At 68.7% G+C, this 55,563-nt stretch carries 58 protein-coding genes (2 of these 58 running past the window's edge); 37 read left to right on the top strand and 21 right to left on the bottom strand.

All coding sequences use genetic code 11. The features are described from left to right. A protein-coding gene (locus tag AC3EUV_RS01135; RefSeq protein WP_435601900.1) for an aminotransferase-like domain-containing protein crosses the window boundary here: on the bottom strand, nucleotides 1-1,159 show its 5' portion. The gene continues 170 nt to the left of window position 1, outside the view; the window shows 1,159 of its 1,329 coding nt (coding positions 1-1,159); the start codon lies at nucleotides 1,157-1,159; the stop codon falls past the left edge of the window. A gap of 119 nt (nucleotides 1,160-1,278) precedes the next feature. Between AC3EUV_RS01135 and AC3EUV_RS01130 the strand changes: the two genes are divergently transcribed. Both AC3EUV_RS01130 and AC3EUV_RS01125 read left to right on the top strand, forming a co-directional pair. Continuing rightward, a complete protein-coding gene (locus AC3EUV_RS01130) occupies nucleotides 1,279-2,091 on the top strand; it encodes an alpha/beta fold hydrolase (RefSeq protein ID WP_432141161.1) in 813 nt (270 codons plus the stop codon). 228 nt (nucleotides 2,092-2,319) lie between these two features. Next, a complete protein-coding gene (locus tag AC3EUV_RS01125; protein WP_435601899.1) occupies nucleotides 2,320-3,924 on the top strand; it encodes an alpha/beta fold hydrolase in 1,605 nt (534 codons plus the stop codon). 151 nt (nucleotides 3,925-4,075) lie between these two features. Here AC3EUV_RS01125 and AC3EUV_RS01120 read toward each other — a convergent pair whose 3' ends face one another. The 5 genes from AC3EUV_RS01120 to AC3EUV_RS01100 form a co-directional block, all read right to left on the bottom strand. Beyond that, a complete protein-coding gene (locus AC3EUV_RS01120) occupies nucleotides 4,076-4,939 on the bottom strand; it encodes an amino acid ABC transporter permease (RefSeq protein ID WP_432141159.1) in 864 nt (287 codons plus the stop codon). Continuing rightward, the gene (locus tag AC3EUV_RS01115) at nucleotides 4,936-5,580 is read right to left on the bottom strand and encodes an amino acid ABC transporter permease (protein WP_190145179.1); all 645 of its coding nucleotides are present in this window, start codon (nucleotides 5,578-5,580) and stop codon (nucleotides 4,936-4,938) included. Before AC3EUV_RS01115 ends, AC3EUV_RS01120 begins: the two co-directional genes overlap by 4 nt. 19 nt (nucleotides 5,581-5,599) lie before the next feature. Then, nucleotides 5,600-6,529, bottom strand: coding sequence for a glutamate ABC transporter substrate-binding protein (locus tag AC3EUV_RS01110; protein ID WP_432141158.1), 930 nt, complete (start codon nucleotides 6,527-6,529; stop codon nucleotides 5,600-5,602). A gap of 14 nt (nucleotides 6,530-6,543) precedes the next feature. Beyond that, complete coding sequence (locus tag AC3EUV_RS01105) at nucleotides 6,544-7,287, bottom strand: amino acid ABC transporter ATP-binding protein (RefSeq protein ID WP_432141157.1); 744 nt, start codon at nucleotides 7,285-7,287, stop codon at nucleotides 6,544-6,546. Between the two features lie 174 nt (nucleotides 7,288-7,461). Next, nucleotides 7,462-7,902: a DUF6278 family protein gene (locus tag AC3EUV_RS01100; RefSeq protein ID WP_432141156.1), complete on the bottom strand. Its 441-nt coding sequence runs from the start codon at nucleotides 7,900-7,902 to the stop codon at nucleotides 7,462-7,464. 218 nt (nucleotides 7,903-8,120) lie between these two features. Here AC3EUV_RS01100 and AC3EUV_RS01095 point away from each other — a divergent pair, with 218 nt between their 5' ends. Continuing rightward, nucleotides 8,121-9,938: an SGNH/GDSL hydrolase family protein gene (locus AC3EUV_RS01095; protein WP_435601898.1), complete on the top strand. Its 1,818-nt coding sequence runs from the start codon at nucleotides 8,121-8,123 to the stop codon at nucleotides 9,936-9,938. Between the two features lie 84 nt (nucleotides 9,939-10,022). Here AC3EUV_RS01095 and AC3EUV_RS01090 read toward each other — a convergent pair whose 3' ends face one another. The 8 genes from AC3EUV_RS01090 to AC3EUV_RS01055 all read right to left on the bottom strand — a co-directional run bounded on the left by AC3EUV_RS01090 (nucleotide 10,023) and on the right by AC3EUV_RS01055 (nucleotide 17,641). Next, nucleotides 10,023-10,808, bottom strand: a complete 786-nt coding sequence (locus tag AC3EUV_RS01090) for an exodeoxyribonuclease III (RefSeq protein WP_435601897.1) — start codon at nucleotides 10,806-10,808, stop codon at nucleotides 10,023-10,025. A gap of 39 nt (nucleotides 10,809-10,847) precedes the next feature. Next, nucleotides 10,848-11,489 carry an MBL fold metallo-hydrolase gene (locus AC3EUV_RS01085; RefSeq protein ID WP_432141153.1) on the bottom strand — a complete coding sequence of 214 codons (642 nt, stop codon included), beginning with the start codon at nucleotides 11,487-11,489 and terminating at the stop codon, nucleotides 10,848-10,850. 20 nt (nucleotides 11,490-11,509) lie between these two features. After that, complete coding sequence (gene pcaDC, locus AC3EUV_RS01080; RefSeq protein WP_432141152.1) at nucleotides 11,510-12,790, bottom strand: bifunctional 3-oxoadipate enol-lactonase/4-carboxymuconolactone decarboxylase PcaDC; 1,281 nt, start codon at nucleotides 12,788-12,790, stop codon at nucleotides 11,510-11,512. 101 nt (nucleotides 12,791-12,891) lie between these two features. Next, nucleotides 12,892-13,050 carry a hypothetical protein gene (locus tag AC3EUV_RS01075; RefSeq protein ID WP_432141151.1) on the bottom strand — a complete coding sequence of 53 codons (159 nt, stop codon included), beginning with the start codon at nucleotides 13,048-13,050 and terminating at the stop codon, nucleotides 12,892-12,894. A gap of 17 nt (nucleotides 13,051-13,067) precedes the next feature. Further along, a complete protein-coding gene (locus AC3EUV_RS01070) occupies nucleotides 13,068-14,264 on the bottom strand; it encodes a site-specific integrase (RefSeq protein WP_488187838.1) in 1,197 nt (398 codons plus the stop codon). A 987-nt stretch (nucleotides 14,265-15,251) separates the two neighbouring features. Next, complete coding sequence (locus AC3EUV_RS01065; RefSeq protein ID WP_435601895.1) at nucleotides 15,252-15,737, bottom strand: gamma-glutamylcyclotransferase family protein; 486 nt, start codon at nucleotides 15,735-15,737, stop codon at nucleotides 15,252-15,254. 14 nt (nucleotides 15,738-15,751) lie between these two features. Beyond that, nucleotides 15,752-16,297, bottom strand: a complete 546-nt coding sequence (locus AC3EUV_RS01060) for a GNAT family N-acetyltransferase (RefSeq protein ID WP_432141148.1) — start codon at nucleotides 16,295-16,297, stop codon at nucleotides 15,752-15,754. Nucleotides 16,298-16,321: 24 nt separating this feature from the next. Continuing rightward, nucleotides 16,322-17,641, bottom strand: a complete 1,320-nt coding sequence (locus AC3EUV_RS01055) for an NsdA family TPR-like regulatory protein (protein ID WP_432141147.1) — start codon at nucleotides 17,639-17,641, stop codon at nucleotides 16,322-16,324. Between the two features lie 257 nt (nucleotides 17,642-17,898). On the opposite strand from AC3EUV_RS01055, the gene AC3EUV_RS01050 reads away from it, so the two are divergent. From AC3EUV_RS01050 to AC3EUV_RS00900, 31 genes are all read left to right on the top strand, one after another. Further along, nucleotides 17,899-18,489, top strand: a complete 591-nt coding sequence (locus AC3EUV_RS01050) for a hypothetical protein (protein ID WP_432141146.1) — start codon at nucleotides 17,899-17,901, stop codon at nucleotides 18,487-18,489. Between the two features lie 214 nt (nucleotides 18,490-18,703). Further along, nucleotides 18,704-19,132 (top strand): ATP-binding protein, encoded by a 429-nt coding sequence (locus AC3EUV_RS01045; RefSeq protein ID WP_432141145.1) that lies wholly within the window; start codon nucleotides 18,704-18,706, stop codon nucleotides 19,130-19,132. Beyond that, nucleotides 19,068-19,685, top strand: a complete 618-nt coding sequence (locus AC3EUV_RS01040) for a DUF6415 family natural product biosynthesis protein (RefSeq protein ID WP_488187836.1) — start codon at nucleotides 19,068-19,070, stop codon at nucleotides 19,683-19,685. Before AC3EUV_RS01045 ends, AC3EUV_RS01040 begins: the two co-directional genes overlap by 65 nt. Then, nucleotides 19,682-20,137: a hypothetical protein gene (locus tag AC3EUV_RS01035; protein ID WP_432141144.1), complete on the top strand. Its 456-nt coding sequence runs from the start codon at nucleotides 19,682-19,684 to the stop codon at nucleotides 20,135-20,137. Before AC3EUV_RS01040 ends, AC3EUV_RS01035 begins: the two co-directional genes overlap by 4 nt. Then, the gene (locus AC3EUV_RS01030; protein WP_432141143.1) at nucleotides 20,128-20,322 is read left to right on the top strand and encodes a hypothetical protein; all 195 of its coding nucleotides are present in this window, start codon (nucleotides 20,128-20,130) and stop codon (nucleotides 20,320-20,322) included. The genes AC3EUV_RS01035 and AC3EUV_RS01030 overlap by 10 nt, the downstream gene beginning before the upstream one ends. 112 nt (nucleotides 20,323-20,434) lie before the next feature. Further along, nucleotides 20,435-21,847: an ATP-binding protein gene (locus AC3EUV_RS01025; protein ID WP_432141142.1), complete on the top strand. Its 1,413-nt coding sequence runs from the start codon at nucleotides 20,435-20,437 to the stop codon at nucleotides 21,845-21,847. Beyond that, nucleotides 21,837-22,235, top strand: a complete 399-nt coding sequence (locus tag AC3EUV_RS01020; protein ID WP_432141141.1) for a roadblock/LC7 domain-containing protein — start codon at nucleotides 21,837-21,839, stop codon at nucleotides 22,233-22,235. Before AC3EUV_RS01025 ends, AC3EUV_RS01020 begins: the two co-directional genes overlap by 11 nt. After that, nucleotides 22,232-22,576, top strand: a complete 345-nt coding sequence (locus tag AC3EUV_RS01015; protein ID WP_432141140.1) for a DUF742 domain-containing protein — start codon at nucleotides 22,232-22,234, stop codon at nucleotides 22,574-22,576. Before AC3EUV_RS01020 ends, AC3EUV_RS01015 begins: the two co-directional genes overlap by 4 nt. Further along, nucleotides 22,554-23,168 carry a GTP-binding protein gene (locus AC3EUV_RS01010; RefSeq protein WP_432141139.1) on the top strand — a complete coding sequence of 205 codons (615 nt, stop codon included), beginning with the start codon at nucleotides 22,554-22,556 and terminating at the stop codon, nucleotides 23,166-23,168. The genes AC3EUV_RS01015 and AC3EUV_RS01010 overlap by 23 nt, the downstream gene beginning before the upstream one ends. Further along, nucleotides 23,165-24,451: a cytochrome P450 family protein gene (locus AC3EUV_RS01005; RefSeq protein ID WP_432141138.1), complete on the top strand. Its 1,287-nt coding sequence runs from the start codon at nucleotides 23,165-23,167 to the stop codon at nucleotides 24,449-24,451. The genes AC3EUV_RS01010 and AC3EUV_RS01005 overlap by 4 nt, the downstream gene beginning before the upstream one ends. Further along, nucleotides 24,442-25,737 (top strand): cytochrome P450, encoded by a 1,296-nt coding sequence (locus AC3EUV_RS01000; RefSeq protein ID WP_432141137.1) that lies wholly within the window; start codon nucleotides 24,442-24,444, stop codon nucleotides 25,735-25,737. The genes AC3EUV_RS01005 and AC3EUV_RS01000 overlap by 10 nt, the downstream gene beginning before the upstream one ends. Beyond that, a complete protein-coding gene (locus AC3EUV_RS00995) occupies nucleotides 25,734-26,675 on the top strand; it encodes a hypothetical protein (RefSeq protein WP_432141136.1) in 942 nt (313 codons plus the stop codon). Before AC3EUV_RS01000 ends, AC3EUV_RS00995 begins: the two co-directional genes overlap by 4 nt. Before the next feature lie 120 nt (nucleotides 26,676-26,795). Next, nucleotides 26,796-27,725: an exonuclease/endonuclease/phosphatase family protein gene (locus AC3EUV_RS00990; protein WP_435601894.1), complete on the top strand. Its 930-nt coding sequence runs from the start codon at nucleotides 26,796-26,798 to the stop codon at nucleotides 27,723-27,725. Continuing rightward, the gene (locus tag AC3EUV_RS00985) at nucleotides 27,722-28,117 is read left to right on the top strand and encodes a DUF6415 family natural product biosynthesis protein (RefSeq protein WP_432141134.1); all 396 of its coding nucleotides are present in this window, start codon (nucleotides 27,722-27,724) and stop codon (nucleotides 28,115-28,117) included. The genes AC3EUV_RS00990 and AC3EUV_RS00985 overlap by 4 nt, the downstream gene beginning before the upstream one ends. Then, nucleotides 28,114-28,560 (top strand): DUF6082 family protein, encoded by a 447-nt coding sequence (locus AC3EUV_RS00980; protein WP_432141133.1) that lies wholly within the window; start codon nucleotides 28,114-28,116, stop codon nucleotides 28,558-28,560. The genes AC3EUV_RS00985 and AC3EUV_RS00980 overlap by 4 nt, the downstream gene beginning before the upstream one ends. 350 nt (nucleotides 28,561-28,910) lie before the next feature. Further along, nucleotides 28,911-29,942, top strand: coding sequence for a radical SAM protein (locus AC3EUV_RS00975; RefSeq protein WP_432141132.1), 1,032 nt, complete (start codon nucleotides 28,911-28,913; stop codon nucleotides 29,940-29,942). Next, complete coding sequence (locus AC3EUV_RS00970; RefSeq protein ID WP_432141131.1) at nucleotides 29,939-31,336, top strand: B12-binding domain-containing radical SAM protein; 1,398 nt, start codon at nucleotides 29,939-29,941, stop codon at nucleotides 31,334-31,336. The genes AC3EUV_RS00975 and AC3EUV_RS00970 overlap by 4 nt, the downstream gene beginning before the upstream one ends. Nucleotides 31,337-31,397: 61 nt before the next feature. Continuing rightward, nucleotides 31,398-32,354 (top strand): S66 peptidase family protein, encoded by a 957-nt coding sequence (locus AC3EUV_RS00965; protein WP_435601893.1) that lies wholly within the window; start codon nucleotides 31,398-31,400, stop codon nucleotides 32,352-32,354. After that, the gene (locus AC3EUV_RS00960) at nucleotides 32,351-33,361 is read left to right on the top strand and encodes an amino acid--tRNA ligase-related protein (RefSeq protein WP_432141129.1); all 1,011 of its coding nucleotides are present in this window, start codon (nucleotides 32,351-32,353) and stop codon (nucleotides 33,359-33,361) included. Before AC3EUV_RS00965 ends, AC3EUV_RS00960 begins: the two co-directional genes overlap by 4 nt. A gap of 27 nt (nucleotides 33,362-33,388) precedes the next feature. Continuing rightward, entirely contained in the window at nucleotides 33,389-33,802 is a 414-nt protein-coding gene (locus AC3EUV_RS00955; protein WP_432141128.1) for a hypothetical protein, read from the top strand. Next, entirely contained in the window at nucleotides 33,799-34,542 is a 744-nt protein-coding gene (locus AC3EUV_RS00950) for an SDR family NAD(P)-dependent oxidoreductase (protein WP_432141127.1), read from the top strand. The genes AC3EUV_RS00955 and AC3EUV_RS00950 overlap by 4 nt, the downstream gene beginning before the upstream one ends. Next, complete coding sequence (locus tag AC3EUV_RS00945) at nucleotides 34,542-35,573, top strand: helix-turn-helix transcriptional regulator (RefSeq protein ID WP_432141126.1); 1,032 nt, start codon at nucleotides 34,542-34,544, stop codon at nucleotides 35,571-35,573. The genes AC3EUV_RS00950 and AC3EUV_RS00945 overlap by 1 nt, the downstream gene beginning before the upstream one ends. Nucleotide 35,574: 1 nt before the next feature. Further along, nucleotides 35,575-36,561 (top strand): DNA-3-methyladenine glycosylase family protein, encoded by a 987-nt coding sequence (locus AC3EUV_RS00940; protein WP_432141125.1) that lies wholly within the window; start codon nucleotides 35,575-35,577, stop codon nucleotides 36,559-36,561. Nucleotides 36,562-36,989: 428 nt separating this feature from the next. Then, entirely contained in the window at nucleotides 36,990-39,020 is a 2,031-nt protein-coding gene (locus AC3EUV_RS00935; RefSeq protein WP_432141124.1) for an ABC transporter ATP-binding protein, read from the top strand. Further along, nucleotides 39,017-40,012 carry an NUDIX domain-containing protein gene (locus AC3EUV_RS00930; protein ID WP_432141123.1) on the top strand — a complete coding sequence of 332 codons (996 nt, stop codon included), beginning with the start codon at nucleotides 39,017-39,019 and terminating at the stop codon, nucleotides 40,010-40,012. Before AC3EUV_RS00935 ends, AC3EUV_RS00930 begins: the two co-directional genes overlap by 4 nt. 154 nt (nucleotides 40,013-40,166) lie before the next feature. Further along, a complete protein-coding gene (locus AC3EUV_RS00925) occupies nucleotides 40,167-41,315 on the top strand; it encodes a methyltransferase domain-containing protein (protein WP_432141122.1) in 1,149 nt (382 codons plus the stop codon). Further along, nucleotides 41,312-41,755 carry a GFA family protein gene (locus AC3EUV_RS00920; RefSeq protein WP_432141121.1) on the top strand — a complete coding sequence of 148 codons (444 nt, stop codon included), beginning with the start codon at nucleotides 41,312-41,314 and terminating at the stop codon, nucleotides 41,753-41,755. The genes AC3EUV_RS00925 and AC3EUV_RS00920 overlap by 4 nt, the downstream gene beginning before the upstream one ends. 219 nt (nucleotides 41,756-41,974) lie before the next feature. After that, nucleotides 41,975-44,311 carry a methyltransferase, FxLD system gene (gene fxlM, locus AC3EUV_RS00915; RefSeq protein WP_435601892.1) on the top strand — a complete coding sequence of 779 codons (2,337 nt, stop codon included), beginning with the start codon at nucleotides 41,975-41,977 and terminating at the stop codon, nucleotides 44,309-44,311. Then, nucleotides 44,308-44,724, top strand: coding sequence for a MazG-like family protein (locus AC3EUV_RS00910; RefSeq protein ID WP_432141119.1), 417 nt, complete (start codon nucleotides 44,308-44,310; stop codon nucleotides 44,722-44,724). Before fxlM ends, AC3EUV_RS00910 begins: the two co-directional genes overlap by 4 nt. Beyond that, on the top strand, nucleotides 44,721-45,218 hold the full coding sequence (locus tag AC3EUV_RS00905; RefSeq protein WP_432141118.1) for an NUDIX domain-containing protein: 498 nt from the start codon (nucleotides 44,721-44,723) through the stop codon (nucleotides 45,216-45,218). Before AC3EUV_RS00910 ends, AC3EUV_RS00905 begins: the two co-directional genes overlap by 4 nt. A gap of 66 nt (nucleotides 45,219-45,284) precedes the next feature. Further along, nucleotides 45,285-46,406, top strand: a complete 1,122-nt coding sequence (locus tag AC3EUV_RS00900) for an NUDIX hydrolase (protein WP_432141117.1) — start codon at nucleotides 45,285-45,287, stop codon at nucleotides 46,404-46,406. A gap of 221 nt (nucleotides 46,407-46,627) precedes the next feature. On the opposite strand, the gene AC3EUV_RS00895 is transcribed toward AC3EUV_RS00900, so the two are convergent. From AC3EUV_RS00895 to amcB, 4 genes are all read right to left on the bottom strand, one after another. After that, nucleotides 46,628-47,353, bottom strand: coding sequence for a hypothetical protein (locus AC3EUV_RS00895; protein ID WP_432141116.1), 726 nt, complete (start codon nucleotides 47,351-47,353; stop codon nucleotides 46,628-46,630). Between the two features lie 20 nt (nucleotides 47,354-47,373). Then, the gene (locus AC3EUV_RS00890; RefSeq protein ID WP_432141115.1) at nucleotides 47,374-48,057 is read right to left on the bottom strand and encodes a pentapeptide repeat-containing protein; all 684 of its coding nucleotides are present in this window, start codon (nucleotides 48,055-48,057) and stop codon (nucleotides 47,374-47,376) included. A gap of 77 nt (nucleotides 48,058-48,134) precedes the next feature. Continuing rightward, a complete protein-coding gene (gene amcA / locus AC3EUV_RS00885; protein WP_432141114.1) occupies nucleotides 48,135-48,323 on the bottom strand; it encodes a multiple cyclophane-containing RiPP AmcA in 189 nt (62 codons plus the stop codon). Beyond that, complete coding sequence (gene amcB / locus AC3EUV_RS00880; protein ID WP_432141113.1) at nucleotides 48,320-49,471, bottom strand: cyclophane-forming radical SAM peptide maturase AmcB; 1,152 nt, start codon at nucleotides 49,469-49,471, stop codon at nucleotides 48,320-48,322. The genes amcA and amcB overlap by 4 nt, the downstream gene beginning before the upstream one ends. A 213-nt stretch (nucleotides 49,472-49,684) precedes the next feature. Between amcB and AC3EUV_RS00875 the strand changes: the two genes are divergently transcribed. Further along, nucleotides 49,685-50,206 carry an NUDIX hydrolase gene (locus AC3EUV_RS00875; RefSeq protein WP_432141112.1) on the top strand — a complete coding sequence of 174 codons (522 nt, stop codon included), beginning with the start codon at nucleotides 49,685-49,687 and terminating at the stop codon, nucleotides 50,204-50,206. 9 nt (nucleotides 50,207-50,215) lie between these two features. Here the strand turns inward: AC3EUV_RS00875 and AC3EUV_RS00870 are convergent, their stop codons facing one another. Both AC3EUV_RS00870 and AC3EUV_RS00865 read right to left on the bottom strand, forming a co-directional pair. Continuing rightward, nucleotides 50,216-51,670: a prenyltransferase/squalene oxidase repeat-containing protein gene (locus tag AC3EUV_RS00870; protein ID WP_432141111.1), complete on the bottom strand. Its 1,455-nt coding sequence runs from the start codon at nucleotides 51,668-51,670 to the stop codon at nucleotides 50,216-50,218. A gap of 143 nt (nucleotides 51,671-51,813) precedes the next feature. After that, nucleotides 51,814-52,464 (bottom strand): HAD-IA family hydrolase, encoded by a 651-nt coding sequence (locus AC3EUV_RS00865; RefSeq protein ID WP_432141110.1) that lies wholly within the window; start codon nucleotides 52,462-52,464, stop codon nucleotides 51,814-51,816. Nucleotides 52,465-52,863: 399 nt separating this feature from the next. Here AC3EUV_RS00865 and AC3EUV_RS00860 point away from each other — a divergent pair, with 399 nt between their 5' ends. Both AC3EUV_RS00860 and AC3EUV_RS00855 read left to right on the top strand, forming a co-directional pair. Next, nucleotides 52,864-53,439 carry a hypothetical protein gene (locus AC3EUV_RS00860; protein WP_432141109.1) on the top strand — a complete coding sequence of 192 codons (576 nt, stop codon included), beginning with the start codon at nucleotides 52,864-52,866 and terminating at the stop codon, nucleotides 53,437-53,439. Nucleotide 53,440: 1 nt separating this feature from the next. Continuing rightward, nucleotides 53,441-54,691 (top strand): MAB_1171c family putative transporter, encoded by a 1,251-nt coding sequence (locus tag AC3EUV_RS00855; RefSeq protein ID WP_432141108.1) that lies wholly within the window; start codon nucleotides 53,441-53,443, stop codon nucleotides 54,689-54,691. A gap of 163 nt (nucleotides 54,692-54,854) precedes the next feature. Here the strand turns inward: AC3EUV_RS00855 and AC3EUV_RS00850 are convergent, their stop codons facing one another. Further along, on the bottom strand, nucleotides 54,855-55,563 hold the 3' portion of the coding sequence (locus AC3EUV_RS00850; RefSeq protein WP_432141107.1) for a helix-turn-helix domain-containing protein. It continues 149 nt past the right edge of the window; the window shows 709 of its 858 coding nt (coding positions 150-858); the start codon falls outside the window, past its right edge; it ends in the stop codon at nucleotides 54,855-54,857.

Raw genomic sequence — 55,563 nt, 5'->3', positions numbered from 1 at the left:
GCGCGGCGGCGGCGACGAAGGTGTCGGCCCGCCACGGGTCCGGCAGTTCCCACCAGCAGTGATACGCCTGCGGATCGGCCCGGACCCGGAAGCCGGCGAGCCGTTCGGCGGCGATCCGCTGACGGGCCGCGGCATCGCCGCGCTTCTCCTCCTCGGCGGCCGCCGCGGTGCCGTCGGCCATCCAGCGGGTGGCCGCGTCGAGCGCGAAGCGGGAGGCGGTCCAGGTCCCCGTTCGGAGGGCCGTCGCGAAGTCCTGTGCGGTGCCTTCGGGCACGGTCAGGAAGCCCAGCGAGAGTCCGGGCGCGAGGCGTTTGGACAGGCTGTCGATGACCACGGTGCGCTCCGGCGCGCGGGCGGCGAGCGGGGACAGGTCGTTGCGGAGGAATCCGTAGATCGCGTCCTCGATGGCGTGCAGGTCCAACTCCTGCAGGACCGCGGCGAGTTCCGCGCGCCGCTGGACGGGCATGGTGTGGCCCAGCGGGTTGTGGAGGGCGGGCTGGAGGTAGACGGCGCGCAGCGGAGGGGCGCCGCGCAGCGCCTCGGGGGTCAGGCCGTGCTCGTCCATGGCGAGGGGGACGAGGGTGACGCCGAGGCGGGCCGCAATGCCCTTCACCACGGGGTAGGTGAGCGATTCGACGCCGAGCCGCTCACCGGCCGGGACCAGCGCGGCGATCGCCGCGGCGAGCGCCTGCCGGCCGTTGCCCGCGAAGAGCAGCTGCCGGGGCTCGGGGGCCCAGTCACCACGGGCGAGGTGGGCGGCCGCGGCCTGCCGGGCGGCGGCCGTGCCGACGGCCCCCACCGGACGGAGCGCGGCGGCCATCGCCTCGGGACGCAGCAGCGGGCCCAGGCTCTTGGCGAGCAGCGCGGGATGGCCGGGCAGCACCGGAAAGTTCAGCTCCAGGTCGACCCGGGCCTCCCCCGGCTCGGCCAGTGCGGGCTCGGCCACGGGCGCGGCGCTGCGGACGAAGGTCCCGCGGCCGACCTCGCCGACGGTCAGCCCGCGTCGGCTCAATTCCCCGTAGACCCGGGCCGCGGTCGAGCTCGCGATCCGCCGGTCCCGGGCGAACCGGCGCAGCGGCGGCAGCCGGTCTCCCGGGCGGAGCCGGCCGGCGGCGATCTCGGCGGCGAGATCATCGGCGATCGCGCGATAGTCGTCCATCGGCCCCTCCCGCGAGGCACTCGAAAACATTGCACCGAGTACATTTTTTATATTGCACCGAGAGATTGCCCTCTCTAGCATCGAGGCGTCAAGCCGCAGCAGAGGGGATGGACGGTCCAATGGGTTCGGTCATGTGCGAAGAGATCACCGTGGGATACGAGGACGAGGGCAGCGGTGCACCGCTGGTGCTCGTGCACGGTCACCCCTTCGACCGTTCGATGTGGCGCCCACAGACCGAGCACTTCAGCCGGTCCGGATGGCGGGTGATCGCGCCGGATCTCCGCGGCTACGGGCAGAGCACGGTCGTCCCGGGCAAGACCCCGCTGGAGACCTTCGCCCGCGACCTCCTCGCCCTGCTCGACCGGCTCGGGATCGACCGCTTCGTTCTCGGCGGCCTGTCCATGGGCGGCCAGATCGTCATGGAGTGCTACCGGCTCTTCCCGGAGCGGATACGGGGCCTGGTGCTCGCCGACACCTTCGCCGCGGCGGAGACCGAGGAGGGCAGGGCCGCCCGCCAGGCCATGGCGGCACGGCTGCTCCGCGAGGGCATGACGGGCTACGCACACGAGGTACTGGCCAAGATGGTGTCCCCGCACACCCTCACCCACCGGCCGGACGCCGCCGCCCATGTCCTTTCGATGATGACGGCCACGGCACCGGAGGGCGCGGCCGCCGCCCTGCTCGGCCGCGCCGAACGCCCCGACTACCGGGAGCTCCTGACGCGGGTATCGGTGCCGGCCCTGGTGGTGGTCGGCACCGAGGACACCTATACGCCCGTGAGCGACGCCCGCGACCTCCACGCACGGATCCCGGACGCCACCCTGGCCGTCATCGAGCAGACGGCCCATCTGCCGAATCTGGAGCGGCCGGACGCGTTCAACGCCGTCCTGGCGGAATTCCTCGACTCCCTGCCGAAATCGGCTGCCGCGTAGCGAAGTTCTCACCACCGGGGCGGTGAGCCGCCCGGCTGCGACCCCGGCACCCCCCTACCGCGGACCCCGACTCCCCCTGCCCGCACGGGCGTTACTCAGCCGTAACCTACCGACGGGTTACCAGAGGTAAGGGGTGGACCTTACTCTCCAGTCACATTCGGGCGCGCCGTACGCCCCACCTGTCCCCGGACAGCGTGCGGCCGCCCGCATCGAGATCTGGAGCAGAAGATGACGCCCTCCCGTATGACGCCACGCGTCGCGATCGGCACCGTCTCCGCGGCCGTCCTCGCCGCCACGGTCCTCACCGGCGCACCGGCCACCGCCGCGCCGGCGACCCCGGAATCCGCCCCCACGACGGCGACTTCGGACGGCTCGGCCTCCCTCCGGTTCGTCGACATCGAGGGCGCCGGCGGTATCACCCTCAAGGCGAATGTCTTCACCCCGGCCGGCGCCGACGACACCCGGCGCCACCCCGTCATCGTGCTGCCGACGAGCTGGTCGATGCCGCAGATCGAGTATCTGGCGCAGGCCAGGAAGCTGGCCGAAGCGGGCTATGTGGTCGTCGGATACAACTCCCGGGGGTTCTGGCAGTCCGGCGGGGAGATCGAGACGGCCGGCCCGAAGGACATCGCGGATGCCTCGAAGGTCATCGACTGGGCGCTGGCCCACACCCCGGCCGATCCGCAGCGGGTCGGGATGGCCGGGGTCTCGTACGGCGCCGGGATCAGCCTGCTGGCGTCGGCGTCCGACAAGCGGATCAAGGCGGTTGCGGCGCTCAGCGGCTGGGGCGACCTCGTCGGTTCGATCTACAGCGGCCGCACCGAGCACCGGCAGGCCGCGGCGTTCCTGGGCGGCACGGGCGAGCTGACCGGACGCCCCAGCCCCGAAATGCGGACCATCATGAAGGACTTCCTGGCCTCGAACCTGGACAAGGAAGAGGATCTGATCGCGTGGGGGCGCAAGCGCTCCCCCGCCACCTATCTCGACCGGATCAATGCCAACGGCGCCGCCATCATGCTGGGCAACGCCTGGGGCGATTCCATCTTCCCGCCCAACCAGACCGCCGACTTCTACGAGAAGCTGACCGGCCCCAAGCGACTGGAATTCCGCCCCGGTGATCACGCCACGGCCGAAGGGCTCGGGCTGTTCGGGCTGCCCAACGACACCTGGACCAACACCAAGCGGTGGTTCGACCACTACCTCCAGGGCGCGGACAACGGCGTCGACCGGGAGTCGCCGGTGCAGCTCAAGTCCCGTTCCACCGGCGCGTACGAAGGCTACAAGAGCTGGAAGGACGTCCCGTCCGCGCAGCGTCGGATCGAGCTCGGCGACAGCAAGCAGATCAACACCAACTGGAACTCCGGCGCCGACGGCGGCCTGATCTTCCTCTCCAGCATGATGGACCAGTTCTTCCGGCTGCCGCCGATGGCCTCGATCCCGCTGCTGCCCCGCCCCCTCGCCGCCGTCTGGCAGTCCGAGCGCTACGACACCGGACAGCGGGTCCGGGGCACCACCCGGCTGCACACCACCCTGACCAGCACCGCCGAGAGCGGCACCGCGATCGCCTACCTCTACGACGTGGGCCCGCTCGGCCTCGGCAAGCTGGTCACCCACGCGCCGTACACCTTCCACGGCAAGACCCCCAACCAGCCCTTCGGCGTGGACCTGGAGCTGTTCTCGACGGCCTACGACGTACCGGCCGGCCACCGTCTCGCCGTGGTCGTCGACACCGTCGACCCGCTGTACAACGAGCACAACCCGTCCGGCGCCCACCTGACGTTCTCCTCCCCGGCGGACGACCCGTCCTATGTGTCGGTGCCGGTACGGGACTAGGAACCCGGCGACGGCGGGGGCGCCCATAGCGGCGCTTCCGCCCGGTCCGGTTGCCGGGAGGGCGGGCGGACCGGCGAACACGGGCAGCGGGGCCGGGTTCGTTCCGGACCGCCTGTTGTCCCCCGCCGCGGACCGCAGCCGCCCCCGCCCCTCAGGCCGGCGGCCGGTGGCCCCCCGGCAGCAAGGTGCCCGGCTCCGGTGGGGCCACCTCGGCCGCCTCGACCTTGGGGTTGCGCCGCTGGCGTTTGGAGACCCAGTTGGCCAGTCCGGAGAGCAGCATGCACATCCCGATGTAGATCGGCGAGATGATCATGACTACGGGGATGAACGGCAGGTCGTAGTCGAGGTTGGACGCGATGAGCTTGCCGGCGTGCAGGAACTCCTCGTAGGTGATGAGGAAGCCGAGGGAGGTGTCCTTCAGGGCGACCACCAGCTGGCTGATGATCGCCGGGAGCATCGCCCGGACCGCCTGCGGCACCAGGACATGCGTCATGACCTGGGTCTTGCGCATGCCCAGGGCGTAGGCGGCCTCCCGCTGGCCGCGGTCGACGGAGTTCACGCCGGTACGGAAGACCTCGGCGAGCACCGAGCCGTTGTAGAGGGTCAGCCCGGCGACCAGGGCGGGCAGCGGCTCCACCTTCAGGGCGACATAGATGAAGAAGATCATGACCAGCACGGGCATCGCCCGGAAGAACTCCACCAGCAGAGTGCACACCCAGCGGGCGATCCGGTGCTCGGAGAGCCGGCCGGTCGCGAGCACCGCGCCGAGCGCCAGCGACAGCACCGCCGCGAAACCGAAGGCCTTGAGGGTGTTGCCCAGGCCCCGGAGCAGCAGATCCTGAATTCCCGTGTAGGTGAAGGGAGTCCACTTCGCCGCGACGAACTGGCCGGTGGCGAAGAGGAGGTAGACGATCCAGGCGATCAGCGCGAGGATCACCAGCGTCCCGCCGAGGCCATAGAGCCGGTGCCGCTGCCGGGTCCGCGGGCCGGGGACGTCGTAGAGAGCGGTGGTCATCGGGCGACTCCGAAGCGCTTCTCCAGCACGTTGAAGATCGCGCTGATGGTCAGGGTCACGAGCAGATAGCCGACGGCGATCCAGACGAAGGTCCAGATGATGCTGTAGCCCATCTCGTTGAGCGGCTTGTAGACCCCGAGCAGTTCGACGACGCTGAAGGCGCCGGCGATCGCGGAGTTCTTGGCGAGCGCGATCAGCGTGGAGCCGATGGGCGGGATGACGGACCGGAACGCCTGCGGCAGGACGATGTCACCGAGGGTCTGCGGAAACGTCATCCCCAGGCTGCGGGCCGCCTCGCCCTGCCCGACCGGCACGGTGTTGATGCCGGAGCGCACCGCCTCGCAGATGAAGGCGGAGGTGTAGCAGCCCAGCGCGAGGATGGCGAACAGCTTGAAGGGCAGCACCAGGCCGAACCGCGGCAGCCCCAGCACCACGGCGAAGAACAGCAGCGTCAGCGGCGTATTGCGCAGCACCGTCACCCAAGCCGTGCCGAAGGCCCGCAGCGAACCGACCGGTGCGACCCGGAACGCGGCCATCAGGAAGCCGAGGACGAGGGCGAGCAGGGAGGCGTAGACGGTGAGTTCGACGGTGCCCAGCAGGCCCTCCCCGTAGAGGGAGAGGTTGTCCAGGAGAACGTTCATCGGTCGGTTCCTTGCCGGCTCAGGTCGCGGGGTAGCGGTCGATCGGGGGCGGCTTGGGCGCGGGCACTCCGGACAGGCCGAGGGTCGCGTCGTACGCCTTGCGCCAGAGGCCCTTCTTCTCGGCCGCGGCGAGGGCGTCGTCCAGCGCGAACCGCAGCGCGTTGTCGCCGCGCGGGACGCCGATGCCGTACGGCTCCTCGGAGAACGGCTTCCCGACCACCTTCAGCTCGTCGGGCACCTTGGCGGCGTAGCCCAGCAGGATCGCGTCGTCGGTGGTGACCGCGTCGACCTGGTAGGTGAGCAGGTTGTCGACACACACCGAGTAGGTGTCGTAGGCGACCAGGATCGCCTTGGGGTACTCGGCCTGGATGCGCTGGTACGGGGTCGAGCCGGCCGCCGAGCAGACCCGTTTGCCGGCCAGGTCCTGCGGCCCCCTGATGTCCTTCTCGTCGGCGCGGACCAGCAGCGACTGGCCGGCCATGTAGTAGGGGCCGGCGAAGCCCACCAGCTTCTTGCGCTTGTCGTTGATGGTGTACGTGCCGACGTAGAGGTCGATCTGGCCGTTCTGGAGGGCGGTCTCGCGGTTGGCGGAGGCGATCGTCTTGAACTCGATGGTGTGGGGCGGGAAGCCGAGGGCCGCGGACATCATTCTGGCGATCTCGATGTCGAAGCCGGCGTAGACACCGGAGGCCGGGTCCCGCTCGCCGAGGTAGGGCTGGTCCTCCTTGACGCCGATGACGAGATGGCCGCGGCGCTTGGCCTTCATCCAGGTCGGGGACTCGGGCAGGGAGAAGTTTTTGGCGACCGGGTACTGGGGCAGTTCGCTGCCCGTGGGGCCCTTGACCGGCGGGCTGCCGGCCCGGCCGCAGCCCGCGAGGGCCAGCGTGAGCACGGCGAGCGCGAGCGCCACGAGGGCGCGGCGCAGGGGCGAGAGGTGACTGTGCGGCATCGCGACGCCCCCGTTCAGTGCTTGAGGATCTTGGAGAGGAAGTCCTTCGCCCGTTCGCTGCGCGGCGCGGTGAAGAATTCCTCGGGGGTGCGGTCCTCGACGATGCGGCCGTCGTCCATGAACACCACACGGTTGGCGGCGGAGCGGGCGAAGCCCATCTCATGGGTGACCACGACCATCGTCATGCCGTCCCGGGCGAGCCGGCGCATGACTTCCAGCACCTCGTTGATCATCTCCGGGTCCAGGGCGGAGGTCGGCTCGTCGAAGAGCAGTGCCTTGGGGTCCATGGCGAGGGCGCGGGCGATGGCGACGCGCTGCTGCTGGCCGCCGGAGAGCTGAGCGGGATATTTGTCGGCCTGGGAGGCGAGCCCGACCCGGTCCAGGAGTTCTCGGGCGTGCCGGGCGGCCTCGTCCTTCTTTTTCTTCCGGACCTTGACCGGCGCCAGCATCACATTGGCCAGCACGGTCTTGTGGGCGAAGAGGTTGAAGGACTGGAAGACCATGCCGACTTCGGCCCGCAACTGGGCGAGCGCCCGGCCTTCTTCGGGCAGTGGTCTGCCGTCCAGCTTGATGCTGCCCGACTCGACGGTCTCCAGGCGGTTGATGGCCCGGCACAGGGTGGACTTCCCGGACCCGGAGGGCCCGATGACCACGACCACCTCCCCGCGGCCGACGGTGAGGTCGATGTCCCGCAGGACATGGAGTTCTCCGTAGTGCTTGTTGACCCCGCGCAGTTCAATCAGCGCCTCACCGGCCATATGCAGACCTGCCCACTCTCATCCGTACAGCGGAGAGCCCGCAACCTACCGGGGCCTATGGGGCACTTCTCCACTGACACGCACGCATGCGCGGAGATGGGCGGATAAATCAGGGTTACCGATGAACGTCCCGCGGACGCGGAACGGGCGCCCGCCGGCCTCCTGACACCGGCCTCAGCTCTCCGAGACCTCGGCGTAGACCTGGGACAGTTCGGGTGCGCCGGTGTCGGCCCATTCATGGCCCGCCGCCACCACGTCGATCTCCCGCCCGGACGCCAGCCGGACCACCGGCTGCCCGTCCGGCCAGACATGCCACACCGCGCCGCGCACCGTGCGGACCAGCACCGTGCCGAGGTAGAGACCGGCGTCGTTGCCGAGCCAGGGCAGCACCTCGGGATCGTCCCGCCATACGGGCTGGAGCTGGTCCAGCAGCTCCAACGAGCGTACGGAGTCGTCCAGTTCCACGCCCGCCGTGGCGGCCTGGGCCCGCAGCAGCTCGCACTCGGACAGCAGCTCGACGACGCTCTCGGGATCGGCCCGCACCGACTCGGCGAGCGGCACGGACCGGTGCGCCTGCTGACGCTTGCGCCACTTGTCCAGAAAAGACATGTTCATGGTGTGCAGGGTCCCACCCGACCCGCGGCCGGGGCCACAGGCGCGCGGCGCCATCGTGCCCCGTTCGTCACCTTGACGCTCCCCCTCCGTCTCCCTAACTTCATGGCGCTCGGATCGGATCTGCTGGATCCGCAGGAGCCCCTGCCCGTAGGGGGGCGACCGGCCTGGATCGCAGTGCACCACCCGCCCGTTGGCGCCACCCGGAGGGATACGGACCGATGCGTGTACGACGATGGGGCACCGCCCTGACACTGCTGCTCACCGCCACCGCACTCCCGGCCACCGGCCCCGGCACGGCCACCGCCGCACCGGCCGGCCCGGCCCGGCCCTCGCCCCGCCCGCTGCCCTTGGCCAGGCACTTCGACAACCGGGCGGTCAGTGACAACTCCGCGCCCGGCGCGGCCGACTTCGACGGTGCGGGCCGCTCCCTGTCCGCCCAGGACCTGGCGGCGGCCGGCTGGTCGCCGGGGAGCGCACTGACCCTCGACGGGACGCGGCTGCGCCTGCCGCGGACGGCGCCGGGCACCCGGGACAACGTGGTGGCCGACGGCCAGGCGGTGGCGGTCCGCGGCCGGGGCGAGGCGCTCACCTTCCTGGTCGCCGGGACGGGCGGCGCGGCCGCCGGCACCGGGACCGTGCACTACCGGGACGGCTCGCGCAGCGGCTATGAACTCACCGCGCCCGACTGGCGGTCGGGGCCGCTGAGCACCAAGGCCGTGGCGCTGCCGCACCTCAACGCTCCGGACGGGCAGTCGGCCGGACCGGCCCGGCTGTACGCGGTGACCGTACCGCTGCGAGCCGGGCGGGAGGTGGCCTCGGTGGTGCTGCCCACGGCGGACGCGTCGGCGGGCGCGCTCCATGTGTTCGCGCTGGCGGTCCGCGACACCGGCCGCAGAACCGGGAGTTGGGCGGCGAGCACCGCGGGCTACCGGGCGGTCGGGCCCTGGACGGACCGTACGCTGCGGCTGGTCGTGCACAGCGGCGCGGGCGGGCCACGGGCCCGCATACGACTCGCCAACACCTTCGCGGGCACCCCGGTGGACATCGGTGCGGCCAGCATCGCGGTGCGCGGCGCGGGGTCGGCGGCGGACCGCGGACCGACACCGCTGACCTTCGGGCGGGGACAGACCGGGACCCGGATCGCGGCCGGGGCCGAGGTGTTCAGCGATCCCGTGGACTTCACCGTGCCGGCCGGCGCCGATCTGCTGGTGAGCATCCATCTGCCGGGGACGGTGACCGCGGCGCCGGTGCACCAGGAAGCGGCCCAGTTGTCGTATCTGAGCGCGGCGGGCAGCGGGGACCGCACCGCGGACGCCGGGGGCACGGCCTTCCCGGAGACGATGACCGTCTGGCCGTTCCTGACGGGCGTCGACGTCGAGGGCGGCCCCGGCTCGATCGTGGCGCTGGGCGATTCGATCACCGACGGGGTGAAGTCGACGAGCGGCACCAACCGGCGCTGGCCCGACGTACTCGCCCACCGCTTCCAGACCCAGCACACGCTGCCCCGCTACGGCGTGCTCAACCACGGCATCTCGGCGAACCGCATCGTCACCGACCGCTATCCGGGCGACGGGGTCAGCACCGACACCGGCGGGGTCAGCGCCCAGCACCGGCTGGAGCGGGATGTGCTGGCGCAGCCCTCGGCGCGGACCGTGGTGGTCTTCGAGGGCATCAACGATGTGCGCTGGGGGACCTCGTCCGACGAGGTCATCGCCGGTCTGCGGGCCCTCGCGCGGCGGGCGCACGAGCGGGGACTGCGGGTCGTGGCGGCGACCATCGCGCCCTGTGAGGGCTACCCCGACTGCACCCCGGCCGTGGAGGCCCGCCGCCAGGCCGTCAACGCCTTCCTCCGCGCCGACGCCGGCACCGTCTTCGACGCGACCCTGGACTTCGACGCCGTGGTCCGCGATCCACAGCGGCCCCAGCGGATGCTGCCCGCCTACGACAGCGGCGACCATCTCCACCCCGGCGACGCGGGACTGAAGGCGCTGGGTGAGTCCGTGGACCTCCGGAAGCTGCTGCCGGGACGGCGCTGAGGCAGCGGTGCCCGTCGCACGGACGACGGGCGGCAGGCCCCGGGGGGCGTCCGCTGCGGACACGCCCTGGGGCCTGCCCTCCCCTCAGCCCTGGACGTCGAGATCCACCACGACCGGGGCATGGTCCGAGGCGCCCTTGCCCTTGCGCTCCTCGCGGTCCACATAGGCGTCCGAGACGGCCTTGGCGAACGGGGCGTTGCCGTAGACCAGGTCGATGCGCATCCCGCGGTTCTTGGGGAAGCAGAGCTGGCGGTAGTCCCAGTAGGTGTACGGACGGTCGTACTTGAGCGGCCGCGGGACGACGTCCGACAGGCCCGCCTCGCGCAGGGCCGACAGGGCGGCACGCTCGGCGGGCGTGACATGGGTGGAGTCCACGAACACCGCCGGGTCCCAGACGTCCTCATCTGTCGGGGCGACGTTGTAGTCGCCGAGGACGGCGAACGGGCGGGGGCCCGCCGCGTCCTCGGCGACCGCGGTCTTCAGCGCCTCGAACCAGCCGAGCTTGTAGGCGTAATGCGCATGGCCGACCTCGCGGCCATTGGGGACGTACACCGACCACACCCGGGCCGGGCCACAGGTCGCCGAGACGGCCCGCGGCTCCTGCACCCCTTCATAGTCCGGGCCGCCGGGCAGGCCCATGACGACGTCGTCGAGGCCCACCCTGGACACCACAGCGACACCGTTCCACCGGCCGTTGGCGTTGACCGCCGCCTCATAGCCGAGCTCGCGCAGCTCGTCGTGCGGGAACTGCTCGGCGGTGCACTTGGTCTCCTGGAGGCACAGCACGTCCGTGCCGGAGCTCTCCAGCCAGGCCAGCAGCCTCGGGAGGCGGGCGGTGATCGAATTGACGTTCCAGGTCGCGATGCGCATGTCTGTAAACCTACAGCGAGGGTCTGACAGTCCGGCGCGTCAGCCGAGTGCGGTGCCGCTGCCGGGCGCGAGCCGGCCGTGATCGGTGCCGCCCAGCTTGTCGATCATGGAGTCGTAGATCGGGCGGGCATGGTCCTGGAGCAGGCTGTCGTGAATGTCGATGGCCCGCCGGGGCGCGACCGCACGGACGTAATCGATGACCTCGGCGACCTTGTTCCAGGGGGCGTGGACGGGCAGCAGGAGGGTGTCGACCGTACGGCCCTCCGGGACGGTGAGGGCGTCGCCCGGGTGGAAGACCGCGCCGCCGTCGATGAGGTAGCCGACGTTGGTGACGCGCGGGATGTCGGGGTGGATGACGGCGTGCATCTGGCCGTGCACCTCTACCTCGAACCCGGCCGCGGTGAAGGTGTCCCCCTCGCCGACCGTGTGCACCCGGCCGGGGAACGCGGCCGACAGCTGCTCGGCGACGCTGGCCAGCGTCCAGATCTCGGCCGCCGGGTTGGCCTCCATGCCGGCCCGCAGCCGCTCCTCGTCGAAGTGGTCCATGTGCTCATGGGTGACGAGGATCGCGTCCGCACCGACGGCCGCGTCCGCCTCGCTGAAGACACCGGGGTCGATGACGAGGGCCCGCCCGTCCTTCTCCAGCCGGACACAGGCGTGCGTCTTCTTCGTGAGTTCCATGGGGCCATCTTGCCCCGCCCTCACGCCTCCGGCGTGGTCTCCTCGCGGATCACCCGCTGGGCGACGGCGAACGCCGAGTTGGCGGCCGGGACACCGCAGTAGATGGCGGTGTGCAGCAGCACTTCCTTGATCTCCGTGGGAGTGAGGCCGTTGCGCAGGGCCGCCCGGACGTGCAGGACCAGTTCGTCGTGGTGGCCACGGGCGACCAGCGCGGTGAGCGTGATGATGCTGCGGGTGCGGCGGTCCAGGCCCGGCCGGGTCCAGGTCTCGCCCCAGGCGTAACGGGTGATGAAGTCGTGGAAGTCACCAGTGAACTCGTCGGCGGCGGCCTCGACCCGGTCGACATGGGCGTCACCGAGCACCTCGCGGCGGACCTTGATGCCCGCCTCGTAGGTGGCCCCGCGGACCTGCTCCGGCTGTGCGAGGCCGGACTCTATGGCGGCGGGCGGCGCCTGCGGGGGCGGCGGGGGCGCGAGCTGCGGCTTGGGCGCGGCGGCACCGAGGGCGGCCTGGCCCGGGCCCGGCTTGTCGTGCCAGGCGGTGCTGAAGTGCCGGATGAGGAGCTCGGTGACGGCCGCCGGCTGCTCCACAGGCACCAGATGCGAGGTGCCGGGCACCAGCGCCAGGCTCGCGTCGGGAATCCCGGCGACCAGGCTGCGGGCGTCGGTGGTCGGCGTGACCTGGTCCTCGGAGCCGACGACGACGAGCGTGGGCACCCCGACCCGGCCGAGCGAGGTCCGTACGTCGTAGGAGGCCAGCGCCTCACAGGCGGCGATGTAGCAGCCGGGGTCGGTGGTCCGCACCATCTGGACGGCCCACTCGACGATCGCGGGCTGGGCACTCGCGAAGCCCTGGGTGAACCAGTGCTCGGGCGCGGTCCGGGCGATCGGGTCGAGCCCGTTCGTGCGGATGACCACCCCGCGCTGGCGCCAGGCATCGGCGGTGCCGTATCGCGGCGAGGTGGACACCAGCGCCAGTGAGGTGACCTGGTGCGGCCGGGTGAGCGCCAGCTGGGTGCCGATGGCTCCACCGATGTTGCAGCCGGCGTAACCGAAGCGGTCCACCCCCAGGGCATCAAGGGTGGCGATCAGCCGGTCGGCCAGCTCCGCGACGGAGGGCGCCGCATGCGCGGGCGAACCGCCATGTCCGGGCAGGTCGAAGCGGATGACCCGCCAGTGACGGGTCAGCTCGGGGATCTGCCGGTCCCACATGTGCCATGTGGTACCCAGAGCGGCGCCCAGTACGAGTACGGGGGCGTCGTCCGGGCCGTCGATCCGGTGCTGCAGGGTCTTCTCACTCACCCGGCCACGCTACCGACTCTTTGACGCGATCCTTACACCCGGGTCAGGAAGAGCCGTCGGATCGTGACCGCCGACCGTACCCGAAGCGGGGTTTGCGCAGGTCAGAGCCTCAGCGTGGAGACGACGCGGAAGATCGCGTGCCCCGACTTGCCGTAGCTCACCGTGATCTGCTGGTACGGATGCGGTGCCTTGCTCGTGATCAGGGCCGGGGTCTCTTGGCCCGGAGAAGCGGCGTTGCGGGGTGGGCGCGGACAGCTCACTCACGCCTTGCACGCTCTCAAATCTCACAATCTCTCACATGCTGGGTCGGAGCCCCGTGCAGGCCATCCCATGCTGTGGCAGCTTCGCGAAGATCTTCCACGTCCGGCTTGACGTACCACCGCTTGGTGGTCTTCACGTTCGTGTGTCCGGCCCACCGCGCAAGGATGTGGTCCGGCACGCCCTTGTTCGCCAGGAACGTGAAGCACGACGCACGAGCGTCGTATACCCGAACGCGACGGAGACCAAGGAGATCCATGAGCCGGTACGCGCGTCGACGGAGCTGCTTGATCGTGAACGCTACGCCGGTCTCGTGCACCAGGACGTAGCCGGAGGCTACGTAAGCCTCCCCCAGAGCCAGCTTCTCCTTGGCCTGGAGAGCCTTGAACGACGTGAGGGCAGCCAGCACCGGAGCGGGCAACGGGAGTGCCCGCTCGCCGGCCATCGACTTGGTGTCCTTCTCCACCACGTACCGGTTGCCCATCATCGTGCGCGTGTTGGCAATGGTGATACTGGCGGCCTCCAGGTCGACGTCTGTCCACCGAAGTCCGCAGACCTCAGCCGGGCGTAGGCCCATGAGAGACAGCAGGAGCGGAGCGTAGAGCCGCTCTTCCATGATCCCGTGAACAAACGTCTGCACCTCCTGAACGTTCCAGGGCATCACCTCCTGCTTGTTCTTCCGTTCTTCCTTGCGTGCCTTACGCGGAATGGTCACGTGCTCGGCCACGTTCACGTACACCAGCCGACGCGTCACGGCCCGACCAAGAGCCTCCTTCAGCCGGGCGAGGCTCATGTCCACGCTGGTCACGCCGAGCGGAGTATCAGCCCTATCGCCGCGTACGCGCCCGTGCTTCAGGGCCCAGTGCATCCACTCTTCCACGTCCTCTTCCCTGAGTTCCTGAAGGCGGATTTGGCCCAACTTCCCCCGTGTGCGGTCGAGGGTGATCCGGTAGTTGTAGATAGTGGTTTCTTCCAGGTCTTCAGCCTTCATGGCTAGCCACTGGTCAAGCCACTCATTCACGGTGATCTTATTAGGCGGTACGAACGTCCCTTCGTGGCGACGGCTAGTGATGCGTGCGTACTCGGCCCTCGCTTCCTTCAGCGTGTCGAACGTACGCGTTAGCTGCTTGCGCTTCCCGGTGACGGGATCGATCCCTACATCGACCACGAACCGGTACCGGACCTGCCCCTTGGCATTGGGCGGGAGCTTCTTTATCGGAACGGACAGGATTACTCACTCTCCTTCAGAGCGCGCAGACGCCACGTTGGCTAAGCTGAGTGGTTTTTGCGAAGTGCACCGCGGCCATCCGGGCGCCACCAGATGGTGCCGTTCTCTTCCTCCTCGGGGATTAGAGAGACGTCTATGGTGTCTGCTACGGCTCCACCGCCGCGCAGCCGGCGAACACCCTCAATGGTCGTCACGATCGCCGGATTGGCTAACCGGCGATCGTGGTCTATGTTGCGCTTCGCATCGGAGGAAGCCGACAGCTTCTCAGGCTAGCCAAAGTCAGGAAGCCAGCCGGTATGAGCGCAGGGCCGGGGCCGCGCCGTCCGTTACAAGCACCAGAAGACCGTCACCTATGAGGCGGTCAAGACTTCGCGCCGCAACGCACTCAGTGGCTTCGATAGCACGAGCGACGTACCGAGTGTCAGCTCCGGGGTGTGCCGCAACGTGTGCGAGGACTGCCCGGTCCCGGCGATAGCCGCGCTGCAGCAGATCCTCGCCGAACAGTCCGGCCGCGCAGACGCAGAGGCCGATGGAGACTGCTCCGTAGTCACCCGCCGCCTGACCGGGCCAGGCGTTCAGCGCACCGAGCGCAAAGAGGACGAGGGAAGTGAAGCGGGCGGATCGAATAGCGGAACCAGACAGACGAGCCTCCAAAGCTGGGACCACGCCAGCAAGACAGCCTGGGCGCGATGCAGGATTCCGAATTAATCGCCACCCTGGCCGCACCGGAACAACTGCACCTCTGACTTGGTGATATCCGGGACGTTGTACGTTGACATGGTCTCGGCGAAATTTTCCAGGCTTTTGGAGTTCGTTCTTTTCTGCCGTGAGCGAATACCCGCCGCCGACCCCTACGGAGCCCCCAAACCTAGGACCTTAGGATGATCCTGACTGGTTCTACGGGCGACAAGAGGCCGGCGCCGAGAGACCCGCACAGCGTTCGAGGAGCTGGCGGCCTCCCGAACGCCACGCGCTTTACTGGTCTGCTTGGGCGGCCAATGCCGGGGCGATCCGTGCGCACCGAGCGGCGTACTCCTGAAGGTGGAGGGCCTTGAACTGCTCGGCGTCCCAGTTCTCGCCGCGGACATCACCGTCCGGCCAGACATAAGCGAGGCCGCGCCCGCCAGAGGTCAGGTCGACCTCACGTAGGTCGTAGCGGTCATCCTCGAAGGCGTCGAGGATCCCCCACTCCCTTCGGCTGAGGTCGGTGAGCCGCAAGCCGGGAGCCGCATAGCCGGGAGATGCTACGAGCCCAGGGTAGACGCGGCCTTCCAATGCTGCTGCGCGCCAGCCCGGTGCGCTGGCCGTCGCGCGCTTCGGTATCCGACCGAGCAGCGCTTCGAGGACCGCATCGAACTGGAGCGTTCCGTACACAAAGAGGGCCGTGGCGTCCGACGAGAGTCGGTCCCGACGGCTTGTGGTCACCGGGATCGGGTCGGGTTGTGTGATCGCTTGATTCATAGTCGTTCCGGTCATCATGCGTTCGGCAGGTACATGGCGTTGTAGGTCGGCGATTCGGGGGCGTGCTTGATCTGCCCCATTACCGTGTACCCCCATCGCAGGTAGGCATCGTGCGCTGGCTGGTTGTCGATAATGCAGGTCAGGGCAGTGGTGCTCTCGGCGCGTCCCGCGATCACGGTGTCGTGGATCTTTCTCCCGAGGCCCTGGTTCTGGAACTCGGGGGAGACCATCAGCTCCCGAAGCCAGAAGACCTGACCCGCATCCGCGAGGCTCCGGAGCTGCGCCGGCCGTCGTTCACCGAGCGATGTCCACCAGAGCTTGTCGGCGGGCAGCGTAGCGCCGTGCACGTAGCCGACGATCTGTCCGCCCTGGCGTGCGGTCACTGTCTCGAAGCCTTCGCTACCAAAGGCAGCCTCCAGCCGCTCACAAAAGGTGGCAACGGAGAAGAAGGGATCGCCCCTGTACGGGGGGGCGTCGTATACCCGGGCGTACACCTCGATCAGCTCATCAGCGATGGCTTTGACCGAGGTCCCGTCGTACCGCTCGAACTCCGCATCCACTGGTTGCACCTCTCCTTTGCTCAATCACGCGACGACCGCGCGGATCTCTTCCAGCAGGTCCCCGACCCCGCGTGCGCGGTGATGAGGGGCCAGCCCGTCGTGGACGATCTTCAACTGCTCGACCGCCCGAGCGGAAGACATGCAGGACGTCCTGATCAGTTCGATGGCTTTCGTCGTGGCTTGCACGCTGTGTTCGACGTCCCCCGCCTCGATGGCCGCAACCGAGAGCCGGCCGAGGCACATGCCACGGTTCCGCGAATGCGCAACGACTTGGAGCTGCTCGGACTTCGCCAGGAGCCGCTGGGCCGGGACCGTCTGGCCCAGATCGAGACGGCACATCCCCTCCAAGCACGTCAGCTCGGCCAGGTTCAGGAACAACGTCCAATCCGGGTCGCGGTCGTCCTTGCCGCGCTCCCACTCCTTCCAGGCCCTCTTGATCGCGCCCTCACAGTTGACGGCGTCCCCGACTCGCGCATGCCCCTGAGCCTCCCGGATCGCCAGCAGGGCCGTCACTCGGGTTGGCGCGCTCCAGAGGTTCGCGTGAGTCTGCGCGAGCCGTGAGAAACGAACCGCTTCCCGCCCTTTGTTTAGATCCACCGCCTGCCTGGCCATATTGCTCAGGGTCCGACTGGCGAGCACATCATCGCCAGTCAGCATTGCGGCGTTCAGCGCCTCAGAGAAGTGCTGGCGAGCCTCTGTGTGGAGCCCTGCGTCGTAGCAGAACCAACCGAGACTAGTCGTGAACTTACCGGCCAACGCATGGAGTTGGCGTCCCAAGCGCTCGTCGTAAATGCCTCGGTCGATCATGTGGTGCACCCAGAGCAGGTGCGCGCGTGTCGGCCGCCAGAGCCTGTTTCCTCCGAACTGCTGGTCCTGGGCGTCCATGTCGTCTGCGGCTTCGTACAGAAGATCGACCTCGTCCTCGGCGATCTTCCAGTCTTCCGAGCTGGCCGCGCCCGTAGTGGTCTCGGCCAGCCACGGCGGTGGGTCCTGATCACCAGAGGTGATTGCGTGCCCGCCGACGAGGAAGGGAGCTGCAGATGCTGATTGTTCGAAGAGGGGCACCGGAGCCACCACAGGCACGGCGGACGTGTTCACACTGCTCCTCGGAAGGAGTCCCAGTTCCGCCACCGACCTCTGGTAGTACGCCTCCAGAACCAGCCGGGCGTCCGGGTGTGGATACGGCCGCTCCTGTGTCTCGCTCTCCCACTTCGACAGCTGACGGACGGTGAAGGTAGGCCGCTTCGAGACTCGTCCCTCGGCAGCGAGCTGTCCCGCCAAATCATTCAGTTCGTCGACAGCCTTCGCCTGAGTCCGGTTCCGGCCCCGGCGGATCTCTTTCATGGCGCTACGACTCACCGGATACCCCCTAGCCAAGTGGTGTCGGCTCACCGTAACTGCCGAGCAAAGGGGGATGTGAGGCGTCGTCAGCAAAAGGGCTGGTGAGAGCGAAAGGGCATCCGAAAGGGCGGATAAAGGGCTGGTAGGGGGCGCTGAAGGTTCGGGCGAAAGGACCTGGTCAGAGGGCTCCACCTCCGATGCACTAGGTGGCGAAGGACGCACTGTGCGTACTAGCCGCTTGGATTCAACTGGGAGGGCTCATGGAGACCTGCACCGCGACTGGCGAGCACGAACGCCTGTCCGCGTGGTTCGCCGCAGCTACCTCCTCACCGGCCGAATCCATTGCCGCCTGGCGACTCACTCCTCACAATCCGCGGCGGCTCTCAACCGGTATCACCTTCGACGTCGTTCTGGCCGAGCGGTCTCTGGTGGAGCTGACGTACGAGATCCTTCGCCGGTACGAACAGACCCTCGGGCCGGCCATCCGCTTCACGAACCTGACCACGGTGGCCGTCCTCGTTCCCCCCGGCACTGCGACCCGCTGGAGCGGGCTGGTCGCCAACTCGACGTGGTCCGATCACAAAGCGATTCCCGTCTGCATCGGCCGCGGCCACGCGATCCGCATCCCCGGGAGCTCGCCAGCGGCGTCAGGCGTGCCGGTGGAGTGGCTGCAGGCGCCCAGCACCGATTCCGCCATAGGCGGTGCGCCCCTGCTCACCAGCCCGGTGCCATTGGTCCGCTGCCTTGCCGAAGCACGTTCCCTCCTCGCCCCCGACGACGAGCGGAGCCCTCTCAGCAGGGCCGTCTCCGCGGTCCGGGCGGTCATCCGGAGCCCCCAGAGGATGCGATGACAATGACTGCCGTATGGCCGAGCCGCACGCCCCATCGAGACGTCGGTCTTCAGAGTTCCACCATTCAGATCCACCAGCGACCGCCGGACACGCCTCTCCGCAACTGCTTCCAGGGCATCGGTATGCACGACGGAGTCTTCATCCCCCAAGCTGCACAGCTGAATCCGCGAGCCGAAGACGAGCACGGCATCGGCCTGGCCCATTCGGAGGCGCCATGACCGTCATGGCAGGTACAGGCACGCAGCAGTACAGGGAAGAACTGACCATCGATCCGCAGAGCATCGGACACGTACGAGGCACCGTCCTTGCGTACGTGCGCGAGTGCGGGTGGGGCGAGTTGGATGACGCCGCCTCACTGTGCGTCACGGAGCTGCTCTCCAACGTTTGGAAGCATGCGGATTCCGATGAGTGCGTTCTTCTCATCCAGCCGTCCGTGTGTGCTCTGCGGATCGTCGTCAGCGACAACAGCCCGCGGTTTCCTGTTGTTCGGGCCGCGGATGCGTGCTCCGAGAGCGGCCGAGGGTTGTTCCTCGTCACCAACGCCGCCGATGCCTGGGGCGTGACCGTGAACAGCTCCGGTGGCGGCATCGGCAAAGACGTCTGGGTCGAATTCCGGCCGCAGTCCAAGCGAGCCGCAGCATGATCCCCGGCCCCATGACCTATGGCCTTCGCCACCAAACCAGGAGGGAAGTGCCGTGAAGCGCCTGATAGCGCCCCTCTTAGCGGTGCTGCGACGGCCCCTCAAGGTTCGTTGCACGTCTGTCCGATCGCCCGCCGCTAGTGCGGCAGAGACAGTTGCGCTCGTCCTCGACGTTTCGGTGCCGCTACCAGCATCCCAAACGGATGTCGCCGACCTTGTGGAACGGTTACAGACCCACATCGTTGCGCTTGCCGGTCTGCTGGTTCCTGAGGGGCTAGCCGGCGCACCCGAAAAGCTTCGCCGCTTGTTGGCCCAAGCCGACGACCTGCGTCGCCGAGAGATGCCGCCGGACTACGTCCGTTCACGCGTCCACCTCGTGCGCCTGGCTGAGATCGCCCAGTGCCTCCTGGTCTGGGCAGCAGCCGACGAGCGGGCCTTCGCCGGGCCGGCTATCGGCAGCCCCTCGCGCCTGGCCCGGTCCGGGGCGGCCAGCCGGTGGGCGAGCCTCCTCAGGGGAAGCACGTCGCGCGGTGTGAGGCGGGCATGTCACCGATGATCACTATCGCGGACGCCGCTCCCGCCGTACGCGACGTCACCCCTGCCACGACGTACGCCTGGTGGGTGCAGCTGGCCGAGAAGCCGTTCCCCGATCCGCTGGCGCAACTGGATTGGGCGATCTTGCCGCTTGGCTTGCAGCCAGGACTTCCAGCCCTGGAGGCCCTCCTTTACGACGGCGAGCCCGTGGGCCCGGTCCTGTGCTGCCCGCGGCACCGACGGCTCTACGTGGCGGTGGCCGCGGAGTGCCGACACAGCCTGGATGGCGAGCGGCTGGGGGTTCGGGGGCGGGACCTTTCCTGCCCCGTCGACGGTCGACACCGCGGTGGCTGCGATGGCCGACTGTGGCTGCTCCCGTCCGATCCGCGGCACCTCACCGACCTTGTTGCGGTGGCCGACCGGATGTTGCACGTCAGTTCTGCCCGTCGGCTGGCTGCGGCGTCATGCGCCTGACCGTACCCGCGGTCGTAGTGCTGGGCGTGCTGATGGTGGCGCTGATCCGCGGCCAGAAGCTGCGGGGCGGGCCGGCAACTGTAGCCGTGGTGTTCGGCTTCGAGCTGGCCCATGGCCAGGCCGCTCCGGCCATCACCGAGACGTGCCGCCTCGTCGCCCAGCTCATCGGCCGCCTTCACCTCTAGTCCCGGCACGACCGTGTCTTCCCGTCCCATCCCCCTTTCTCTTCGAGGACTTGTGACCCAGATACCTCCCCTGGATCAGGCCAGCCGGCCGCGCCACCGGCGGGCTCCACAGATGACGCTGGGGCGAAGCGTGCTGGTGGTCGCTCTGGTCGCTGCCGCGTCCGCTGCCGCCGTGATGCTGTCGTCGCCACCGGGCCGTGCGGCCGTTGCCTGGTGCACTGCCGCCTCCTCCATGCTGGTGGCGGCGGGACTGGCTGAGGCGCAGCACCGGCTCCGCGCTGTCGGCCGGGAGCGCGATGAGGCGTGGGAACGGGTGCGTCGCGCGGAGGTCGCCCAGGGGCGATCGGAAGCTGATCTTCGTCGCCTCCGGGACGACATCGATCGGGCAACCCACGTGCTGCCTTGGGCCGTGGACCAGCTGCGCGAGCGCGCATCGGCAGCCACCGCCCTGGCGCGACTCGGCCAGGAAGGTCTGCTGCCCACGGACGAGACACTGCGGGGTGTCGTCCACACGACGGTGCACACGCTCCACCAGGAGCACCGGCGGCTAACGTCCGCGATGGTCATGGTGCAGGGCTGCGGGAAACGCCTCCATGCTGCGGTCGTCGATCACCTTCGGGAAATCGATGAGCGGAAGAGGCTCTACTGGGACAGCGGTTCCGCACCGATTCACCGGCAAGCGGTGCGCGCCGATTTCGAGGCGCTCGATGCGCGGCTGTCGAGTACAGGGCTGCTGACCCAGCGGCTGCTGGCCCTGTCCGGCGCCCGCCGAGCGGGACGACCATGGGCGAAGCCTGTGTCGCTGGAGCGCGTCATGCGGGCGGCAGTTGGTGCCTGTGAGCACTATCCCCGAGTTGAGCTGGCTCTTCCCCGTGTGCCTGTGGCGGTCGCCGGACCGGCTGTCGGTGCCGCCATCCACGTGCTGTCGGAGATCCTCGACAACGCACTGCGCTTCAGCTCCCCGACGACGCAGGTGTGGATGTCGGTTGAGGATGTCGCCTCGGCGATCGTCGTGCACATCGACGACAGCGGCCTATCCATGAGCGAAGAGTCCTTGGCCCGTGCACGCGAAATCGTCGACTTCGAGCAGCCGCTGGACATCACCAGGCTCTCCGGAAGCCGGCTGGGCCTCGCCGCCGCACGGCTCGCGGGTGACCGCTTCGGTATGCGGATCGCGTTCTGCGCCTCCGCCTCGGGCGGCATCCGAGCCAGCGTGGTCCTGCCCCGCCAGTGGCTCACCCACGACACCGCGTCCGTCCCCGCAGCCGGCCGTGCTCCGCTCCTTCCACAAGGCAGCGGGCCGCCGAGTTCGGCCGCCGCACCTCAGCCGCCTCCCGGCACCAGGCGCCTGCCTCGCCGCGTCCCAGGCGCCACGCGGTCCAGCCCGGCCGCGCAATCACCCGAGCCGGGATCGCCGCCGACGCGTAGCCCGCAGGAATCCGGGCGGCGCGTGTCCGCCTTCCGCCAAGCCACCCGCAGCGCCACAGCCCCCGCACCGAATCCGGAGAACCACGATGAACGCTGACCTTCGCTGGCTGCTCGACCAGCTCTGCCACGACACCCCCGGTGTGCTCCATGCCCTGCTCCTGTCCGACGAGGGCATGAAGATCGCCCACGACAAGAGCCTCGATCACGACACCGCCGATCTCCTCTCGTCAATGTGCACCACTTGGCTCACCGTCTCCCACCAGCTGGAGAAATTGTTCGATACCGGAGGCCCGGCATTGACGGCCACCGTCGACACTCCGAACATCCAGCTGCTGGCAGTCGGGGCCGGTAAAGGCGCCATCCTCGCCACCGTGGCCAAGAGCGAGGCCGACCCCGGCATCGTGGGCACCGCGATGGCCCAGCTGGTCGAGCGTGCCGCAGACCACCTGAGCGTCCCGGAGCGGTCGCCTCGGACCCCGTCGTGAGCGACGGCGACGTGCCCGACCGGTCGTTCGTCGCCCTGCGCGGACGCACCACAGCCGGCCACGACCTCGACGCGGTCTCGTTGATCGTCACCGAGCGGGACGATACCGCCGGCCTCGGGCTGGAGGAGTCCGCCATCGTGCGGATGTGCGCCTCGCCGACCGGGGTCGTGGAGATCGCCAGCCGCCTCCAGCTGCCCGTGGGGATGGCGCAGGTCCTCATCTCCGGCCTCCTCGACCAGAACCGGGTCACCGCCCGACACCCTCCACCCGCCGCCGCAGCCTCGCGACACGATGCTGATTTTTTGAGGGAGGTCCTCGTTGGACTCCGCAACAAGCTATGAAGCCACGCGGGTGCCGCTCCCGCAGACCGCCAGCTGCGGCGTGAAGGTTGCGGTGGCCGGTGGTTTCGGAGCCGGGAAGACGACCTTCGTCGGTGCCGTCAGCGAGATCACCCCGCTGCGCACCGAGGCGGAGATGACCGCCGCGAGCATCGGCACCGACGACCTTTCCGCCACACCGTCGAAGCGGACCACGACGGTCGCCTTCGACTTCGGCCGGGCCGCGCTCAGCGAGTCCACGGTGCTGTACCTCTTCGGCGCTCCCGGCCAGGACCGCTTCAAGTTCATGTGGGACACGGTGCTCAACGGCGCCCTGGGCGCGGTGGTGCTGGTCGACACCCGCCGGGTGGAGGACTGCTTCCGGTCCCTGGACCGGGTCGAGGACACGAGCCTGCCCTACGTGGTGGCCCACAACGTCTTCGGCCACGAGGACCAGGAGCACACCCTGGACGACATCCGCGACGCGCTGCAGATGGCCCCCGGAGCACCGGTGATGCGCTGCGACGCCCGCGACCGGCAATCAGTACGCGGCGTACTGATCGCTCTCGTCCAGCACGTGCTGGACCTCTCCGGCCGACGGGAGGGTCGAGCGTGAAGAGTCCGCAGACTCCGGGGCTTGTGGAGCTGCCCGACAGTCACCGCGGGGCGACCCTGCTGGGGGACCCGGGCTACCACCGCGACCCCGCCGAGGTCTTCTCCGCGTTGAGGCGCACCTACGGGCCGGTGGCACCGGTCCTGCTGGATGGGCAGGTGCCGGCCTGGCTGGTGCTCGGGCACCGCGAGCTGACCCAAGTCACTGTCGACACGGAGCTGTTCGCGCGCAACGTGGCGCGGTGGCGGCTGCGCGAGCAGATCCCGGCCGACTGGCCGCTGTGGCCGATGGTCGGCGGCGGCCCGGCAGGCGACTCTCTGCTTTACACCGAAGGGGAGGAGCACCGGCAGCGCGCCGGGGCGGTCAGCGCCGCCCTGTCCGGCATCGATCCGGTGGAGTTCCGGGCCCAGTGCGAGTCACGCGCCGAGGACCTCGTCGAGTCCTTCGCGCACAGCGGGCATGCCGATCTGATGGCTCAATTCGCCCTGCTGCTGCCGGCGATGGTGATGGGCTGGGCCCTGGGCGTACCGGCCAAGGAGCACCAAGACCTGGTGGCGGCATTCACCGACCAGCTCGCCGGCGGCGACCGCGCCCTGGCCGGACACCAGCACATCCACCGCACCATGCAAGCGCTCGTCCGGCAGGTACGCGAACACCCACGTGCCGACACCGCCTCGCGGCTGGCAGCCGACCCCGTCGGCCTGAGCGACGAGCAGCTCTGCCAGGACCTGATCGTCACCATCCTGGCCGGTCACCAGACCACCGCGTACTGGATGGGCAACGCCACCTACCGGATGCTCGTCGACCGCCGCCACACCGACGCCTTCGTCCGTGGCCGGCTCGCCGTCAGCCAGGCCCTGCGCGAAGTCCTCTGGGACGACACCCCCACCCAGGTCTTCGCCGGACGCTGGACTAGCCGCCCCGCCCACCTCGGCCACGCCACCATCCCAGCCGGCGACCTGGTCCTGCTGGGGCTGGCCGCCGCCAACACCGACCCCCACCTCCGCCCCGAACCTGGCGCCGGCATGCGCGGCAGCCGGGCCTACCTGTCCTACTCCCACGGCCCGCACAGCTGCCCCGACCCGGCCCGAGACCTCGCCGAGACGATCGTCACCGCCGGAATCGAGGTCCTCCTCGACCGCCTTCCCGACCTGCACCTGGCCTGCCCGCCCGAGCAGGTCCGCTGGCAACCGTCGGTGTGGATGCGCGGCCTGGAATCCCTGCCCGTCACCTTCACCCCCACCCCGCCAACCACCCGCTACGCCGGAGGCACCCCGTGGATCTGACCTGCTCCTCCCCCGCGATCGAACCGCCCGCACCGGGGCTGACGCTGTCACGTCCGGTGCACCGGCTCGACCCGCACAGCCTCGACCTTCATTACGACGCCGCCGTCATGCGCAAGGCTGGCCCGGTAGTGCCGGTCCAGTTGCCCGGCGGCGTGCCGGTGTGGGCGGTCACACGTGACGCCACTGCCCGTGCCGTACTGCGTAACACCTGTGTCTTCCGCAAGGACCCGAGGCACTGGGATGCCCTCCAGCGCGGCGACATTCCCGCCGACTGGCCACTGATCGGCTTGGCCGCACCGGCCGGGCGCAGCATGGTCACCACCGACGGTGTCGATCACTGGCGTCTGCGCGGACCGCTGGCGACCGTGTTCACCGAGACGCGGGTACGGGCTCTGCGGACGAGCATCGACATCATCACCAAGAAGCTGCTGGCCGATCTCGCCGACGCCGCCACCGTCGCCGACGACGGGACCGTCGACTTCCGCCAGCTCGTGGCGTGGCCGCTGCCGATGACCGTTATCAGCCTTCTGCTGGGCCTGCCGGAGTCCGAACACGAGGCCCTGCGCGCCGAGTACGAGATCGTCTTCGACGACACCCGCGATCCGACGGCCGCGCTCGCGGCCATCGCGGACATCATCACCCGCCACCTCGACGCCAAGCGCCGCCATCCCGGGGACGACCTCACCAGCGCCCTGCTCCAGCTCCCGCGAGACGAGCAGCTGTCGACGGAGGAACTCGTCGCCACCGTGCAGGTCCTCATCGCCGCCGGGCACGAGACCACCGTCCACCTCCTCGTCAATGGGGTGCTCGCTCTCACCAGCCATCGCGACCAGCTCGACCTGCTGCTCCAGGGCGAAGTCCCGTGGGATCGCGCAGTCGAGGAGATCCTGCGCTGGCAGCCCCCGACCGCCAACTTTTTGATGCGGTTCGCCACCCGGGACAGCGTCCTCGGCGGCGCGTTCATCCGCCGGGGCGAGCCGGTGATGATCTCCTATGCCGCCATGGGCCGAGACCCTGACCGCTACGGACCCACCGCAGACGATTTCGACATCACCCGCGAGGGCGGCCACACCAGCTTCGGCCACGGGCCTCACGCCTGCATCGGCGCACCCCTCGCCCGCCTCGAAGGACGCATCGCACTCAAGGAACTGTTCAGCCGGTGGCCCGATCTCGCCCCGGCCGCGCCGGCGCCGCGCGCCCCTTCAGTCCTCATGAATGCACGCACGAGCCTCCCCATCCGCCTGCGCTGTGTCAGCCACCCTCACGTGACCGGAGCGGCGAAGTGACAGCCACAGCCACAGCCACCGACCACGCTGCGTCCGGGACGCTGGACCCGCTCCAGCTTCGTGACGATCTCCTCGTCCTGCGCCGAATCATCGGCCACGGTCGCGCCGCACCCGCGTCCGTGGCCCGCAACCTCAACATGGCCCGACACATCGCGCAGCACTGGGCGCCCTTCGGCCACACCCGTTGCGCCGCAGCTGACGGCTCGGGCTCCGAGGAGCAGCGGTGGGAGATCCTGCTGGCGTGTGCGGACCCCGATCGGTCCGTGGAGCGGTCCCACGCCGGGGTGATGGTGTACGCCTGTGCCGTCCGGGAGCTGGTGCAAGCGCTACACGACGTCGCCCGGCCGGGCGCGGCCGTGCCCGAGGTCTCCCGGGCCCCTGGTGACAGCCAACGAGATGCAGCGCGCCACCGATCCGCACCCCGCCTCCAAGGGACGCCTATGACCACAGACCGGTACACCGCAGCGACAGCAACCCACACCCAGCCCGCCCCGACACAGGTCGAGACCGTGCTGGCCAGACTGGTCCCACGCTGCGTCCGCCGGGCGAAGACCAACGCCGACCTCCAGGCGATACGCGAAGCCGCCCTTGCCTCGGCCATCAACCGTACGCCGCGCCCCCGCATCGGCATCTACACCATGGTGCAAGCGCACCAGGACCCTGCCGTGCGGTTGGCCGTAGCCCGCGGCCTGGCCGTTCGGAACGGCTGGCTCTTGGAGCGGGCTCCGGCCGTGGACTTCACGGGGATGACCAACCCGGCCACGCGACCTCAGCTCGCCCGCCTGCTGGATGCCCTCGACCGCGACGACATAGACGGCATCGCCGCGACCTCCCGGACCGACTTCTCCGACCTCAACGGCGACTACGAGGACGCCCTCCAACGGATCCACGCCCGCCGCGGCTTCCTCGCTCTCGCCAGCACCGAGACGGACATCTGACCCCGCAGTCCCTGCCGTCCTGCATCTTCGCCCCTTCCGTCACGCCCTGGGCGGGGTGCAGCGCATAAGGCCAAACGCCTGACTTCATCTGCCAGGCCCCACGAAAGGATCACTGAACGCATGGGCCGCAGCATCACCGTGCTCTGCTGGAACTTCGAGGCCAACGGCGGCACCGACGCCACCAAGCGCAAGGAGGCCAACCAGCTCCTCGCCTCGCTCCAACCGGACTTGCTCTTTCGGCAGGAGATGTGGGGAGCCGATGCCAAGGGCAAGTCCGTGATGGACTCCATGGAGGAGGACTTGGCCCTGCACGGCTGGCTGGGCCCCTCCTCCCATACCGCCGTCTTCGCCACCCCGACTCTCTTCAGCCCGGTGCGCGGGTGGCCGGACAAGGACGCGGAGACCATCTGGAAGATGCCTCCGACCGTCCAGGGCCTGCGATTCCTCCCCGCAGGACCTGACGCGGTCCCCGTGGTCTGCGGCTCGTACCACCACAACTACGCCTCCTCGACGCAACGGCACGCCGAAGCGGACTGGGCGACCACGTTCGCTGACAAGACGTGGATCACCCCTGCGGGAACAGCCGTCAAACTGCCCGTGCTGATGGGCGGAGACCACAACAGCTACCCCGTCCCCGGCGCCCCCGGCGATCTTCCGCTGCCGGTCCTGGAAGAGATCCGTGACCGGCGACACCGGGTCCACCGCTCCTGTCTCGGTCCCGACGGGACCAGGCGGATGTGTACCTGCCCGGACGAGACCCTGCGCACCGCCGGCCTGGAAGACGTTGCGCGGCACATCGCCGCTCGCAGCGGCAACACCCACTCCCTGGCTCGAACGGTCACCGGCTGTGCGACGCACGGGCCGGACGCGCGCATCGACCGCATCTACGCCTCGGAAGGTCTGCTGCCCGCGGTGTCGGATGTCGACGTGATCGAGGTGCCGCTGGACATGTCGGATCACCACATCGTCCGTGCCCGACTCGACGGAGACACGCCCGCGGACATCCTCCGCCAGGAGGCGCACACCCCCCAGGAGACGGGCGCCGCATGACGGAGGCCGAGGTCCGGGCGCTTGTCGAGACGGCCCTGTCCTGGGATGTGCACGGCGCCGGTCTCCCTGCGGTCGAGGACGCGCTGAGCACGGCCCAGGCATTCACCAGCTACGGCCGGATCCTGATCGATGACCTGCGCACTCAGTGTCTCGCTCTTGCTGACTCGGACGTTGCCACCAGGGCGCAGGCCACCCTCGGCGAAGCGTCCCGGCGGCTCCATCTACTGCCATTGCCCACGAGCGCCTCCCCGCGGTCAGCCGCGCAACGCGCACAAAATCTCGCCCGCCTTTTGCGGAGCCTGCTCCGCACGGTCGAGCAGGTCCACGAGGCACGGGTGCTCATCATGCGCTCTCAGCAGGGGGCGCGCACCATATCGAAAGGCACGCAATGAAGGTCTCGCACGCCGCCATTCTCGGTCTCGCCACCGTTGGAGCCATCCAGATCGCACAGAGGGAACGGCACCAGCGACAGCAGAACGAGACCGCTGTCGCCCGCATCCACCAGGACTACCTGACCCACCTAACCAGCAACCCTCACCTCGCCAAGCTGTGGGCTCCCGAGGACATTGGCCCCGAGCAGTACGTGAAGCTCCTGAACGCCAACCAGCAGATCGCCGCCCTCGAACTGCGCCACCGCTTGGGGCTCGCCCGCGGCCAGAAGCTCTCCTACCTGGCCGAATACCTCATGGGCCGGGAGCACTGCCGCCAATACTGGGCGCGATTCGGCCGCTTCCGTGCGCAGGAGGCGCAGGGCAACAAGCCCAGGGAGCACTTCCACTACGTCATGGACAACGCCTACGTGTCCCGCCGGGAGTCCAAGCCCACAGACGCCTGACCTTCAGACCTCCGCAGTCGACCGTTCATCGCTCCTGTATCCCCTTGCTGCTGCCCGCGCGGTGTGGGATGTCGACGTGATGGACGTGCTGTTGGACATGTCGGTTACCACATCGTCCGTGCCCGACTCGACGGAGACACGCCCGCGGACATCCTCCGCCAGGAGGCGCACGCCCTCAGGACACGGGCGTCACGGCCAACGCCCTCCTGACCCGCCAATCGTGGTGTCAGGGTTTGCGCTCACCTGCCGCTCCAACCCTGACACCCGTCCCACCCAATGTTGTTGCTGGTGAATGAAGGGACCGAAAGGCTTTGAACATGAATGTCAGTGAACGGCAAGGGGACAAAGACATGCGCTTACCCCAGGTGCGGGTAACGGTGAACTCCCGCTGCAAGCGCAGCTGCTTCTACTGCCGTCCCTCGGGGGAGGCGGTGGCGACGGAGTCCAGTGCCGCCTTGGACCCCGACCACCTCATCGCCGTGGCGACCGCCGTGCGGGCACAGGGAGTCGACGGCATCAAGCTGACCGGCGGCGACCCGGCCCTGTACGAACCGCTCGTGGACGCGGTGCGCCGCCTGCGGGTCGAGGCCGGTATGCGGGAGGTGGAGGTGATCTCGCGGCACCCGCGCATCGGCGAACTCGCGCCGGCTCTCGCTGAGGCGGGGGTGACCCTGTTCAACGTCTCGCTCGACACGCTGGATCGCGAGCTGCACCGCGAGGTGTGCGGAGTCGATGACCACGTCGAGGTCCTGGCCGCGATCAAGGCGTGTGTGGCCACCGGAGTCCCGGTCAAGGTCAACGTGGTGGTGATGTCCGGGATCAACACCTCGGAGATCGAACAGCTGGTCGCGTTCTGCGAAGAGGCCGGCGTCCACAGCGTGAAGCTGCTGGACATCATCAAGGACCTCGGCGAGGGCACCGAGAGCTTCGCCCGGCGCCTGGAGATCAAGCGGGGCCGCAAGCTCGATGACCTGTACGTGCCGCTGGAGGACCTCGCCGCGGATCTGCGGGGGCGTGCGATCGACGAGCAGGTAGTCCAGCAGGGTGGCCTGGGGCACCCGATGACCGTTCTGACGATGCCGTCGGGAACGAAGGTGGTCATCAAGGACTCCACCGCCGGCGCCTGGTACGGCTCGGTCTGCCGGGGATGTCCGCTCTTCCCCTGCCACGATGCGCTGATGGCGCTGCGACTGACCGCGGACGCCCGGCTTCAGTTCTGCCTGCTGCGCGAGGACGTCACCGTGGACCTCGCGCCCCTGCTGACCCAGGGAGACGAGGCCGCGCTGGCGGCGCAGGTGGAGGCCGCCTTCGAGATGTACGGCGAGGCGTACTTCCGGCCGGGCAATGCCACGCCTCAGGAACTGATGGAGGCCCACCGGTGAACAGCGTCGACCTCGGAATGCCTTCCCTGTCCCTGGCCACCGGTGCGGTGAGCACGTCCGGCGGGCGGCCGGTGGTGATCCTCTGCTATCCGAAGATCGATCACGAGAAGGACTACGTCTACCACTGGATGCCCTTCTCGCTGCTGACCATCGCCAAGCCGCTGCGCGAGAGCGGACTGGTGGACGTGGTGCTCTTCGACGGCAACCAGCACGACGCCACGGCCTGGGAGCGGCTCCTGGACGAGTACCTGGGCCGGGCGCTATGCATCGGGGTGAGCATCATGACCGGCGGCGGGCAGATCGGCCACGCCCTGGAACTGGTGGCAGCGGCGAAGAAGAGGCTGTTCTGCCCCCCGGTGGTCTTCGGCGGCCCGCACGTCAACGTGCAGCCCGAGCAGACCGCCTCCCACCCGCTGGTCGATGCGGTGCTCCAGGGCCCGGGGCAGAACTCCATGCTCGACTACGTGCGATCCCTGCTGGGGCGCCTTCGCCGACGCGACGTGCCCGGCCTGCGCACCGAGGACGCCGGCCACGTCGTGCAGGGCAAGGTCAACCCGCCCCGCACAGGGAACCTGGGGGCCTACCCTTGGGACCTGCTGGACGTGGCCAAGTACATCCGCAATGACCCGACGGTGGCCAGCCGCACCCTGAACTACGTCTCCAGCCAGGGCTGCGTCTACAACTGCCGGTTCTGCTTCGAACTCACCTACAAGCGCAAGTACTCCGCCATGGCCGCCAAGGACCTCGTCGACGACGTCGCCGAGCTGCACCGGCTCTACGACATCAACGGCGTGAAGTTCTACGACGCCGACTTCTTCGTCAACCTCCGGCGCTCGCTCGGGTTCTGCGACGGGCTCATCGAGCGTGGCCTCGATCTGAAGTGGGCGGCCAGCATCAACCCCAATGATGTGCGCAAGGCGCGCCGGGCGAAGCTGCCGTTGCTGGAGCGGATCGCGGAGTCCGGCTGTTCACGGTTGCTGATGGGCGTCGAGTCTGGAAACGACCGGGTCCTGGCCGATGTCGTCAAGAAGGAGATCACCCGGGAGGGGATCCTCGACGTGGCCGCGGAGATCGCCGGGGCGGGCATCCTGGGTAGCTACACCTTCATCGTCGGCTTTCCCGGGGAGACCGAGGCGGAGATGGAGGACACGTACTCACTGATCGAGGAGCTGCGCGGGCTGAATCCCGTCCCGGAGACGCGCGTGCACCTGTTCGCCCCTTATCCGGGGACGCCGCTGTGGGATGAGGCGCTCGCGAAGGGATTCGAGCCGCCCAGCTCGTTGGAGAACTGGTCGACTTTCGACTACTACACGAGCCTGACGCCGTGGACGTCCGATGCCACCGCCGCGCGGGCCCGGGGCGAGACCCGTATGCGGCTGACCCCCACCCGCTGACGCCCCCTGCCGCCGGTGCCGGCTTTGTCCCGGCACCGGCGGCTTCGCCCAGGAGACTGCCTTGAGTACCGCTCATGTTCTTCCTGCCCCTGTCAACAAGGGCGATCGGATCGGCATCGTGACCGTCTCCGCGCCCGAACCCGCAAGAGACCCCGGTGTCTTCGCCCGGGGGGTCGAGGCCCTGCGTGCCCGGGGCTTCGAGCCGGTCATCGCCGAGCACGCCGTCGGCCTGAACGGCTACCGGGCCGCGAGCGAAGACGAGTTGCTGAAGGACTTTCACGCCTACATCGCCGACCCATCAATCGCTGCGGTGATCTGCGCGGGAGGCGGCAAGAACGCCAACCGGCTCCTGCGGGGCCTGGACTTCCCGCTGATCGTCGCGCACCCCAAGCCGATCGTGGGGGTGAGCGACCCCAGCGTGCTGCTCAACGCGATCACCGCCCGCACGCACATGCCGACCTTCCACGGGCCGTCGGTGATGTGGGACTGGGGCGCCGGGGACGCGCCCGCTCAGACCGCGGACCACTTCACCGCGGTGCTCGCCGGCGAACGCGAGGCGGGCCGGATCGCTGTCCCGCTCGGCTGGGCCTATCCCGGCACCGCCGAGGGCCACCTGGTCGCCGGGTGTCTGTCCTCCCTGCGCTGCTTGCTGGGAACTCCCTGGGAGCCGAACTGGCGGGGCGCGATCTTGGTGTGGGAGGACGCGTTCAAGCCGATCGACGTGCTCGACCAGGCCCTGACCCACTTCCGTGACCGAGGCGTCCTGGACCAGATCGCCGGCATGGTCGTCGGTGAGCTGGTGGGCTGCGAGCCCTCCGGTGGCCGCGGAGCGATCGAGATGGTCACGGACCTGTGCTGCGAGTTCGACTTCCCCATCGCCGTCGGCCTCCCCTTCGGCCACACGCCGCTGAAATACAGCCTGCCCATCGGGGCCGAAGCGCGCCTCGACCACCGCGCCGAGCACGCCCTGACAATCACCTCGCCCTGGACCCGCACCACCCCCGGAGGCACCTCATGACCACCGCCCACCCCGAAGCCCGCCTCTACGGCACCTTCCTGCGCAACAACCCCCAGGAGCACAAGCTCCTCACGCGCCGCGCGGACATGATCCGGGCCATGCGCGAGCACCTCCACGCCATGCAGTTCACGGAGGTCTCCACGCCCGTCCTGTGCCGCGCCCGCGAGAGCGCCCCGATCCCTCAGTTCGATACCACCCACCCTCTGACCGGTGAGCACTTTCACCTGCGCCACTCCGCCCAGGACCATCTGCGACGCCTGGCGGTGGCCGTCGACCGCGTCTATGACCTGGGCAAGATGATCCGCGCCGAACGCGAAGACCCCGTGCGCTCCATTGAGTTCACGATGTGCCAGGCAGCCGCCCGAGACCTGAGCCTCCAGCAGGGCATCGACCTGCTCATCAACGTGGTCCAGCGCGCCGTCACGGTCACCTACAGCACGCTGAAGGCGCCAGCGGTGGACTGGCTCCACATCGGTGTGCGCACCTTCGACGACATGGCCGCCGAGGTCCTGCAAGCCGACGGCGCCCTACCCGAGGAGGAGCTGACCGCCCAGGCACGAATGTGGCTCAGCAGCCACGGCCACACCGCCGGCACCTCCGACACCGCCTGGGAGGTGCTCGAAGAGTTCATGAAGCACGCCCTGGAAGCCAACATCACCGACCCGACCGTGCTGACCGACTTCCCCTACGCGCTGCGTCACAACAGCCGCATCGACGAAGCCAGTGGGCGGGTGCAGCGGTTTTCTCTCATCGCACGGGGCGTCGAAGTCTGCGACGGAGGACTCAAGCTGCGCCACGCCGCCGACTACAAGCCGATGGTGGAGAACAACATCGCCCTGCGCACCCAGTTGCACGGCATCACCGGCGACCCCGGGCCGGTCGACTTCTATGAAGACCTCGGCAGCGAGCCCGCCGACGTGTTCACCTTCGGCCTCGGCGTCGATCGCCTGCTCGCCCTGTGCGAGGGCCGCGGCGTCCACGAAGTGGTCGCCTTCCCCTTCCACTGACCCTCTGCCGAAAGGTCGATCGCCACCATGTCCGAACCGCTGCGCGCCGTCGTGATCACCGAAAGCCTCGAAGGCGGCCGGCTGCCTGAAGCCCTCCGCGCATTGGAGAGCCGCCGCTACCCCCACCTGCTCGACGAACGTACACAGGTCGAGATCATCGAGCTGGCCGTGCCCGCCGCGCAGGCCGCCGGCGTCGCCCTGACCCTCGCGGACGCCGTGCTGCCACGCCTGTACTACGCCCACCTCATCGACAGCCTGCAGATGCTCGTGGCGTTCCCCGACACGGTGGTCCGCATCCACCGCGACGACGCCGCCGCGGTGGAACGGGCCCAGTCCATCGGAGCGCTGTTCGACATCCCTGCCGGCCAGATGCGGTTCGCGGAGATGTGGGACACCGACCACCCGGACGCGCCCGCCCGGCCGGAGGCCCCGGGCCGGTGACCAGCGCCGAAGAGCACGCCGAGGCTCCGCTGGCCGTCATCACCGGCGCCAGTGGAGCCCTTGGCGCGGCCATCCACCAGCAACTGGCCAGCACGCACTGGCGCGTCGTCGCCACCTACAACACCCGGCCACCCCAAGACCCGCCCGCTCCGGGTACCGCCTGGGTGCGATTCGGCGCTGCCGACGACACCAGCACCACCACTCTGCGCCAGGCCGTGGAGGCTCAACACGGCCTCCTCAAGGCGATCTTCGCCTGCGTCGGAGCGCCATCCACCAAGCGCCCGGTCAGCCAGACGCCGGCCGCCGAGTTCGAAGCCGTCTACCAGGCCAACGTCCTCAGCCTGGTGCGGACCTGGCACGCCGTAGCCGACCGCGCCCGACGCGACCACGCGTCCGTCCTCGCAGTCGGGTCCGACGCCGGCCGAGCCGCCCGGGCCCGCAACGGCCCCTACAGCACAGCGAAGGCGGCCCTGGAATCTCTGGTCAGCACCCTCGCGAAGGAAGAACTCCCCCACGGGGTCAGCGTCAACCTGCTCGCCCCGTCGCTGATCGAGTCGCCCCTCGCCCACCAGGTGATGGCCTTGAAAGGCGTCACCGACCCGGAGAGCTACTACCAGGGCCTTCCCTGGGGCCGGCCCCTCCGCCTCGACGAGGTCGCCACTGCCTGCATCGAGCTGGCCACCGCTCCCCAGTGGGCCTACGCCACCGGACAGATCTACCCCCTCGGGGCGGCTCTTTGATGGTCAACACCACCCATGCTCGGCAGCTCGGGATCGTCCAGGTGCTCCGCGCGCGCAGCCACGTGCCGGTCCGTGATCTTGCCGAGCGCTTCGGCGTCACCGACCGCACGATCTACCGCGACATCGAAAACCTCACCGCCCACGGCATCCCGATCCACGCCACCCCCGGTCGCACCGGCGGCTATCGGCTGGTCCCGGAGGACCCGCTCGACCCGCTCACCCTCGACTCCGACCAGGCCATGCGCCTGTACGTCCTCGGATTCCTCGACCCACCAACCGCGGACCGGGCCGCCGAGGAACGCGATCGTGCCGCTGGGGTCAGCGGCACCGTGCAGGAGGTGATGCGACGCCTGGCCCAGCGCATCCACTTCGACACCGCGGACTGGTACTGGCGTGACGAAGGCTCCGGCCACCTGCCCGTACTGCGCACCGCCATGCTCACCGGCACCGCGTTGGAGGTCACCTTCCGCTCCAAGGAGGGAAACCAGCAGACCACCGTGCTCAAGCCGTACGGGGTCGTATGGAAGGCCGGCGAATGGCACCTGGTCGCCGCGCGGCCCACAGGAGCACCCGAGCGATTCCGCCTCAACCTCGTCGACCGGATCCAGCAGACAGACCTGACCTTCGCCTACCCCGAGGACTTCACCGTCGGCGAGTGGTGGACAGGTGCGATGGAGGACTACGGCAAGGGCGACGTCCGGGTCGAGCTGCACGTCGCCCCGGCCGCCCGCGCCGAGCTGCTGCGGCTGAGCCTGAAGTCCACCTCCCAGGTCCACGAGCACGACGACGGCTCGCTGGTGATCGTGCTGTTCGTCGACCGCTGGGAATGGCTGATCCCGCTGGTGACCAGCTACATCCCTGACGTCACCGTCACCGAACCGCCGGAGCTACGCAAAGCGATCACCGCGCAGCTGCGCCACGCCCTCGCCGCCTACGAGAACAGCGGGGCCAAGGGCCCCGCCCTGCCCGACGGGCCGCCGCACGACGACTCCCGCCTGCGATCCACTCACGGCCGCCACCCAGGAGCATGACGTGAAACCCCGCCGCCTCACCCACACCGACACCCTTCAGCTGCCCATCACCGGCAACGGCCCCTTCAGCTTCCGCCACACCGTGTGGAAGCCCTCCCACTACGCCACCGGACTCGAAGCTCACACCGGCACCCGCAGCTGGCGCACCTTCCGCATCAACGACCTCCTCATCGGCGTGGCCCTGTCCGCTGAAGGCGACGAACGGACGGTCATTGCCGAGGTGTTCACCGACGGCGTCTACACGCCCGAACACCGCGACCGTCTCGCCCGCCGACTGACGACCTCCTACGGCCTGGACGAAGACCTCACCCCCTTCACCGCACTCGCCGCCGACGTACCGGCGATGGACGAGCCCCTGCGGGCGCTGGCCGGCATGCGTCAGAGCTGCCCCGAAGACCACTTCGAGATCGCCGTCGTCGCCCTGCTCCTGCAGAACACCACCATCAGCCGCACCACGCAGATGACCCGCAACCTGCTCACCCGCCACGGCCGCCTCGCCCACTTCGACGGCATCACACTGCGGGCCTGGTTCACCCCGGCCGAGATCGCCACAGTCACCGCCGAGGAACTCAAGGAGCACGACAGGCTTGGGTACCGGGCCAAGGCCCTCCCCCAGTTCGCCGCCTTCTTCCGCGACCATCACCCCGAGGACCTGGCAGCCGCCGACAACCTCGTCGAACTCTTCCAACAGATCACGGGCGTCGGCCCCTACACAGCAGCCGTCATGGCCTCCCATGCCTCACGTGACCCCGCCGTCTTCGGAGTCGACGTGTGGAACCGCAAGATCCTCGCCCGACGGCTCCTCGACGCCGAGGACGCCGCCCCCGAAGACATCCACGAACACCTCACCTGCCGCTTCCCCGGCCACGCCGGAACCGCCGCGCTCTACCTCGTCGAGCACGAATACCTCCATGCCCCCGTCGCCCCGCTCCTGCCGCCCGACGCGATCAAGAGCTGGAATAGGGAACTGCACACCTCCGCCTCCTAACGCCGCCCGCCCCAGGGCAAAGGCACGTCGGCACCACTGCCCACCTAGGCATGCCCTCACCGCGCATCGAGCCCGCGCGCCCCACGACCACGAGGCAATCCCACGAAGGGATGAAACACACCGTTCGAGCGCCCGCCCAGCCCTCGGCCAAGGCCACGTCTGCCCTCGACCCCGGAATAGAACATGTATCCACGATCTGCCCCTCCGTCACCCGTTACGGGGGGCAGAAAGGGCCGTTCTTTAGAGCACCTGTACCCATCACCGCCTCCTGGAGAAGACATGAAGTCTGCGCTCGCCCTCGTCCATGGCCCTGTTGGGTTCGAACGACGGCAGCCCACGCCCCCAGGCGCCGGTCAGCTCAGGCACGTAGTTGACGCCGCTTCGCGCCGTGCACCGCGCTTCTTCCGCCCGGATACGTGGTGGTGGGCATGAGTACGGACGAAGAAGCCACCTCCCCGTCAACGCAGCAGCGCGCCAACCTGCCCCGGCCCCGTCAGGAACCGCTGAACCTTCCTCCGGCATTAGGCCCCACGGCACCGGGGGACGGGGATGTGGCAGATGAGCTGGAAGAGGCGTACTGGGCGGTCTACGACGGCGCTGCGGCCAAGTCGACGGTCGGCGAGGTGCTGGTGCGGCTGCCGCGCATCGTGCGGCAGATCGGCCGGCTGGCGTGGCAGGCCGACCGCTCGGCCACGCTGGCGGTCGTCGTGCTTCAGCTGGTCTCCGCGGCGATGGCGGCCTTCGGGCTGGTGGCCTCGGTGAGCGTGCTGCGGGAGCTGTTCGGCCACGGGCCGACGCCCGACAAGGTACGCAACGCGGTGCCGCAGATCCTGCTCGTGGTGGGCTTCCTGTCCGCACGGGCACTCCTGGAGGCCGGGGTCGCCGTCGCGCAGGCGCGGGTGACGCCGAAGATCCGTGCCGCGCTGGAATGTGACTTCCTGCGACTGACCGCGCATGTCCGGCTGGAGGTCGTCGATGACGCCGACTGGCACGACGACGCCTACCGCGCTTCCGACCGCGGCCTGTTCTACGCCCGGCAGATCGTCGGCCAGGTCGTCACCCTGGCCTCCACCCTTCTCGGCCTGATCGGCACGGCGGGCGTCCTCACCTCTCTGCACCCCGCTCTCCTCCCCCTGCTCCTGCTGTCCGTCCTGCCCGTGGGCGCCGCGGCGGTGCGCACGGCACGGGCCCGGTTCCACAGCTTCAAGCGGTACAACGCCCTCCAGCGCCGGGTGCGGGTCTTCTCCTGGCTGCTGCTGGAGCGGGACGCCGCCGCCGAACTGCGCTCCGACACCGCCCAGAACGCCATCCTGGACGAGCACCGCCGACTCACGGTCCGGATCGCCGAGGAAGACACCCAACTCGGCGTGAGTTCCGCCGTACTGACCCTGGCCGGCCGAGCCGTGGGCGGCATCGGAACCGGCGTCACATATGCCGCGCTGGGCGCCATGCTGATCGCCGGCTGGCTGCCCCTCGCCGCCGGAGCCGGCGCCGTCCTGGCGATCCAGACCGGCCAGACCGCGCTGACCCGCTTCGTGGACGTGGCCCATCTGGTCTATGAGCACGCCATGTGGGTCGATGACCTCTTGAAGTTCCAGGAGCGCTGCCGCGGGCTACAACCCCGACGGCGAGCACTGACTGCCCCTGCCACCGTCGCCGCCCTCACCCTGGAGGACGTCGGCTTCACCTACCCCGGCAAGGACACACCCGCGCTGAGCGGCATCTCGATGACACTGAGCGCCGGGGAGACGGTGGCCTTCGTGGGCGTCAACGGCTCCGGGAAGAGCACCTGTTCACGGCTGATCGCCGGGCTGTATGAGGCGGGCGAGGGCACGGTGCGCTGGGACGGGGTGGACGTACGGGACATGGACTCCGAGTCGCTGCAGGCGCGGGTCGCCACCGTGCTCCAGGACCCGGTGCACTTTCCCTTCAGTGCGCTGGCGAACCTTACGGTCTCCCGGGGCACGCTGACCGAGACCGATCCCCAGCGGGCGTTGGACGCCGCGCGGGCCTCGGGCGCCGAGCAGGTCATCGCCGGTCTGCCGGGCACCTGGCAGGCGGTGCTGTCCAAACGGTTCCGAGGCGGCCAGGAATTGTCGGCCGGCCAGTGGGCCAAGATCGCCGTCGCACGAGGGCTTTACAAGAACGCTCCCGTGCTCCTGCTCGATGAACCCACCGCGAGCATGGATCCCAAGGCCGAACACGCCGTGTATCAGGCGGTGTTGCGGAACAAGGGGCGGGACGACCAGATCACGGTACTGATCTCGCATCGGCTGGCGAGCGTCGTCGAGTGCGACCGGATCTACGTCTTCGACGACGGCCGCATCACCGAGTCCGGCTCGCACCAGCAGCTCATGGCCCTCGATGGCGACTACGCCCAGATGTTCACCCTCCAGGCAGCCGGCTACCAGTCCGCTTCCGTGGCCTCCGATTCCCTCCCCAGGACGGTGCATCCGTGACCGAGCAGACCACGCCGGCCGACTCGATCCTGCCCAGTCAGCGTCCGTCGGCGAACGCATCAGTGCTGATCTACAACGGAGCCGGTGACTATCTGCTGCACCTGCGGGACGACATCCCCGGAATCTGGGAGCCAGGAGCGTGGTCCCTGCTTGGCGGCGGCCGTGAGCCGGACGACCGGTCCCTGGAGGAGACGGCGAGACGAGAACTGCGAGAGGAGGCGGGTCTGGACCTCCCCGACCTCGCCCCGTTCGCCATGGAGCAGGCTCGCGACAGCGAGGGCCGGACCGTCCCCATCCAAATCTTCACCGGCCACTGGAACGGCGACCCTGCGACGTTGAACCTGACCGAAGGCGTCATGCTGCACTGGTTCCGGCCAGAGGTCATGCCACGCCTTCGCATGGCCCCCTCGACCCGCGACCTGATCCGCCGCCACGTCGAACTTCTCCGGCCCGACGGCGTGGCGGCTGCCGCTGAGACGGCCACGGGCAACAGCACTCCGACCGGCCAGCCCCGTCCTCCCTCAGCGCCGTCCAGAGGCGGAAGAACCGTCCTCAATGGCATCGGGGCGCATCTCTATCTGGAAAACGCCGACGGCAAGGTCCTCCTTGGTATGCGCCATCGCGACTCCGTCTACGCAGGTGCCATGTGGCACTTTCTGGCCGGCCACTGCGAGCAGGAGTCCGCTCTCGCATGCATGGTCCGCGAGGCTGATGAAGAAGCGGGTCTGCGGATCGAGCCCTGCGACGTCGAACTCGTGCATGTCGTCCACCTCGTGGACACACCCGGCGGTCAGCCCCGGATGCAGATGGTCTTCCGGGCTCGCCGGTGGTCGGGGACTCCGGAAGTCCGGGAGCCGGACAAGTGCACGAGCTGGCGCTTCTGGCCTCCAGAGAGTCTCCCGGTGCCGATCGTGCCCTACACCCGGGCCGCCATCGACGGCATCCGCGCAGGACACCTCTACACGGAGATGGGGTGGGCGCATGACTGCTGAGATGACTCCAACCGGCCTACCGGGAGACGATCTACCCCACGCCCCCTCCTTGCCCGCGCGTACCGGCGCTTCAAAGCCGACAGATGCGGCGGCATCAGCACGGGAGGCGATGGTCGCCCGGCTGGAGAGGGCTGATTCCCTTGGCCCCGGACCGGTGCGCGAGGCTCTGCTCGCGTTGCCGCGCGAGGTGCTGATGCCGCAGGCGTACGTCCGCCGCAGCGATCTCGATGAACGTCCACCGCGCTGGGACCTGCTGGACTGGTCAGAGCCCGGTGACCGCGCCGAGCTGCTCTCGGTGCTGTACGGCGGTGAGAGCGTGCTGATCCAGCACGACGGTGAGCCCCTCGCGGGCCGACTGCGAGGGGCTCGGTCGGGCGGGGCGATCACATCCATGTCGACCGTGATGAGCCTGACCGCTTCCCTGTTGGAGGAGCTGGGCCTGCGGCCCGGGCAGCGGGTGCTCGACGTCGGCACCGGCGCCGGTGTGACCGCGGCGGTGGCCTGCCGCATCTGCGGGCCCAACGGGGTGGTCACGCTCGACCGCGACCGGAATATCGCGACAGCCGCCCGGGCGCGGCTGGCGGCGCTCGGATACCGACCCGCCGTGGTGAGCGGCAGCGGGGAGGACGGCTGGTCCGAGCGCGGCCCGTACGACCGGATCTTCGTCTCCGTCGCGTTCCCGCGCGTGCCGGAAGCTTTGATGGACCAACTGGCGCCCGGAGGCACGCTGTTGATGCACATCACGACGGCGTCGCCGTCGTGGCCTGCGCTGGCCGTGGTCTCCCGGGAACTGGACGGACCGATCATCTCGCAGCTGCGGGCGGTGGAGTTCGCCCACCGGGCGGGACACGGCCGGAAGCAGATCTTCCTGTCCCAGCAGCTCCGTGAGCGCATCGAGGCCAAGCGCACCGACGGCACTGAGGCCCAGGTCTTCCGCTCATCCGAGGCACCGCCATCGGAGGAGGCCCGCGGCTTCTGGCTCGCGCTGGACGCCCTGCACCCGGGCCTGGTGCGGCACCGGGGCGTCGACGACCTGGCGATCGGCGCGCCCGAGTGCGGCTCCTGGATGGTCGCCCGCCCGGACGGGAGCGGCGCCTGTGCGGTCACAGCCAGTGGACCGCGGAACATCTGGGCCGAGATCCACGACACGACCATCCGCTGGCGGGCCGCCGGCGAACCGGAGGTCTACCGGCTCGACCTTGACGCGGACGGCGAACAGAGGGTGAGCGCAGGCCGCGGGCAGGGGGCCTTGACCTGGCGACTTCACGCACCGTACGCGGAGACCGAGGAGGCTGCACGATGAACCGCACCACCACGGGAGACGAGCCGATGAGCGCGAGGCCCGCTGCCCGCGTGTTGTCCGGCGGGTGCCTGTGCCGCCGGATCCGGTTCGCCCTCACGGGAGAGGCCGACTACCCCCACACATGCAGTTGCCCGCACTGCCAGAAGCTGTCGGGTGGCCCGATGATGTCCTGGGTCTCCTTCCCTCTGAGCGGGCTGACGTGGACCGGGGAGGGCGGCGAGCCGGCCTGGCACTACACCTGGCCCGATTCCCGGCGCGGATTCTGTCCGGGCTGCGGGAGCCAGGTGTGCGCGCTCGACGACGGTGCCGTCAGCATCGCGATCACTCTGTCCTCGCTGGATGACGCCTCCGGTTTCGTGCCGGTCAACCAGAGCTTCCGCGAGGACGCCGTCGCCTGGCTGCCCCACGTTCCGGACACCCAACACGGCAGCATCACCTGACCCACCCGAGCGCCCGTTCAGCAGAAGCCGGGAGAGGGTTCTGCCGCCCGGATCGGCCCCTGTGCTCGCACGATCGGAGGCCGTGCCCCGCTTGGCCGGTGTGCCCGACAGCCAAGACCGGCCCGAGCCGGTGCCGGCCGGGCGATGCCGCCCGCGGCACGCCTCCGTGCCATCTACCACCTGGGAACCCCCGTACAACGCTGATGAGGAGTGAAAGCTGTGGCATACGACCGCGCCGAATGGTCTCGGCACTACGACGACGATCGCGGATTCCGTCCCCTCCGTGACTCGGAGAGAGACCTGCTCGCCCGGCACGCGCCCGCCCCGGACAGTGGGCGCGCTCTGGAGCTGGGCTGCGGCACCGGCGAACTCGCCGTCTTCCTCGCCGAACTCGGATACACCGTCGATGCGGTCGACTTCGCCGAGGGCGCCTTGGCTCGTGCCCGGAAGGAACGGACGGGCACCGAGCGGGTGCGGTGGTTGTGCCTGGACATCGAGCGCGACGATCCGGCGGAGCTGAGCGAGGACGGCTACGACCTGATCACCCTGCGCCTGGTCTTCCCCTTCCTCCACGACCGCACCCGGATCCTGCACAGCCTCGCTGGTCGCCTGCGGGCAGGCGGCACCCTTGTGGTGATCACGCCAGTGGCGGCGACCACTCCGAAGGAGCGGCGGCACATCGCGCTGAACGAGGAAGAGATCAGCCTGCTGGCCGAAGGGTGGGCGCAAGTGGAGCGGTTCGAGGCGGAGGGCCTGGCCGTCCTCGTGCTGCGCAGCCCCGCTGGAGACTGCGCCGTGGTGGAAAAGAGCCGGCCGGAGCCGCAGGCCGTGGTCGGAGTGTGTGCGGTAGTGACCGACGACTGCGGGCGCGTGCTGCTCGGCCGGTCGACACGGGGCATGTGGGAGCTGCCTGGCGGGCGCGTCGAACCCGGCGAGTCCTTCCAGGCGGCAGGGGTGCGGGAGCTGGCCGAGGAGACCGACCTGACGGCCGACCTCGGCGACGCCCACCTGTTGACCATCCTCCACGACGACCGGGCGGACGTCCGGCGCCTGTCCGCGGTGGTCCGTGTGAGCGCGTGGGACGGCACGCTCGCGCTGCCCGAGCCGCACAGTTTCCGGCGGTGGGAGTGGCACGACCTGCACGCCCTGGCCGGACTGGGCTCGGTCTTCGCTCCTTCTGCCCAGGCTTTGGAGGCGGTGTGGCCCGGTGTCCTGCCCGGCCTGCCGCCGGTGCACGCCTACCCGCACGCCATCCCGCATCCGGCCATCGGGGGCGAACCGGCCGAAGCGGTCCGCCTGCGGCAGGAGATGGCCGAGCGCGTCATCGCCGGGGGCTGGGCTCCCTCCCCCGTGGTCCAAGACGCTCTGAGGACGGTGCCGCGGCACCGGTTCATTCCGGAAAGCCCGTTGCGAACCGCCTACGACGACGACCTGGCCGTCGTCACCAGCCGGGATGGGACCGGGACGGCCATCAGTTCCGTATCGGCGGCTTGGCTGCAATCGGACATGATCGAGAAGCTGCACTTGGAACCAGGGATGACGGTGTTCGAGGCGGGCTCCGGCGGCTACAACGCCGAACTGATGGCCCACGTCGGCGGCGCGACCGGGCGCGTGGTGACCGTGGACCTCGACCCGTACGTCGTCCACCGCACCCACCGGATTACCGCCGAGGCCGGCCGCGGTCAGGTGACGGTGCTGCTGGGCGACGGCAGCCAGGGCGCACCCGAGCACACGCCGCGCGGTGGCTTCGACGGCAGCATGATCACCCACAGCTGCTGGGATATTGCCCCCGCTTGGCGAGAACAGCTGGCCGAGGGCCGGTATCTGGTGCTGCCGCTGGAGATCCACGGCTACACCCGCGCCATCGCGCTCCAGCGGCACGGCGACGTGCTGCACGCACGGGACTGGACCTACTGCGAGTTCGTCCGCGACCGCGGGGCCGCCGCCCGCACCACCCCGATCACCGGCCTGGCCGGGGGCGAATTCCAGCTGTGCCAAGAGGACGGCACGCCCCCAGATCCCGCGGGCCTGGAGGAGGCGTTGCGAGGCCCGCGGCACGAGCTGCCCACCGGCGTCACCGTTGCGGGAATGGAGTCCTTCGAGACCCTCCAGCTCTATGCGGCCACCACGCTGCCGGGTTTCTGCCGGATGGCCGGCGCCCGGGACAGTGCTCTGGCCGCCCTCCCGTACGGCGCGGACACCGCCACTACCGTCGCGGACGGATCACTGGCGTACCTCACTCACATCCTGGTCAAAGACGGAGAGACGCCGGAAGAGCGCCGCTCCGAGTTCATCATCCACGCCGTCGGCCCGGCTCGCGACGAGCTGGCAGAGCGAATGGCCGCCTGCGTACAGTCCTGGGACCAGCACGTCCGCGGGAACGGCTACCCGCAGATGACCGTGCACCCCACAGGCACCCCCGACCACGAACTCCCCACCGGGCACGTCCTGGACAAGACCTCCTCCCGCCTGGTCTTCCAGTGGCCGGGCCAGCACCCCGCCGCGCAGATCACGGTCGAAGAAGCCGTCCTCGCAGAGGCCGGAGGCAGCCGATGACCGCGAAGACGGACCAGACAACGCCGCCGTCGGCAGGGCCCGGCCCGGTGATGAACACCTGGGAGACGATCGGCCGACTTGCCCGTCGCTTCGACGCCCACGACGACGCCCGTGGCCTGGATCAGGCACAGCAGTGGACCTTGCAGGTACTGAAGATTGCCGAGGAGACCGGCGAAGCCTCCCAAGCCGTCATCGGTGCCCGCGGCACCAACCCCCGCAAGGGCCACAGCCACACCTGGCAGGACGTCCACGCCGAAGTCGCAGACATCATCATCACGGGCATGGTCGCCCTCGCGCGCATGCGCCCCGACGACGCGGAGCAGTATCTCAGACGTCAACTGGCGGCGAAGGCCGCCAAGTTCCTTCCGGCTGCGTCGGCCGCCGACCGTCCGTCCCCCCGGGAGACAGCATGAGTGGAACGTGGCTTCCTCCCGAGCAGTACATCGCGACTCTGCCCAAAGCCACCGCCTACGGGTGCCTGTTCTTCACCGACGAGGCATACCGCCCGCTCCAACTGCGTGCTGCCCGTAACCCTGACCTGTGGCAGTGGCCCGATGGCAACATGGATCCGGGTGAAACGCCCTGGCAGTGCGCGCTCCGCGAGTGCCTCGAAGAGACCGGATTGCGTCTCGTTGTCGAACCGCAGCTGCTGGCCATGCACTTCCTGCCCCCGCTCGGGCAGTGGACCACCCACAAGATCGGTTTCATCTTCGACGGCGGCCAGCTGACCAGGAAGCAGATCGACAGCATCGTCCTGGACCGGGACGAGCACACTGAGGTCGCCGTCAAGCCACTGGACGTCTGGAAGAAGGAGATGTCCACATCCTCCTTCGTCCGGCTCCAGGCGGTCGCCCGCGCCCGCCATACCCGATCGGTCTGCTACCTGGAACAGACAGCCCTGGCATAGCCCGAGGGGGGCGGAGCCTCTCCGCTCCCTCGGGCGCGACCAGCATCCCTCGACCGAAGGAGATCAGTGGACACCTCCGCCAGCAGCGCCTCGGCTGCCGCGCCCGGACAACCAGAGATGTCACACGAGGAATACGCGCGCTCACGGCATTCGGTCTGGCTCGGCGCGGCAGCGTTGTTCACCGACGAGATCGGCCGTGTCCTGCTGGTCAATCCGACCTACCGCACGAAGTGGCTGCTGCCGGGCGGCTGCGTAGAAGCAGGCGAAGGCCCCGATCAGACCTGCCGGCGCGAAGTCCACGAGGAACTGGGCTTGTCGATGCCACCGGGACGGCTTCTGGCCGTGCACTGGCTCGCCCCCGGGCACCCGGACCGCACCGAGGGAATGCCCTTTCCCGGCGAGGTCCGCTACGTGATGGACGGCGGAACCCTCACCGCACGGGACATCGCCAGGATGCGTCTGCCCCAGGACGAGCTGAGCGGATACGAGTTCCTCGACTCGCGCGCGGCGGCCGAGCGGATGACCCCGATCGACGCACAGATCATGCTGGCCGCACTGCGCGCCCGCCTGGCCGGCACCACCGCCCACCTCTCTGGAGGCCAGCACGTCGGCGCCATGCCACCACTGGACCGGCACCAGGTCCACACCCGGCCCCGGGCCGGACGCGACTGGCCCTGGCACCCCGGCCACGCCCCGGAAGACCTCCCCATCCCGCAGGCGTGGGGCTGGCTGTTCGCCCCCGACGGCCGGGTAGTGCTGGTCATCGACCCGGCAGAACCGTTGGCCATGCTGCCCGGCGGCACCATCGAACCCACCGACGCCTCACCGGAAGCCGCCCTGGTGCGCGAAGCCGCCGAAGAAGCACAACTCACCCTCGGCGAAGTGAAGCGGTTGGGCTGGGTCTACGACGCCACCGGAGCGGTCTACGGAGGGCTCGGCGAGTGCGCCCGACTGCGGCTGGCCGCGCCCGTCACCGCGGCCGGCCCCTCCTTGGCTGATCCGGCCACCGGGCGACAGTTCACCCGGTTGCTGGCCACGCCGCATCAGGCCGCTGCCCTCCTCGGCTGGGGTGCACAGGGCCATCACCAAGCCGAACATGCCGCACACATCGCCCGCAGCCGGTGGGGCATCCCGCTCGCCACACAATCACCGATCACCGAACTTCCCTCCCGGGGTGGGCTGTCCTGACACACCCACTCACCCACGACAGGAGATGATCTTGATACGGCTAGCAAACTTGAACGCCTACAAGCTGAGGCTCACCGATCGGGGCAGCCCTGGGTGGCAGGCCCGGGTCAGCGCAATCCGGGAGATCAACCCGGATGTGCGCCCGCTACCGCGGACATCCCGGGGTTCCTTCGTTGTCCACGGACTGGGCTCGCATCTGCCTTGCCCACGGCCGAAGCTCGCTAATGGAGATGCGGCGTCCGTCCCAGCCAGAAGGCAGCGACCGAGGTCTGTTCGGTGGCACTGGTGGACCCGTCGTGGGGCAGGAACTCGGTCGGCGCGATGTAGCCCTCGCCTGGCTTGAGGCGGATGCGTAGGCAGCGCAGAGGGTGGCCTTCAGCGACGTACCGGCGGATGTCCTCGGTGTGGGGGTAGTGGCGCTGAACGTCGACGCCGAGGTCTTGGCAGATCTGTTGGATGTCTCGGTCGGCGAGCAGGAGGTAGCGCGGGCCTGGGCCGAGGTTGAGGCAGAGGCGTCGGCGGCCCTCGTGACGCCGGGCGTACGGGAGCCGGTCGAAGTTGTCGACGTGCAGGCCAATGCGAAGGCCGTTGCCGGAGTCCTGCGTGGTGGTGGCCGCGTCCGGAGGGCTGGCGGTGCAACCCAGGAGTTCGGTGGGCCAGCCGCGGGGCAGCGAGTCGAGGCAAGCGGCAGCGTTCATGCGGCCGGCCTCGTCGTCCGTGGCGAAGGGCGGCAGTGGCCGGCGTATCAGCTCGATCCGGACGCTGTCCGGGGTGGCGTCCCCGGCTTGTAGGCATTCGGCGTCGTCACGGGTGAGGGGCTGCCAGGGCCCGTGTGGGACGACGGATCCGTCGTCGTATCCGTCCTCGTCGCTGGTCAGCCCGACGGAGGCGAACCAGCACCGGCCGACCAGTTCCTCGGACTCACTGAACGCGAGCGGTATGCCCATAACTCCCCCTTTCGTTGCTTCTACTCCGGGAGGTTCTCTCCGTAGGTGACGTTCAGCTCGGCTGCGAGGGCCTCGGCGAGCTGGAGCGTCTGGGCCTGGTCGATGACGATCTTCTTGAGCGAGGCGAGGCCACGGAGCTGTGAGAGGTCGTTGCCCCGGAGGTCGAGGCCGCTGTATTTGCCGCCGTCGAACTCGGTTAGCCGAAGGTCGCAGTCGTCGATCAAGGCGGATCCCAGGTCTGCGGCGACGAACGTGGTCTCGCGCAGGGAGCACTTGGAGAAGATCACGGATCCGGCTGCCTTGATCCGGGTGAAGGTGCCGTAGTCGAGCTTGCAGTTCTCGAACAGGACGTTGTCGAGCGTGACCTCTTCGAGCACAGCGCCCATCAGCTTGCAGTCGCGGAAGACGGCACGGGAGATCTTGCTGTCGGACCACTGCAGGGAGGACAGGTCGCAGCCGGAGATTTCGACGGAGTCGACGCGGAGCTTTTCGAAGCGGGTGCGTTGGGTCTTGAGTCCGGTGATCCGGCCGTGCAGCAGGTGCGTGTCGGCAAGGTCGAGGTCGCGCAGCTCGGCGTCGGCGTAGTTGAACTCGGCCACCCGTCCGCGGCCCCCCTCCAGCGAGGTGACGTTGGAGACGTAGAGGCCCGGCTCGTTCAGGGCGGGAAGCGTGACGCTCGTGCGGCGGATCGTGCGGGTATCCATCAACAGCCTTTCAGCGCGGTCGTTCGGTCGCCGCGCTGCTGGCACGCCGGGGGAGGGCGCACCAGCAGCGGCACAGCCTACCTCTTGTTCCAGTTATCCCAGGTTGGTCGGTTATCAAAGGGTGCAGGACTCTTTGCCCAGTTATCCCATGTAGGGCGGTTGTCCCATGTTGCTTCAACGGCCCTCTGTGGTTGGGCGTCCTGCGTGGCTGTCAACTCCATCACGATGGGGGCGTCGGAGGTGGCGAGTCTGTCCAGGACCGTCATGCAATTGTCTCCTTCGTTGCGAGGGTGGACAGGGCCGTGACCAGGGCCTGCCGTGAGGCCCGGCAGTAGTTGGTTTCGGTGGTGGTGAGGCTGCCGTTTTCGAAGAAGCGGTTGGAAGCCTGAGCGCCGCGGCAGAAGTCGAAGAATTCGCATTCGGCCTCGCAACGGTCCAGGCCGGTGAGGAAGTCGCGCACGTAGCGCAGCCGGCAGGCGCCGCGGAGGATCTTGGTCAGGGGCTGGTCGAGGATGTTGCCGGCCACGAAGTTGCCGTATTCGGGCGCCTGGGCGTCCGCGAGTTCGGGGGAGAGCAAGACCACGTCACCCTTCCAGGAGATGGTGGGGATGGGGTCGAGGCGGCGCTGGTCCCAGTCGGCCTTATGCCCAGTGCGGATCAGCTGGAGGTACTCGGCCAGTCGTTCGACTTCCCGCACGGTGAAGGTGCCGCCATGCTCGCGGGTCCAGGCGAGGGTGCGGCGCCAGAATTCCTCGGCCTGGACGGGGGTGGGGGCCTCCCGGTCGGTGTTGACTCCTTCGATCTCCTCGATGTTGAAGCCCACCGAGTGGCACCCCAGGGTGGTCAGGAACTCCAGCAGCTCCTCCGGCATCATGATGCCGTCGGTGGCGACCACGGAGATCACGGAAAAGGGCATGCCGTGCTCGCGCAGGTGCATAATGCCGCGCAACGTCCGGTCGAAGGCCGGCTTGCCCCGAAGGTCGAGGCGGGCGCTGTTGACGGCGGCCGGGCCGTCGATGCTCACCCCGACGCGGACGTCGTAGGCGGACAGCAGGTCGCACCAGGTATCGGTGAGGAGCGTCGCGTTGGTCTGCACGTAGTGGTGGATTCGCCCCTCGCGGCGCAGCGCCTCGAACGGTGCGAGCAGGGCGGCGAACTTCTGCTGGCCTACGGCAAGCGGTTCGCCGCCGTGCCAGACGACACCGACCGGGTGATCGACGTCCTCGATCTGGCCCACCTGCTGCGCCAAGGCGTCGGCTACCTCCTCGGGCATCTGGTGGTGGAGTTTGCGAAAGGGCAGGTAGCAGTAACTGCAGTCCAGGTTGCACCAGGTCGTGGGCTGGACCACGACGGTCTGCGGGGAAGCGAAACGCTGCCGGTACCGGGAACGCCACTGGAGCGGATGAGAGAGCATTGTGGTCCTCTCTGCAAGGGACAGGGGCATCGCCGCCCCGGCACGAGAGCCGGCAGCGGCGATGCGATCACCATCCAGCCCACCGTGCCGTCCGGGAGATGACATCTCGCTGTCAGTGCCGATGACATGTCATCGGTCACGCAATGACATTGCTCAGAAGTCGCCGTATCTGCACGCGAGTTCGAGCAGAGCCCGTGAGCTATCGTGGCGGACGTGTCTCGCTCGATTCTGATCCACGACGGCCACACCTCCCGCGATGTCGGTCTGGTGTACATCTGCTCGGGCTACCTCGTAGAGCAGGGCAAGGTCCTGCTCGTGCACCACAACCGCTTCGACAAATGGGTTCCGCCAGGGGGCCACATTGAGCCCGGCGAGTCCTTTGCCGGAACAGCGGTGCGCGAGTTCAAGGAGGAGACGGGGCTGCTGGTGGAGGCGATCTCCAGCCAGCCGGAGATCCACCCCGCGGATGGCAACGCCACCCCCGAGCCTGTGCCGTTCTACGTCGACGTGGAACGCGAAGGATTCGCCACCCCCGCGCTGGTCCAGTTCTTCTTCATCCAGCGCCAGCCCGGTACCCGGGGGCAGGCCGTGGAAGCACAGCTCGAAGAGGTACACGGGGCCGCGTGGTTCGGCCTGGAGGACCTGGATGGCCTCAAGACCTTTGACCAGGTCCGCTCCCTGGCTCGATTCGCGCTGCTCAACTACCCGGTGGCCAGCGAACGTGCCCAGTCGTAGGCAGTTGCTCTACCGACCCGCGAGCCGATAGCCGCCGGCTCCGTCCACCGTACCGGCCAGCAGCAGCCGAACCGGAGCGCCGCCGAAAGCCGCGGCCACCGCTTTGTTCAGCCGCTGCACGTACTTGGGAACCGAGGACGGGGCAACGTAGAGCGCTCCCGCGATCCGCTCGGTCGACAGCTGGCGCTTGGGAGCGTCGTACACGATCTTGACCAGGTCGAAGAGTCGCTCCGACAGCTCACACTCCACCATCGCTTCGCTGGAGCGGGCTTTGGCAAAGATCATCCGGCCCGAACCGAGTGCCACGCTCTCGACGACCACTTCGGCCGAAGCCTCGCTCGCATCCTCCGGGGTGCTGTCGTTGAAGCCCATACGCGCCAGGTGGCGCAGTGCTTCCTCGTAGGCCGACACCGTGTAGTACGCGGCCCGGATTGTGGCACGCTTGCCGGAGGCTCCGGGCTCGTTCCACAGTCCGGCCTGCGGATCCCACAGGTCATTCATCAACTTCCACGTCTTGGTAAGCCGGGGGTCGCCCGGATTAGCGCCGGCCCGGACAGCGGCCTGCGTACACAGCGCGTAGGCCATGTGTTCCCATGCGGTGCCCTGCACGTCCTTGTCGTCCTCGACGAAGGTCTCCCAGCGGTGACGGTTGTGCAGCAGCCACTGGCCAGCGTCGACGACCACCTCGGACAGCCGCTTCACCTGCCCCGCGCCATGTACGCCTCCGGTCTCCCGCGGATCGTCCCGGTAGGCGGGCGCGCCGTCGGGACCGGTTCCCGAACAGACATCTGACAGGGCGAGCAGGCACAGCGCGGTCTTGCTCGGGCTCGGATCGGTATCCACGTACGTGCGCCACCCCCAAGCCCCGCTGGAGCGCCGGTGGTAGAGCAGACCGCGCACACCGTGCTCGATCAGGGGCTCAACGCGCTTCATCAGGCTGCACGTCACCACCCCGCCGGGCAGGCGGAGCCGGGGGCCCAGGTCGTGAAGCGCCCCTCTGAGCTGAACGAGCCCGTGAACAGTCAGGGCCGTCTGGTGCAGTGAGGTGTCGTCGAGCCCGAGCACTTCGGGCCAGCCGTGGTCGACCCGGTGATCCTCAAGCCATCCGACGCACCAGGCCGCGACTTCGGCAACACCCTCGTGGTGGAAAAACCGCGGGTGGGACAGCAGACCGGCCAGCCCGAAGGCGATGAACCGGGTGTGCTCACCACGGCCGCCCTTGTGACGAGGCCGGCAGTGCTCCGCGATGGCGCAGGTCAGGAAATCGAGCGCCCGGCGCACCGGCTCGCCGGCGATACCCGCGGCGCGCAGGATCGGCAGAACCTCGCTGGTATTGACGATCGACGAGACCGAAGTGAGCGTTAAGCCCCATCCTCCGTCGTAGCCCTGGTTTTGTAGAAGTGTCCGGGCAGCCTGGCCCACTCTTCCCTCGAATGCCGCGAGCCCCACGCGCGCCGACTTCATGGTCCCCCTCCGCCGTCGGATACGGATCGCCCGGCCGAATGTACCCAACTCACCTGCCAGAGAAGCGCGTTCGAGAACGCAACTACGAAGTTCCTGGGGCCATTCAACCTACGAGCTAGCACGCGGGCACAGCGACCGAGGGCTCAAACAGCAATGGTCAGCTCCACGCCAGCATCCGTAGCGCATGTGGTGACAGCCGACAGGTCCGTTATCACCACGTCGGCATCAAGAGCGTTGGCGTCATGGGTCGTCGTGACAGCAACCGTCGCCATCCCGGCCGCCCGGGCAGCCGCTAGTCCCGCCGGGGCATCTTCGAATGCCACGCAGCGCTTGGGATCGACGCCCAGGCGCTGCGCCGCGAGAAGGAATGGCTCCGGGTCGGGCTTGTGGTGGGTGATGTCATCCACCGTGATGACGTGAGCCGCGCGCACCCCTGCGGCTGCCAGGCGCGCGTCGGCGACCCTGCGCGTGCCGGAAGTAACCACAGCCCAGCGGTCTACCGGCAACGACTCCAATAGCTCCCTCGAACCGGGGACGGGGACAACTCCTCCGGCGATGGCGTCGTCGACCTCTGCTTGTTCGAGGAGAGCCACCGCCGAAGCCACTTCTTCGGCTGGCAGAAGGTCGGCCACGATGGCTGCGGCCGGCCTGCCATGCGGCTGGACCTCCATGATCTCCGCGATCGTGAGGCCATGATCATCTGCCCATTGCGTCCAGCAACGGAGAACCGACTTCATAGACGAAACGAGCGTTTCGTCACTGTCAAACAAGAGCGCATCGGCCGAAAACTTCATGGAGGTTGACGATACCGCGCCACTCACCCACCACCGACTCGGCGATCCAGCCCAACGGAACACCCGGCACACATCGACCCTTAGACCTACAAACCCCCCACGCAGACAACTAGTTGGAGTGTGAACCAAGTGAGGCGTAGAGCACATTTTCAGCCACCCAGGCGGCACGCAACGGGCCGCAACTTCGCCAACTCCCCGCAGAGGAAGGGAAGTCGAAGCTCCAGCAGTGCGCGACACGGCAGCAGATTGCCGGGAGCGCGTTCACCCGCATGTCCTATGATCATCCACACATCCCGAGGCGGAATCCGTCATTCCGGTTTTGATCTCAAGACGGAAACTACGATTTCGACCATGGAAGTCGTAGGGGCCTGATGCTCAAGTCAGTTGAAAGGTGCGGTGATGGGGCTCTTGCGCCTGGCTGGCGAGATGCACCTGCTGCGCGAGCACTGCGAGCGTCAACTGGCCGACCTCCCCATCCCTTCCCCCTTCAGCCTCATGGGACTCGTCGGTGAAATTGAAGCGGTGCGCGGAGGACAAATCCATCTCGTACCCGTATCGGATGCGCACGGAGACCTGCGGACGGCTTGCGGTCTCCGCGTCACCGTAGAGCACTTGAATTCGACGTTTATCCTCTACAGGCCACGCCCCACCCCAAATCAGACTGAGCACGTAATCATCCACGAGATTGCTCATTTGTGGTTCAGGCACGGCAAATCCCTGACCCCGGAAGAGGAAGAGCGGCTCCTGCCTCCTCTTTTTCAATCGTTCCTTTCCGATGTTCGGGAGGGCAGTCCGGTGATCCATCAGGCGCGAGCGCACTACGACAGCCACGAGGAACGCCAGGCGGAGTTTTCTGCCTCTCTCATCAAGCGGCTAGCGCGGCGCCACGCAGCACCTGGCACTGATCTACTCAGCGTGGTGGAGGCCAGTCTCGCGCACCCCGTCGCGCCGCCCCGTCAAATGCGTAAGAAGTGAAGTGAAAGATCTGCTGCTCGGCGTCGCCGTGGCAATGACCATCGTGGCCGTTTGGCGCCTTCCCGGTGCACGCTATGGCGACCCCCTCCGCAGGACCTTCTGGGGATGTTCCGCCGGATTCGCAGCGGCGCTGTGGGCTCGCTTTCCCCCTGTCAGGGAAGCTCTGGGCCAGATCGGCATCATCGATCTCGATGCCTTGGTGAAATACCTGGTATCGATCGCGGCTTCCTTGTCCCTGCTTGGGTATTCGGTGACCAGCTATCTCCTCGCCGGCGACGACTCTCCGAGGCACACCGCCATCTCCCGCAAGGTGGCCCGCGTGGCTCGCCGGGCGACGTACGTGGTCGTGCCTCTGATGGTCCTGCTCTTCTTCTTCGCCATCGATCGCAGGCACGCCAGTGGTGACTTCGCGGCAGAACACGCCGGCGAGTGGGGAGCAGCGGCATTTATGTCCTGCTTCTATCTCTACCTCGTGGCAGCCGCCTGGTCCTGCGCCTACCAGTGGACGCACGTGGCGGTCAGAGCCGAGACCGTCATCTTCCGCCTCGGGTTGGCGCTGGGAGCAGCATCGATGTGGCTCTACACCGCGTATGCGGTGCTGCGCTTCACCTATATGTGGGCCGCGATGCTCCTGCCCACGCCGCCGAGCGTTGACCACGCGGCGGAGAGCTTGGGTAACGCACTGAACATCTTGGTCGCCATCCTTTTCGCGGCCGGGGCCAGCTTGCCCACCACCAATGTGGCGGCCGACCGTCTGCGCACGTGGCGGGTTTTGTGGTCGCTGCATTCCCTCCGCCGTGACCTGACCCGGGTGTTTCCCGACGTCACCTTCCAGCCTGCTGGCAGTCGCCTTCGCGAAATGACTCGTTTGACTCCGCCTTTGGACATACGCCTGGACGGGTGGATCCAGGAAATCGGCGACGCCGTGGACCTGTTGCGCCATTACGCGACACCGGAGTTGTGGCCAGCCGCGGAAGAGGCTTCGCTCAGTCATCATGACGCCGAGCCGGCCGCGGAGGCTCACTGGATGAAGGCGGCACTTGCCTCGGCAGCCCGCGGCTGCCGCTCCAGGGCGCCGGCCTCGTCTTTGCCGGAAAAGCCGTTCGGCACCGCAGCCGGCGAGGCCGCCTGGCTGCGTCGCGTGCAGGCCGTCTACGCCAGGATCCGGCCGCAGGAGACGGAGGAGCTGATTGCTGAGGCTGGCAGGCCCTGTTGGCGCCAGCAAGGCAGGTGTGAGACGCACTCGGCCTGACCGGCGCCGGAAGGGGATCTGTACCTTCAGCTGGCCCGACTCGGTCGGGCAGGGTCCCGCCAGGGCGAGCGATCAGCCGAGGCCGTCGCATGCCAGGGAGATCTTGCTGGGCTCGTTCGGCTGGCGTACCGGTGAGCACGGGAGCCGACCGACGGGCTGATTGCTAGGTCTTCTCGGGGCGGTGTGCGTTCTCGTGGCGCACCAGGACCTCGGAGAGTGTTGCCAGCATGGCCGCTGAGACACCCTCGCTGGCGCCGCGGGCGGCCACGCTAACGCCATCACTGCGCATGAGACTCAGGAACTCCAGCCGGTCCAGGATTTGCCGCTCCACCTCCTCGCCCTCCGCGAAGTACCACGGCTGGACGTTGAATGCCGCCCCCAGCCCGGCGAGCAGGCTGTCGAGGGGCAGGCCGGCCTGGACTTCGGCGGACTCCCGACTATCGGTTCGCAGCGCCGCGATCCCCGCCGCGTCAACGGCCGGGAAGCCTGCCGCAGCATTGACCGCGTCCGCGATTTCCCCGTCCGAGAGCGGCTTCCGCTGCAGGAAGGCGGTGATCTTCTCACCGAGGGTCTGAGGCGGTCGATCTTCTGGACTGGGGGCGCTGGAATTGGTGAAGGATCGCTCCTGCGCTTCCTTCAGCTCCTCGCACTTCACCTTGTAGAGGTCGGCAAGGGGCTCGATGTAGTCGGCATTGAGCGGCCGGGTTCCTGCTTCAGCGTTGGACAGGGGAAGGCGACTGATGCCGAGGGCCTTCGCCGCCTCCAGCTGGGTGTATCCGGCATCGCAGCGCAGATCCTTCAGATCCGGCGGCCCGAGTCGCGGGAAAAGCACGTCGAGATCTTGCCCCAGAGCCTTCGCAAGGGCCGGCAAG

It is taken from the genome of Streptomyces sp. bgisy130 (genome assembly GCF_057708345.1).
The sequence above is the reverse complement of the archived record's forward strand: the minus strand, read 5'-3'. Positions and strand labels throughout refer to the sequence as shown.

What these genes read in the sequence shown, in the direction of transcription:
- AC3EUV_RS01065 (WP_435601895.1), bottom strand. Translation starts at nt 15,737, where the DNA reads ATGAATCAAGCGATCACACAACCCGACCCGATCCCGGTGACCACAAGC.
- AC3EUV_RS01020 (WP_432141141.1), top strand. Translation starts at nt 21,837, where the DNA reads ATGAACGCTGACCTTCGCTGGCTGCTCGACCAGCTCTGCCACGACACC.
- AC3EUV_RS01050 (WP_432141146.1), top strand. Translation starts at nt 17,899, where the DNA reads ATGGAGACCTGCACCGCGACTGGCGAGCACGAACGCCTGTCCGCGTGG.
- AC3EUV_RS01125 (WP_435601899.1), top strand. Translation starts at nt 2,320, where the DNA reads ATGACGCCCTCCCGTATGACGCCACGCGTCGCGATCGGCACCGTCTCC.
- AC3EUV_RS01095 (WP_435601898.1), top strand. Translation starts at nt 8,121, where the DNA reads ATGCGTGTACGACGATGGGGCACCGCCCTGACACTGCTGCTCACCGCC.
- AC3EUV_RS00935 (WP_432141124.1), top strand. Translation starts at nt 36,990, where the DNA reads ATGAGTACGGACGAAGAAGCCACCTCCCCGTCAACGCAGCAGCGCGCC.
- AC3EUV_RS01105 (WP_432141157.1), bottom strand. Translation starts at nt 7,287, where the DNA reads ATGGCCGGTGAGGCGCTGATTGAACTGCGCGGGGTCAACAAGCACTAC.
- AC3EUV_RS01120 (WP_432141159.1), bottom strand. Translation starts at nt 4,939, where the DNA reads ATGACCACCGCTCTCTACGACGTCCCCGGCCCGCGGACCCGGCAGCGG.
- AC3EUV_RS00905 (WP_432141118.1), top strand. Translation starts at nt 44,721, where the DNA reads ATGAGTGGAACGTGGCTTCCTCCCGAGCAGTACATCGCGACTCTGCCC.
- AC3EUV_RS00980 (WP_432141133.1), top strand. Translation starts at nt 28,114, where the DNA reads ATGAAGGTCTCGCACGCCGCCATTCTCGGTCTCGCCACCGTTGGAGCC.
- AC3EUV_RS01090 (WP_435601897.1), bottom strand. Translation starts at nt 10,808, where the DNA reads ATGCGCATCGCGACCTGGAACGTCAATTCGATCACCGCCCGCCTCCCG.
- AC3EUV_RS01085 (WP_432141153.1), bottom strand. Translation starts at nt 11,489, where the DNA reads ATGGAACTCACGAAGAAGACGCACGCCTGTGTCCGGCTGGAGAAGGAC.
- AC3EUV_RS00985 (WP_432141134.1), top strand. Translation starts at nt 27,722, where the DNA reads ATGACGGAGGCCGAGGTCCGGGCGCTTGTCGAGACGGCCCTGTCCTGG.
- AC3EUV_RS00975 (WP_432141132.1), top strand. Translation starts at nt 28,911, where the DNA reads ATGCGCTTACCCCAGGTGCGGGTAACGGTGAACTCCCGCTGCAAGCGC.
- AC3EUV_RS00945 (WP_432141126.1), top strand. Translation starts at nt 34,542, where the DNA reads ATGGTCAACACCACCCATGCTCGGCAGCTCGGGATCGTCCAGGTGCTC.
- AC3EUV_RS00895 (WP_432141116.1), bottom strand. Translation starts at nt 47,353, where the DNA reads ATGGGCATACCGCTCGCGTTCAGTGAGTCCGAGGAACTGGTCGGCCGG.
- AC3EUV_RS00920 (WP_432141121.1), top strand. Translation starts at nt 41,312, where the DNA reads ATGAACCGCACCACCACGGGAGACGAGCCGATGAGCGCGAGGCCCGCT.
- AC3EUV_RS01045 (WP_432141145.1), top strand. Translation starts at nt 18,704, where the DNA reads ATGACCGTCATGGCAGGTACAGGCACGCAGCAGTACAGGGAAGAACTG.
- AC3EUV_RS00860 (WP_432141109.1), top strand. Translation starts at nt 52,864, where the DNA reads ATGGGGCTCTTGCGCCTGGCTGGCGAGATGCACCTGCTGCGCGAGCAC.
- amcB (WP_432141113.1), bottom strand. Translation starts at nt 49,471, where the DNA reads ATGCTCTCTCATCCGCTCCAGTGGCGTTCCCGGTACCGGCAGCGTTTC.
- AC3EUV_RS01115 (WP_190145179.1), bottom strand. Translation starts at nt 5,580, where the DNA reads ATGAACGTTCTCCTGGACAACCTCTCCCTCTACGGGGAGGGCCTGCTG.
- AC3EUV_RS00890 (WP_432141115.1), bottom strand. Translation starts at nt 48,057, where the DNA reads ATGGATACCCGCACGATCCGCCGCACGAGCGTCACGCTTCCCGCCCTG.
- AC3EUV_RS00960 (WP_432141129.1), top strand. Translation starts at nt 32,351, where the DNA reads ATGACCACCGCCCACCCCGAAGCCCGCCTCTACGGCACCTTCCTGCGC.
- AC3EUV_RS01055 (WP_432141147.1), bottom strand. Translation starts at nt 17,641, where the DNA reads ATGAAAGAGATCCGCCGGGGCCGGAACCGGACTCAGGCGAAGGCTGTC.
- AC3EUV_RS00955 (WP_432141128.1), top strand. Translation starts at nt 33,389, where the DNA reads ATGTCCGAACCGCTGCGCGCCGTCGTGATCACCGAAAGCCTCGAAGGC.
- AC3EUV_RS00910 (WP_432141119.1), top strand. Translation starts at nt 44,308, where the DNA reads ATGACCGCGAAGACGGACCAGACAACGCCGCCGTCGGCAGGGCCCGGC.
- AC3EUV_RS01030 (WP_432141143.1), top strand. Translation starts at nt 20,128, where the DNA reads ATGCGCCTGACCGTACCCGCGGTCGTAGTGCTGGGCGTGCTGATGGTG.
- AC3EUV_RS01130 (WP_432141161.1), top strand. Translation starts at nt 1,279, where the DNA reads ATGGGTTCGGTCATGTGCGAAGAGATCACCGTGGGATACGAGGACGAG.
- AC3EUV_RS01035 (WP_432141144.1), top strand. Translation starts at nt 19,682, where the DNA reads ATGATCACTATCGCGGACGCCGCTCCCGCCGTACGCGACGTCACCCCT.
- AC3EUV_RS01110 (WP_432141158.1), bottom strand. Translation starts at nt 6,529, where the DNA reads ATGCCGCACAGTCACCTCTCGCCCCTGCGCCGCGCCCTCGTGGCGCTC.
- amcA (WP_432141114.1), bottom strand. Translation starts at nt 48,323, where the DNA reads ATGACGGTCCTGGACAGACTCGCCACCTCCGACGCCCCCATCGTGATG.
- AC3EUV_RS00865 (WP_432141110.1), bottom strand. Translation starts at nt 52,464, where the DNA reads ATGAAGTTTTCGGCCGATGCGCTCTTGTTTGACAGTGACGAAACGCTC.
- AC3EUV_RS01100 (WP_432141156.1), bottom strand. Translation starts at nt 7,902, where the DNA reads ATGAACATGTCTTTTCTGGACAAGTGGCGCAAGCGTCAGCAGGCGCAC.
- AC3EUV_RS00870 (WP_432141111.1), bottom strand. Translation starts at nt 51,670, where the DNA reads ATGAAGTCGGCGCGCGTGGGGCTCGCGGCATTCGAGGGAAGAGTGGGC.
- AC3EUV_RS00990 (WP_435601894.1), top strand. Translation starts at nt 26,796, where the DNA reads ATGGGCCGCAGCATCACCGTGCTCTGCTGGAACTTCGAGGCCAACGGC.
- AC3EUV_RS01025 (WP_432141142.1), top strand. Translation starts at nt 20,435, where the DNA reads ATGACGCTGGGGCGAAGCGTGCTGGTGGTCGCTCTGGTCGCTGCCGCG.